Source organism: Aeromonas sp. S5(2024) (assembly GCF_041403025.1).
GTDB lineage: Bacteria > Pseudomonadota > Gammaproteobacteria > Enterobacterales > Aeromonadaceae > Aeromonas > Aeromonas hydrophila.
This window is the reverse complement of sequence record NZ_JBGLRI010000015.1, coordinates 1-57385: the sequence shown is the minus strand read 5'-3', so window position 1 is coordinate 57385 and position 57385 is coordinate 1. Positions and strand designations below refer to the sequence as shown.

At 61.3% G+C, this 57385-nt stretch carries 48 protein-coding genes (1 of these 48 cut by a window edge); 25 read left to right on the top strand and 23 right to left on the bottom strand.

All coding sequences use genetic code 11. From position 1 onward, the window contains the following. Positions 1-116, top strand: the end of a protein-coding gene (locus ACB032_RS21165; RefSeq protein WP_371138691.1) for a GyrI-like domain-containing protein. It extends 742 nt beyond the left edge of the window; only the last 116 of its 858 coding nucleotides appear in the window; its start codon lies beyond the left edge, outside the window; the stop codon is at positions 114-116. 192 nt (positions 117-308) lie between these two features. On the opposite strand, the gene ACB032_RS21160 is transcribed toward ACB032_RS21165, so the two are convergent. Beyond that, positions 309-1208 (bottom strand): DMT family transporter, encoded by a 900-nt coding sequence (locus ACB032_RS21160; protein ID WP_017410781.1) that lies wholly within the window; start codon positions 1206-1208, stop codon positions 309-311. A gap of 148 nt (positions 1209-1356) precedes the next feature. Beyond that, positions 1357-1797 (bottom strand): DUF2214 family protein, encoded by a 441-nt coding sequence (locus tag ACB032_RS21155; RefSeq protein ID WP_011707672.1) that lies wholly within the window; start codon positions 1795-1797, stop codon positions 1357-1359. 109 nt (positions 1798-1906) lie between these two features. On the opposite strand from ACB032_RS21155, the gene ACB032_RS21150 reads away from it, so the two are divergent. Next, the gene (locus ACB032_RS21150) at positions 1907-3517 is read left to right on the top strand and encodes a diguanylate cyclase (RefSeq protein ID WP_371138690.1); all 1611 of its coding nucleotides are present in this window, start codon (positions 1907-1909) and stop codon (positions 3515-3517) included. A gap of 15 nt (positions 3518-3532) precedes the next feature. Here ACB032_RS21150 and ACB032_RS21145 read toward each other — a convergent pair whose 3' ends face one another. From ACB032_RS21145 to ACB032_RS21120, 6 genes are read right to left on the bottom strand one after another with little or no spacing between them, the layout of a single operon-like run. Next, a complete protein-coding gene (locus ACB032_RS21145) occupies positions 3533-4192 on the bottom strand; it encodes an HAD family phosphatase (RefSeq protein WP_043161341.1) in 660 nt (219 codons plus the stop codon). Positions 4193-4231: 39 nt separating this feature from the next. Further along, a complete protein-coding gene (locus ACB032_RS21140; RefSeq protein ID WP_113995378.1) occupies positions 4232-5239 on the bottom strand; it encodes an ABC transporter ATP-binding protein in 1008 nt (335 codons plus the stop codon). Positions 5240-5245: 6 nt separating this feature from the next. Further along, positions 5246-6022, bottom strand: a complete 777-nt coding sequence (locus tag ACB032_RS21135; RefSeq protein ID WP_042065496.1) for an ABC transporter permease — start codon at positions 6020-6022, stop codon at positions 5246-5248. Continuing rightward, complete coding sequence (locus ACB032_RS21130) at positions 6015-6914, bottom strand: ABC transporter permease subunit (RefSeq protein ID WP_029305209.1); 900 nt, start codon at positions 6912-6914, stop codon at positions 6015-6017. Before ACB032_RS21130 ends, ACB032_RS21135 begins: the two co-directional genes overlap by 8 nt. Next, positions 6914-7747 (bottom strand): alkaline phosphatase family protein, encoded by an 834-nt coding sequence (locus ACB032_RS21125; RefSeq protein WP_101616460.1) that lies wholly within the window; start codon positions 7745-7747, stop codon positions 6914-6916. The genes ACB032_RS21130 and ACB032_RS21125 overlap by 1 nt, the downstream gene beginning before the upstream one ends. A gap of 10 nt (positions 7748-7757) precedes the next feature. After that, positions 7758-8804, bottom strand: coding sequence for an ABC transporter substrate-binding protein (locus tag ACB032_RS21120; RefSeq protein ID WP_371138689.1), 1047 nt, complete (start codon positions 8802-8804; stop codon positions 7758-7760). Between the two features lie 212 nt (positions 8805-9016). Between ACB032_RS21120 and ACB032_RS21115 the strand changes: the two genes are divergently transcribed. Continuing rightward, positions 9017-9829, top strand: a complete 813-nt coding sequence (locus tag ACB032_RS21115) for a UTRA domain-containing protein (RefSeq protein WP_371138688.1) — start codon at positions 9017-9019, stop codon at positions 9827-9829. A 183-nt stretch (positions 9830-10012) separates the two neighbouring features. Here ACB032_RS21115 and ACB032_RS21110 read toward each other — a convergent pair whose 3' ends face one another. Then, positions 10013-10777: a helix-turn-helix transcriptional regulator gene (locus ACB032_RS21110; RefSeq protein WP_011707663.1), complete on the bottom strand. Its 765-nt coding sequence runs from the start codon at positions 10775-10777 to the stop codon at positions 10013-10015. A gap of 451 nt (positions 10778-11228) precedes the next feature. Further along, the gene (locus ACB032_RS21105) at positions 11229-12143 is read right to left on the bottom strand and encodes a LysR family transcriptional regulator (protein ID WP_011707662.1); all 915 of its coding nucleotides are present in this window, start codon (positions 12141-12143) and stop codon (positions 11229-11231) included. 257 nt (positions 12144-12400) lie between these two features. On the opposite strand from ACB032_RS21105, the gene ACB032_RS21100 reads away from it, so the two are divergent. The 7 genes from ACB032_RS21100 to ACB032_RS21070 all read left to right on the top strand — a co-directional run bounded on the left by ACB032_RS21100 (position 12401) and on the right by ACB032_RS21070 (position 24977). Then, positions 12401-12733, top strand: coding sequence for a hypothetical protein (locus tag ACB032_RS21100; protein WP_045525792.1), 333 nt, complete (start codon positions 12401-12403; stop codon positions 12731-12733). A gap of 30 nt (positions 12734-12763) precedes the next feature. After that, the gene (locus ACB032_RS21095) at positions 12764-13450 is read left to right on the top strand and encodes a pirin family protein (protein WP_042006079.1); all 687 of its coding nucleotides are present in this window, start codon (positions 12764-12766) and stop codon (positions 13448-13450) included. 40 nt (positions 13451-13490) lie between these two features. Further along, positions 13491-13883, top strand: coding sequence for a DoxX family protein (locus tag ACB032_RS21090; protein ID WP_016352231.1), 393 nt, complete (start codon positions 13491-13493; stop codon positions 13881-13883). Between the two features lie 227 nt (positions 13884-14110). Beyond that, on the top strand, positions 14111-17461 hold the full coding sequence (gene recC / locus ACB032_RS21085; protein WP_371138687.1) for an exodeoxyribonuclease V subunit gamma: 3351 nt from the start codon (positions 14111-14113) through the stop codon (positions 17459-17461). Further along, positions 17461-21066, top strand: a complete 3606-nt coding sequence (gene recB / locus ACB032_RS21080; protein ID WP_371138686.1) for an exodeoxyribonuclease V subunit beta — start codon at positions 17461-17463, stop codon at positions 21064-21066. Before recC ends, recB begins: the two co-directional genes overlap by 1 nt. Then, complete coding sequence (recD, locus tag ACB032_RS21075; RefSeq protein WP_371138685.1) at positions 21063-23099, top strand: exodeoxyribonuclease V subunit alpha; 2037 nt, start codon at positions 21063-21065, stop codon at positions 23097-23099. The genes recB and recD overlap by 4 nt, the downstream gene beginning before the upstream one ends. A 48-nt stretch (positions 23100-23147) precedes the next feature. Further along, complete coding sequence (locus tag ACB032_RS21070; protein WP_371138684.1) at positions 23148-24977, top strand: ATP-dependent endonuclease; 1830 nt, start codon at positions 23148-23150, stop codon at positions 24975-24977. Between the two features lie 237 nt (positions 24978-25214). On the opposite strand, the gene ACB032_RS21065 is transcribed toward ACB032_RS21070, so the two are convergent. Continuing rightward, positions 25215-25613, bottom strand: coding sequence for a VOC family protein (locus ACB032_RS21065; RefSeq protein ID WP_042065484.1), 399 nt, complete (start codon positions 25611-25613; stop codon positions 25215-25217). 75 nt (positions 25614-25688) lie between these two features. Between ACB032_RS21065 and ACB032_RS21060 the strand changes: the two genes are divergently transcribed. The 3 genes from ACB032_RS21060 (at position 25689) to ACB032_RS21050 (ending at position 28378) form a co-directional block, all read left to right on the top strand. After that, the gene (locus tag ACB032_RS21060; RefSeq protein ID WP_371138683.1) at positions 25689-26609 is read left to right on the top strand and encodes an AraC family transcriptional regulator; all 921 of its coding nucleotides are present in this window, start codon (positions 25689-25691) and stop codon (positions 26607-26609) included. Positions 26610-26797: 188 nt separating this feature from the next. Beyond that, positions 26798-27799: a diguanylate cyclase gene (locus ACB032_RS21055; protein WP_371138707.1), complete on the top strand. Its 1002-nt coding sequence runs from the start codon at positions 26798-26800 to the stop codon at positions 27797-27799. 159 nt (positions 27800-27958) lie between these two features. Continuing rightward, on the top strand, positions 27959-28378 hold the full coding sequence (locus tag ACB032_RS21050; protein ID WP_011707651.1) for a hypothetical protein: 420 nt from the start codon (positions 27959-27961) through the stop codon (positions 28376-28378). Positions 28379-28436: 58 nt separating this feature from the next. Here the strand turns inward: ACB032_RS21050 and ACB032_RS21045 are convergent, their stop codons facing one another. Both ACB032_RS21045 and ACB032_RS21040 read right to left on the bottom strand, forming a co-directional pair. Then, positions 28437-28787: a hypothetical protein gene (locus ACB032_RS21045; RefSeq protein WP_011707650.1), complete on the bottom strand. Its 351-nt coding sequence runs from the start codon at positions 28785-28787 to the stop codon at positions 28437-28439. A gap of 219 nt (positions 28788-29006) precedes the next feature. Further along, positions 29007-29333, bottom strand: coding sequence for a hypothetical protein (locus ACB032_RS21040; protein ID WP_011707649.1), 327 nt, complete (start codon positions 29331-29333; stop codon positions 29007-29009). A gap of 442 nt (positions 29334-29775) precedes the next feature. Here ACB032_RS21040 and ACB032_RS21035 point away from each other — a divergent pair, with 442 nt between their 5' ends. The 3 genes from ACB032_RS21035 to ACB032_RS21025 all read left to right on the top strand — a co-directional run bounded on the left by ACB032_RS21035 (position 29776) and on the right by ACB032_RS21025 (position 33485). Further along, a complete protein-coding gene (locus tag ACB032_RS21035) occupies positions 29776-30498 on the top strand; it encodes a response regulator (protein WP_011707648.1) in 723 nt (240 codons plus the stop codon). Positions 30499-30502: 4 nt separating this feature from the next. Beyond that, positions 30503-31894: an ATP-binding protein gene (locus tag ACB032_RS21030; protein WP_024946365.1), complete on the top strand. Its 1392-nt coding sequence runs from the start codon at positions 30503-30505 to the stop codon at positions 31892-31894. A 103-nt stretch (positions 31895-31997) separates the two neighbouring features. After that, positions 31998-33485 carry a diguanylate cyclase domain-containing protein gene (locus ACB032_RS21025; RefSeq protein WP_371138682.1) on the top strand — a complete coding sequence of 496 codons (1488 nt, stop codon included), beginning with the start codon at positions 31998-32000 and terminating at the stop codon, positions 33483-33485. Positions 33486-33519: 34 nt separating this feature from the next. On the opposite strand, the gene ACB032_RS21020 is transcribed toward ACB032_RS21025, so the two are convergent. The 4 genes from ACB032_RS21020 to ACB032_RS21005 all read right to left on the bottom strand — a co-directional run bounded on the left by ACB032_RS21020 (position 33520) and on the right by ACB032_RS21005 (position 37799). After that, positions 33520-35466, bottom strand: a complete 1947-nt coding sequence (locus tag ACB032_RS21020; RefSeq protein ID WP_371138706.1) for a ligand-gated channel protein — start codon at positions 35464-35466, stop codon at positions 33520-33522. A 407-nt stretch (positions 35467-35873) separates the two neighbouring features. Further along, positions 35874-36086 carry an RNA chaperone/antiterminator CspA gene (gene cspA, locus ACB032_RS21015; RefSeq protein WP_011707644.1) on the bottom strand — a complete coding sequence of 71 codons (213 nt, stop codon included), beginning with the start codon at positions 36084-36086 and terminating at the stop codon, positions 35874-35876. A 400-nt stretch (positions 36087-36486) separates the two neighbouring features. Next, complete coding sequence (locus tag ACB032_RS21010; protein ID WP_024946369.1) at positions 36487-36771, bottom strand: DUF3811 domain-containing protein; 285 nt, start codon at positions 36769-36771, stop codon at positions 36487-36489. 149 nt (positions 36772-36920) lie between these two features. Further along, positions 36921-37799, bottom strand: coding sequence for a cation diffusion facilitator family transporter (locus tag ACB032_RS21005; RefSeq protein ID WP_029302577.1), 879 nt, complete (start codon positions 37797-37799; stop codon positions 36921-36923). Between the two features lie 453 nt (positions 37800-38252). On the opposite strand from ACB032_RS21005, the gene ACB032_RS21000 reads away from it, so the two are divergent. After that, on the top strand, positions 38253-38375 hold the full coding sequence (locus ACB032_RS21000; RefSeq protein ID WP_011707641.1) for a hypothetical protein: 123 nt from the start codon (positions 38253-38255) through the stop codon (positions 38373-38375). An 80-nt stretch (positions 38376-38455) separates the two neighbouring features. On the opposite strand, the gene ACB032_RS20995 is transcribed toward ACB032_RS21000, so the two are convergent. Next, complete coding sequence (locus tag ACB032_RS20995) at positions 38456-39214, bottom strand: ABC transporter substrate-binding protein (RefSeq protein WP_024944985.1); 759 nt, start codon at positions 39212-39214, stop codon at positions 38456-38458. Between the two features lie 167 nt (positions 39215-39381). Further along, positions 39382-39960: a single-stranded DNA-binding protein gene (locus ACB032_RS20990; RefSeq protein ID WP_011707639.1), complete on the bottom strand. Its 579-nt coding sequence runs from the start codon at positions 39958-39960 to the stop codon at positions 39382-39384. 523 nt (positions 39961-40483) lie between these two features. On the opposite strand from ACB032_RS20990, the gene ACB032_RS20985 reads away from it, so the two are divergent. The 6 genes from ACB032_RS20985 (at position 40484) to ACB032_RS20960 (ending at position 50625) form a co-directional block, all read left to right on the top strand. Then, entirely contained in the window at positions 40484-41143 is a 660-nt protein-coding gene (locus ACB032_RS20985; protein WP_371138705.1) for a LuxR C-terminal-related transcriptional regulator, read from the top strand. 95 nt (positions 41144-41238) lie between these two features. Then, positions 41239-44067, top strand: a complete 2829-nt coding sequence (gene uvrA, locus ACB032_RS20980; protein WP_371138681.1) for an excinuclease ABC subunit UvrA — start codon at positions 41239-41241, stop codon at positions 44065-44067. Positions 44068-44207: 140 nt separating this feature from the next. Continuing rightward, positions 44208-45893 carry a diguanylate cyclase gene (locus ACB032_RS20975; RefSeq protein WP_371138680.1) on the top strand — a complete coding sequence of 562 codons (1686 nt, stop codon included), beginning with the start codon at positions 44208-44210 and terminating at the stop codon, positions 45891-45893. 446 nt (positions 45894-46339) lie between these two features. After that, positions 46340-46933, top strand: coding sequence for an OmpW family outer membrane protein (locus ACB032_RS20970; protein ID WP_139388009.1), 594 nt, complete (start codon positions 46340-46342; stop codon positions 46931-46933). Between the two features lie 219 nt (positions 46934-47152). Further along, positions 47153-49132: a methyl-accepting chemotaxis protein gene (locus ACB032_RS20965; protein ID WP_029305191.1), complete on the top strand. Its 1980-nt coding sequence runs from the start codon at positions 47153-47155 to the stop codon at positions 49130-49132. 8 nt (positions 49133-49140) lie between these two features. Then, positions 49141-50625 (top strand): ABC transporter substrate-binding protein, encoded by a 1485-nt coding sequence (locus tag ACB032_RS20960; protein ID WP_371138679.1) that lies wholly within the window; start codon positions 49141-49143, stop codon positions 50623-50625. 64 nt (positions 50626-50689) lie between these two features. Here the strand turns inward: ACB032_RS20960 and ACB032_RS20955 are convergent, their stop codons facing one another. Further along, a complete protein-coding gene (locus ACB032_RS20955) occupies positions 50690-51481 on the bottom strand; it encodes a GNAT family N-acetyltransferase (RefSeq protein WP_241417164.1) in 792 nt (263 codons plus the stop codon). Between the two features lie 328 nt (positions 51482-51809). Between ACB032_RS20955 and metF the strand changes: the two genes are divergently transcribed. After that, entirely contained in the window at positions 51810-52706 is an 897-nt protein-coding gene (metF, locus tag ACB032_RS20950) for a methylenetetrahydrofolate reductase (RefSeq protein WP_005306036.1), read from the top strand. Between the two features lie 62 nt (positions 52707-52768). Here the strand turns inward: metF and ACB032_RS20945 are convergent, their stop codons facing one another. Both ACB032_RS20945 and ACB032_RS20940 read right to left on the bottom strand, forming a co-directional pair. Beyond that, on the bottom strand, positions 52769-53833 hold the full coding sequence (locus ACB032_RS20945) for a DUF3103 family protein (RefSeq protein WP_011707631.1): 1065 nt from the start codon (positions 53831-53833) through the stop codon (positions 52769-52771). A gap of 150 nt (positions 53834-53983) precedes the next feature. Further along, positions 53984-55135, bottom strand: a complete 1152-nt coding sequence (locus tag ACB032_RS20940) for a benzoate/H(+) symporter BenE family transporter (protein ID WP_029302584.1) — start codon at positions 55133-55135, stop codon at positions 53984-53986. 122 nt (positions 55136-55257) lie between these two features. Here ACB032_RS20940 and ACB032_RS20935 point away from each other — a divergent pair, with 122 nt between their 5' ends. Beyond that, entirely contained in the window at positions 55258-55827 is a 570-nt protein-coding gene (locus ACB032_RS20935) for a helix-turn-helix domain-containing protein (protein ID WP_371138678.1), read from the top strand. Positions 55828-55837: 10 nt separating this feature from the next. On the opposite strand, the gene ACB032_RS20930 is transcribed toward ACB032_RS20935, so the two are convergent. Next, entirely contained in the window at positions 55838-57034 is a 1197-nt protein-coding gene (locus tag ACB032_RS20930; protein ID WP_371138677.1) for an NnrS family protein, read from the bottom strand. Positions 57035-57385 lie beyond the last annotated feature (351 nt).

The following is a 57385-nucleotide window of genomic DNA, read 5'->3' as shown; positions in this document are numbered from 1 at the left end:
GTGACATAGTGGCGGCCGGGCTGGAGTTTGGCAGCGGCCCCTGCTTCGAGCTCTACCACAGCGTGAGCAACGATCCCCTGCGCGACGACGTGAGCTTCTGCTCCAGCGTGCGCTAGGCGTGCTGCCATAAAACGAGGCGCCCTGGGCGCCTCGTTTTGTTTGGGGTGACTGGCGTTCCGGCATACCCGCTGTATCAGGGCTGGCTCGGCACCTTGTCCCGCCGCGACTTCCACCACCAGCGCAGGCGGATATGTGAGATCAGGCATGTGGGCCAGCATCAGACGACAGGCCGAAGATGGCCTACTCGGCTAGGGCTGGCTCGGCACCTTGTCCCGCCGGGATTTCCACCACCAGCGCAGGCGGATCTGGGAAATCAGCATGCCTGCCAGCATCAGGGCGCAGCCTACCATGGCGCGCTCGTCGAGGGTTTCTCCCAGCAACAGCACGCCACCGATGGCGGCGAACACCGTCTCCAGGCTGAGGATGATGGCGGCATGGGCCGGATGGGCGCCGCGCTGACCCACTACCTGCAGGGTGTAACCCACCCCGACCGACACCAGGCCGGCATAGAGCAGGGCCTGCCAGCCGGCCACCGCGCCGCTCAGACTGGGTGTCTCGATGACCAGCGCTGTGCCCAGGCTGAGCAGGCCGCACACCACGAACTGAACGCCGGCGAGGCGAATGGGGGCGACCCGGCTCGAGTAGTGATCCAGCACCAGCAGGTGTACGGCCCAGAACAGGGCGCCCACCACCTGCAGCAGGTCGCCGTAGCCGATGGTGAAATCCTCGGTGACGCTGAGGTAGTAGAGCCCCGCCATGGCGATGAGGGCGCCAACCCAGGTGTTGGCCCCCGTCTTGTGGCGCAGGGCGAGCCCGATCACCGGCACCAGTATGATGTAGAGACCTGTGATGAAACCCGCCTTGGCTGCCGTGGTGTAGAGCAGCCCCACCTGTTGCAGCGAGGCGGCGCTGAACAGCACGGTACCGGCGATGAGGCCGCCGGTCAGCAGCAGACGCCGATCACCGGGCTGGGCCCTGGGTTGCCGGGACTTGAGCCACCACAGTAGCGGCAGCAGAGAGGCGGCCCCCAGCAGAAAGCGCAGGCCGTTGAAGGTGTAAGGCCCCATGTGGTCCATCCCGAGTCGCTGGGCCACGAAGCCCAGCCCCCAGATGGCGGCGGCCATCAATAACATCATGTTTGAACGCATAGATTCATCCCTGAAAGACGGACGGGCAGGGCCGTGCCGCAAAGCGCCAGCCTCCAAGATAACCGTGCGCGGGGGGATTTGTCTTTAGCTGTCGATGAGGTTGGCAGTGTGAGCGGTTATCCCACGGCCTTGCCGCAGCTCGTGCGGCTCAACCGTTGGCGATGCCGGCCAGCAGTGGGATGAGAGCGAGCAGCAGCAGGTTGCCGCGCAGGATCCAGATCACCCAGAACTGCTGCTGGATGGAGACCATGGGGGCGCGCCCCTGGCGCAGGGAGCGGCGCCAGCGGTAGAAGAGACGGCTGGGATAGCCAAAGCTGATGGCCATCACGCAGAACAGCAGCAGCTTGGTGCGGTAGCCCGGATTGGCGAGCAGCACGGACGGCTCGTCGGGGTGGGCGAGCACCTGCAACACCCCGGTGATGAAGATGAGCAGCAGGGCCAGCGCCGCCAGGCCGTCGGCCAGCAGCAGCTTGCGCACCTGCTCGATGGACATGCCGCGACGGAACAGAAAATATTCGGAGGTGATCGCTCCGGTCAGGGTGATCACGGCGCAGTAGTGCAGCGCCATCAACAGATCCGGGTTCAGCATCCTTGTCGATTACCTCTCGTTGAGCAGATGGTCAGCTTCCCTTTGGACGCCATCTCGCGCTGCTGATATTCTGACACTACGCGTTGTCTGGCAATAGCAGGAGTCAGGATTGGATAAACGAGCGGTCTCCAAAAAAACCTGGTCCCTGGTTGCCCGGATGCGTCTGGGCCTGCTTCTGCTGTTCATCCCGGTATTGATGCTGGGGGGTATCTACTACCTGCACATGGAGCGCAGCCTGCAAAACGAACTGCAGCAGCGCCTGCTCGCCACCAATCATCAGCTGCGCCACGTCTTCATCGAGCCCTATCTGCACGAGATGGAGCGCCAGTTCACCCTCATTTACGACCAGGTGCAGGTGGCGGACATCAGCGGCCCCCGTCTGCACAACACCGAGACCTATCTGAAGGAGTGGCAGCTCTACAAGGGGGTCATGGCCGATCTGGTCTACATCTACATCGGCACTGCCGAACGCCAGATGCTGATCTACCCCGCCTGGCAGGCAGATGCCAACTTCGATCCCAGGGTTCGCCCCTGGTATCAGCTGGCCAGCCAGCACGTGGGCAAGATGGTCTGGACCGAGCCCTATTACGACTACACCAACGGCAATCTGGTGATCGCCCTGGCGCGGGCTCTGACCGACCGGGATGGCAAGGTGCGCGGGGTCTTTGCGATGGATGCCATCCTGGCCCCCTTTTCCGCCCAGCTGAATCGCCAGCTGGGGGACGGCTACCAGATGGTCGTCAACCAGTCCGGCAAGGTGCTGGCACATCCTGACACCGCTCAACTGCTCAAACCCATGGCCCATCCCGAGTGGCTCTCCCGCTTCAGTCAGGAGGACGGCATCTTTCTGGACAAGGCATCCAGCCAGTTCGTGGCCTACAGCAAGCTGCCCGAGCGCAACTGGGTGCTGATCAGCGTGCAGCCGGCGGCCAGCGTGATGGCGGTGGTGGAGCGGGTCTCCCTCAACGTGCAGCTGATGGTGGCGCTGGCCTGCGTGCTCTACGTGATGCTGGCGCTGGTCTGGTCCCGCTATTTTCGCCGCATGCTCGACGAGATCTCCAGCATGATCCGGGCGAGCCGGATGCAGCCCGATGACGTGCCGCAGGGGGGGATGCGCGAGCTCAGACACGTCTATGCCGAGCTGGCGGAGGTGAGCAAGGATTATCACGAGGCTCGCCAGCAGGCCAACCTCGACAAGCTGACCGGTCTCTACAACCGCCGTTTCTTCGACGAACGACTCAATCGTCTGCTGTTCGAGCATCAGCCGTTCTGCTTGGCCATGGTGGACCTGGACGATTTCAAGCGGGTCAACGACACCTTCGGCCATCAGACCGGGGACGTGGTGCTCAAGCGGGTGTCCAAGCTGGGCATGCGACTGCTGGGGGATCACGGCTGGGTCTGCCGCTACGGTGGCGAGGAGCTGGTGGTGCTGCTGGTCAACCCGGATATCCACTTCTGCCAGATGCTGCTGGAGCAGTTCCGCAAGGGGGTGGAGTCACTGGACTGGCGCGAGCCCGAGCTCAGGATCACTTTCAGCGGCGGGCTGGTGGCCAGTCAGGCGGGGATGGATGGCAAGACGCTGCTGGAGATCGCCGATGCCGAGGTGTACCGGGCCAAACGCGACGGCAAGAACCGCATCTATCTGGGCAGGCCGGAGGCGAAGAGGCAGGAGAATGCACCCCCTGCCGACGATGCACTGCTGAGCAAGGAAGAGGCCTGAGGGCCTCTTCTTCATTTAGGAGGCCAGCTGCCAGTCGAGGGTGGGCCAGGCCTGCTCGATGGCGATCTGGCGCAGACCGGGAGCCGGGTTCACCGCGTGGGGGTGGGCCACCGCCTGCAGCAGCGGCAAGTCGTTGTGGGAGTCGCTGTAGCCGTGGCTCTCCTGCCAGGGGTTGGCGCTGGCGGCAAACAGCTGGTTGATGCGGGCCACCTTGCCCTCGCGAAAGCTGAGGGTGCCGCGGGTCTGGCCGGTCAGCATGCCAGCCTCCTCGTCGAGCAGGATGGCCACGCAGTGATCCATCCCCAGCATCTGCGCCATGGGGGCCACCAGATGCTCGCCGGAGGCGGAGATGAGCACCAGCTCGTCGCCACGCTGGCGGTGCCACTCGATACGTGCCAACCCCTCCGGGTAGATACGATCACGCAGCACCTGCTCGGCAAAGCGGGTGCAGAGCGAGTCGAGCCATTGGCGCGTCTTGCCCGCCAGCGGTTGCAGGGTGAAGGCCATGTACTGGTGCATATCCATCTTGCCCTGATGGTAGAGGGACATCATCGCCTGCTCCTCGGCGATCATGCTGGCCGGAGCCAGCTCCTCGGCCACCATGTACGCCAGCCAGAGGCTGGCGGAATCCCCGGCAATCAGGGTCTCGTCCAGATCAAACAGTGCCAGTGCCATGGGCGCTCCTCGCAGTAAAAATGGAAATGAAATGCGGTGTCATGCTACCTCACAGAGCTGATCCCGGGCCACCACCAGGGTCACGGCGCTGCCCACCGGCAGCAGCTCGCCGGCACAGCGGTTGAGGCAGTCCACCGTCAGCAGGCCCGCCGCACAGCTCACCTGATAGCGGATCACGTTGCCGAGAAGTTGCTGCCCGCTGATGAGCCCCGGCAGGTGAGGTTCATCGCTGCGGGCACCGGCCGGCAGCAGGGAGAGCGACTCCGGCCGTAGCGCCAGCTTGCCGGGAGCCCCACCACCCAGCAGGGTGCCGGCCTGCTCGGGAGACAGCAGGTTGTAGTTGCCGATAAAGCTCGCCACAAACTCGCTGGCGGGGCGGGTGTAGATCTCCTCCGGCGTGCCGCTCTGGACGATGGATCCCTTGTTCATCAGGAAGATCCGGTCCGACATGGTCAGTGCCTCCTCCTGATCGTGGGTCACGAAGATGGTGGTGAGTTCAAGGCGCTGCTGGATCTCGCGGATCTGCTGGCGCAGGCTGCGGCGGATGCGGGCATCCAGGGCCGAGAGCGGCTCGTCCAGCAGCAGGATCCTTGGCTGCACCACCAGAGCGCGGGCCAGCGCCACCCGCTGGCGCTGGCCGCCGGAGAGTTCGGCCGGATAGCGGCGCTCGAAACCGGTCAGCTCCACCAGCGCCAGCGCCTCCTGCACGCTGGCGGCGAGATCCCGTCCCGGCTGGGGCTTCATCTTGAGGCCGAAGGCGACGTTGTCCCGCACCGTCATGTTGGGGAACAACGCATAGCTCTGGAACACCATGCCGATGCCCCGCTTCTGGGGCTCCTGCCAGGTGATGTCTTCACCGGCCACCCGCACCTGACCACCATCCACCGGGGTGAGCCCGGCCAGCGCCCGCAGCAGGGTGGACTTGCCGCAGCCGGAGGGGCCGAGCAGGGTCACCAGCTCCCCCTTGCGGATGCCGAATTCAATCCCCTCGAACACTCTGGTGTCGCCGTAGGATTTGTGCAGTTGATTCACTTCTAGATGGAACATGTTGATTCACCGATGAAATCTGTTCGCCGCCCAGGTGAGCAGCAGGGTCAGCAGGAAGTAGCTCATCACCAACGCGCTGGTGAAGTGGCCCGAGGTGGCGCGCATGTTGTAGAGGTAGACCTGCAGGGTCTCGTAACGGGTGCCCACCAGCATGTTGGCAAACACGAACTCGCCGAGCAGGAAGGAAAGGGAGAGAAACAGCGCCGCCAGCAATCCCTTGCGCAGGCAGGGGATCACCACCAGCAGGAAGGCGCGGGCGCTGCTCGCCCCCAGCAGATGGGCGGCATCCATCAGATCTTTCAGTGGCACCCCCTGCAGGCTGTTGGCCAGCGCCCGGTACATGAAGGGGAGCACCACGGTGAACCAGGTGCCGATCAGGATCCACGGCGTGCCGATGATGGGCAGGACGCCATCGGCGTAGATCTGCAGCAGCCCGACCGAGGAGACCACTGGCGGCACCGCGAAGGGGAGCAGGATCAGCAGGTTCATCCAGGGATCCAGCCTGGGGAAGTAGTAGGCCACCACCAACACGGTCGGTACCAGCACCAGGGTGCCCAGCAACAGGGTGGCGAAGCAGACCAGGAGGCTGCGGCCAAACGCCGCCAGAAAGCGCGGGTCGCCCCACAGTTTGAGATACCAGTCGAGAGTGAAGCCGTCCGGCAGCAGGGTCGCCCCCCAGCGGGTGGAGATGGAGTAGAGAAAGGTGGCCAGCAGCGGCAGCAGCAGGGTGGCGACCAGCGCCCCCAGCACCCAGCGCGGCCAGCTCGGTTGCAGATCACGCATGGGATTGCCCCTTGTTCACATAGCTCTTTTTCAGCAGCCACTGGTTGGCGGCCGTCACCACCCCCAGCAGCACCATCAGGATCACCGCCAGCGCCGCCGCCATGTTGGGCTCGAGGAAGATGTCGCCGGAGACCAGACTCGCCACCCGGATGGTCACCAGGTTGAAGTTGCCGGTGGTGAGGGCATAGGCGGAGGCATAGGCCCCCACCGCATTGGCAAACAGGATGATCAGGGTGCCGAGGAGGGCAGGGGTGAGCACCGGCAACGCCACGTGCCACACATACTGGCCCTTGCTCGCGCCGAGCAGTGCGGCGGCCTGCGGCCACTCATCCTGCAGCGCATCGAACGCCGGGTAGAGCAGCAGCAGGGCGAGCGGGATCTGGAAGTAGGTGTAGATGAGGATGAGGCCGCTGCCCGAGTAGAGGTTGAAACCGTCGATGAGGCCCCAGGATTTCAGCAGCAGGGTGACCGCGCCATTGATGCCGAGAATGATGATGAAGGCGAACGCCAGCGGTACGCCGCTGAAGTTGCCGGTCATGGTGACGAAGGCCAGCAGTACCCGTTTGACCCGCTCGCCGCTGTGGCGCAGTGCGGCTGCCCCGAGGGTGCCGATGGCAAGTCCCGCCAGACTGGCGATACCGGCGATGCGCAAGGAGTTGCCGAACGATTGCAGGTAGAAGGGGGAGCTCAGGATCTCCCGATAGTAGTCGAGGCCCCAGCCATCCGGGGTCTGAAAACTGCCCACCAGCACCCACACCATGGGGGCGAGCTGGAACAGGATCATCAAGAGGACAAACGGCAGCAGCACCAGCGCCGGCAGCCAGTGGCGGCGCACCTTGTGCTTGGTTGCCATGGGTTGATCCGCCAGGATCTCGGTGGTGGCGGGCATCATCAGTGCACCTCCGGCAGGTTGCCGGCCTTGAGCAGCGGCGGGCCGCTCGGCTTGTCGTGAGTCACCCCCAGCAGATCGGCCATCAGGGCGCAGAGCTGAGTCTGCTGCATGGCGGGGCCGGCCGGCCACTGGGCCACAAACGCATCGCCAAACAGCCAGAGCGGTACTCGGCGCTCCTCGGCCAGGGTGCCGCCGTGGCTCAAGTCGTTGTTCATGCCGTGATCCGAGGTGATCACCACCTGATACCCCTCCGCCAGCCACTGGGGCAGCAGGTCGGCCAGCAGGCTGTCCATCCGGCGCGCCTGATTGCGGTACTGGCGGGAGTCGAGACCAAACTGGTGGCCGGCGTCATCCACCCCCATCGGGTGGATCAGCAGAAAATCGGGATCGTACTGGCTGCGCAGCCACTCGCCATCCATCAGCAGATGGCTGTCGGGGTAGCCGTCATCCCAGTAGAAGCAACCGTGCTGGATGGGCAGCCGCTCGTCATGGGTAAAGCGATCGCGGGCCGCTTGCCAGGGGCTCTGGTTGTAGAGCTCGCTCACCCAGTGGTAGGCCGCCGCTGCGGTGCGTTTGCCGCCCGCCCGGGCCAGATGGAAGATGGACTCCTGCCGGCTGAGACGGCTCACCCCGTTGTGGGTGATGCCGCTCTCCACTGGCGTCGCTCCGGTCAGGATGCACTCGTAGAGGGGCCGGGAGAGGGAGGGCAGGGCGCAGCTCAGGGTTGCCTGCAACCCCTGGCCCGCCTCCACCATGCCCGCGAGGTAGCCCATGCAATGGGCTACCTCGGCAGAGAGGCCATCCACAAGTACTACTATCACCTTGTGTTGCACTGGCCGCTCCTTATTGCATGTTGATCATGACGGTTTCCTGCCACTGGCGCGGCAGGGCCTTGGAGCTCTGCTCCCAGGCGGCGTGATCCTGTACCGGCTTGGCGTTGGCGTACTGCTCGGCCGGCAGCAGCTTGGCCTTGACGTCGTCCGGCAGGGGCACGCTGCTGCGAATGGGGCGGGCATAGCCGCGGGCCAGGTTGATCTGGCCGGCGTCGGAGAGGATGTATTCCCGCGCCAGCTTGGCGGCGTTGGGGTTTTTGGCCCACTTGTTGATGATGGTGGTGTAGCCGGCGATGACGGAGCCGTCGCTCGGGATCACCACCTCAAACTTCTTGGGGTCGATCTGGTCGCGGTAGTTGAGGGCGTTGAAGTCCCACAGCACCCCCACTTCCACCTCGCCCTTCTCGATGTTGGCGATGGTCGGGTCGTTCAGCGACAGGCGACCCTGCTGGGCCAGCTTGCCGAACAACTCCAGGGCTGGTTTGAGATTCTTCTCGCTGCCACCGGTGGCATAGGCTGCCGCCAGCACGCCGTTGTTGGCCTGGGAGGCGACACCCACGTCACCCAGGGTCACCTTGTAGTCGCCGCCCAGCAGGGACTGCCAGCTGGTGGGGGCGGCCTTGACCAGATCCTTGTTGATCAGGAAGGCGATGGTGCCGGTATAGGCCAGCATCCAGTGACCGTCTGCATCCTTGGCCCAGTTGGGAATGTCGGCCCAGGTGGAGGGTTTGTAGGGCTGGGTGACCCCCTGCTTGACCGCCACCGGGCCGAAGGCGCCGCCCACGTCGCCGATGTCGGCGGTGGCATTGGCCTTCTCGGCGGCGAACTTGGCGATCTCCTGCGCCGAGCTCATGTCGGTATCCTGATGCTTGATGCCGTAGATGCTGCCGAGCTGCTGCCAGGTATCCTTCCAGTTGGCCCAGCTGTCGGGCATGCCGATGCTGCTGAGCTGGCCTTCACCGCGAGCGGCTTTCTCGAGATCCGCGATGTTCTCGGCGGCAAACAGTGGTTGGCTGATGGCCACCAGGGCCAGTGCACTTGCGATCACGCTTTTCATCATCCCATCCCTCTGGACTAGGTCAGTTAAGGTTCGAGAGGGATGCTAGAGGGGAAATATGACGGTGGCGGGGCGCTTTGATGGCAGTTTGATGACAATCGCCCTGTCATGGCGCTGTCATCCACAGCGGTTACAACTCTGAACCCAAGTGAAGCTGGACTACTCCAGCAAGGGCTGAACCAACAAGGGCTAAGCCAGCCGCCGCAGTCAGGATGAGCGACAGGGATATGAGCGTGATTGAATCGAGATTGAGCGAGCGGGTCGCGGCCGATGGCCGCGCCTCCAAGTGTGAACAGATTTGCCAGACCCTGCGCCGCTATATCGGCAGCGGCCAGCTGGCGGCGGGGCAACAGTTGCCCGCCGAACGGGCGCTGAGCGAGCGCTTCGCCACTACCCGCATCACCATCAAGGAGGCGCTCTCCAGCCTCGAAGCAGACGGCCTTATCTACCGGGCCGAGCGGCGCGGCTGGTTCGTGGCGCCGCCAAGACTCACCTACGATCCCGCCATCCACACCCACTTTCACCAGTGGATCGGCGAGCAGCAGCGCACCGCCGAAACCCGGGTGCTGGCCCACGGCAGCGAGCTGGCCAGCAGTGAGCTGTGCCGCTGGATGGGGCTGGATCCTTTTACCCCGCTGTATGAGATCCGCCGCCTGCGTCTCATCGATGGCCGCCCGGTGCTCCACGTCAGCCACCATCTGCTGGCCAGCCGCTTTCCCGATATCGCCAGCGCGCCGCTGGCGAGCTCTCTCACCGAGCTCTATCTGCAGCGCTATGGCATAGGCCAGGGTGGGGCCAGCCTCGAGATCATCCCCTCGGCGGCGCGCGGCGCCATCGCCCGTGCCCTCAATCTGGCGGAGGGGAGCGCCGTGCTGCGGCTGGTGCGGGTCAATTATGACGAGCGGGGAGGGCTGGTGGATTGTGACATCGAGCACTGGCGACCGGATGCCATTCGCATTCACCTCGATACACGAGCATTGCAGCCGCTCGCAGGCAAGCTGCAGCAAATCCGGTTCGCCGACTAGGGGATATCCAGAGCACTGGCGGGTACAGTGGCCATCCGCATCTGTCTGGATACGCGAGCATTGCAGCCGCCTGCATTCGACAGGCCGGCGCAGATCCGGCTCGCGGGTCAGGGATGATCCAGCGAACCTCGGCGGGCCATGCCTGTGTGGAAAGGGAGGCGGATCCCGCAGGATCCGCCGGGATCAGTTGTCGATATTGGGGATCAGATCGTCGAAGCTCTGGTAGCCGCAGTCGGCCAGCTGCAGCGACATGGTGTAGGTCTTGCTGCCCTCTCGCTGGCCGATGGCGGGGCGGTTGAGCTTGAGCTCCTGGTGCCAGTACTCCTTCATCCGCTCGATCAGCGCCATCGCCTCGCTCTCGTCCAGATGGAGCTGGCACAGCGCCATGTAGTTGTTGGACTTGTGCATGTTCTCCACCAGATAGTCCCCCAGCACGGACATGGCCTGGCGCGCCTGCTGGCGGGCGAAGCGGCTGTGCTGCTCGAAGCTGATCCGCTCGCTGATGAGGAAGTGGTAGCTGTTGTCGATGCCGAGCTGCAGGATGCCGAGCTTCTCCAGCTTGCGCAGATAGAGGTAGCAGGAGGCATCGGTCAGGCCGTACTCCCGCTTGAGATCGATTAACGTCTTGTCGCGCCAGAAGATGTTGGCGAGAAAGGCGTAGAGGCCGGGCTCCTTGTGGAATGCCTCGTCCTGCTCCTGGGTGAAGACGGCGCGGCGGCTCTGAGCGTCCTGGGTACGGTCCAGCAGCTCCTCGAACGACAGCCCCACCAGGTGGCAGATCTCCAGCAAGGTATCGAACGGCAGGGAGGGCTTGTTCATCATCCGTTTGACGGTGGCGATGGAGACGCCCATGGCTTCTGCCAGGGTCTGATAGCGGATCCCCTTGTCGGTCAGGGTCTTCTTCAGGGTGTCGAGAATATTGTTGGCCAGGGTCTGGCTGTAGGTCATGCAACTATTCCTTTATCTGCATCTTTATGTTGTGTCAGAAACTGAGTTCTTTTGTCGTTATGGGCTCAGATACTGACACTTAAAAAAACCAGAGGAAACAAACCCGGCGTAATCGATGGAAATGGCCAGACCAGTCTGAGTGGAAGGTTGCAGATAGTGATACTCTGCGGTGCATATCCTTCAACCATTCAACATTTTGCTGGTGGCGCATAAAACATCGCGCATAATTCAACACGAATCGGATTCAAGACCTTCCTGGTTGAGAAATCGATTGTTTGCTTCCAATTTAAGGGTTTTTTAAACCGCAAGGTTTTTATTCTTTCCTGGCATTGAGCGGAACTCGCAAGAGGGCCGCTTTTTTCTTTTCTCCGAATTTGCGCCCGCCGTCAAGCGGCGGGGCACCGGCAGTTCGCCGTCGCTGCTTGCGCCCCCTCTTATGTTGCCGCCCGCTTTATTCCCCCTTGCAGGGAAACAGCTTGGGGATCTCCCGGATCAGCCAGCTCTTGGCCTTGCCCATGGTGTCGCGCCGCCAGGCCAGCACGACCTGGATCTGGTGGCGATATTCGGGGCTGATCACCTTGAGCCGTCCGGCCCTGATGTCCTCTTCAATCCAGCTCAGCGGCATGGTGCCGACCCCGATCCCCGCCAGCAGGGCGTCGCGCTTCTCGCCCATGGTGCTGACGGTGAGGCGCGGCTGCTTGTCGAGCAGGCGATAGGTGAGCACCGGCTTGCGCAGCGCCGTGTCGGCCACCGCGATGGCCCGGTAGCGGCGCAGGGTATCGTCCGCCAGGGGCTCGGGCTCCTGATGCAGGGGATGATCCGGGTGGGCGACGTAGAGCATCACCTCCTCCTGCAGCGGCTGGTGCTTGATGCCGGTCATCATGATGTCGGGATTGAGGGAGGAGATGAGCAGGTCGGCGCGGCCGTCCTCCAGACACTCCCAGCTGCCCGCCAGCACCTCGGCCCGCAGCCTGAGCCGGGTATCGGTCAGCTCGGCCAGCCGCTCCACCAGCGGGTAGAGGGCCTGCAGCGGCACCAGGGCATCGACGGCGATGGTGATGTCGGTCTCCCAGCCGCGGGCCAGCGCCCGGGTCTCGCCCACCAGGTGCTCGGCCGCCTCCAGCAGAACCCGACCCCGCTCCAGCAGCATGCGGCCTGCCGGGGTGAACTTGGTGCGGTGGCCGCTGCGGTCGAACAGCATGGCGTCCAGCTCGTCTTCCAGCTTCTGCACCGTGTAGCTCAGCGCCGAGGGCACCTTGCCCAGTTCGTCGGCCGCCGCCGCGAAGCTGCCGCGGCGGTCGATGGCATCCAGCACCCGGATGGCTTCCAGGGTCAGCGCCCGTTCCTTGTTCAGTTCCTTGGCCATAAATTGCCTTCAATTTTTTTGAACATGTTTGCCAGTTTATCTCGCTAACAAGTTAGGCCAAGTGTCTTTAATATTCAATCAACGCTTAGGCAGGAACGCCAAGCAGCCAAATAAACGGGTAGTTCCAGACTGTGACTCCATCAATCAGGGAGTCTGACTTCGGTGAAAGAACAACACACTATTTGAATGACCTCTTGCATGGATGCATTGATTCTGGCCACAGCGGCCTTGGCAATGACATAAAACCAAGAGAGTGAATGAACATGAAAAACGTAATCAAGATGCTGGCCGTTGCAGGCCTGATGACCGCAGGTTTTGCTCAGGCTTCCGTCCCGGCTGACCTCAACGCCGCCCCGGGCGTGCTGTTTGTGAACTGGCACGCCACCGCCGCGGTGGAAGGCAAGGGCAACCCCATGCTGGAAGTTCGTGACGAGTCTGGCGACCTGGTTGCCTCCGTCCATGCCAACCTGATGGGCAGCCAGCAGGTACAGATCCCGAGCCGCACCCAGGGCAACCTGACCGTGAGCCTGGGTGATCAGAGCAGCGACTACCGCATTCCGTTCGGCATCGGTAGCGGCAAGCAGCGTTAATCAACCGTATCGGTACGTGAGGAGCACACCATGATGAAATTGAGAGCCGCAGAAGCGCGCGGCAAGGCCAACTTCGGCTGGCTGGATGCGCGCCACAGCTTTTCCTTCGGGCACTACTACGACCCGGACTGGATGGGGCATTCAGTGCTGCGGGTCATCAATCAGGATCTGGTGGCGCCGGGTGGCGGTTTCGCGACCCACCCTCACGCCAACATGGAAATCCTGACCTGCGTGCTGCAAGGCACCATAGAGCACAAGGACAGTCTCGGCCATGCCGAGCAGATCCCGGCGGGGGATTTCCAGCTGATGAGCGCGGGGTCCGGCATCCGGCACAGCGAGTACAACCCCTCGCAGACCGAGCCGCTCTCCCTGCTGCAAATCTGGATCGAGCCGAACGAACACGGCACGACACCCGGCTATCAGCAGAAGAAGATTGAAGCCAATCCGGGCATGACGCTGGTGGCGTCACCGGACGGCGAAGCAGGATCCTTCAGGATCCGCCAGCAGGCCCGCGTCTGGCGGCTGCAGCTTGAACCGGGTGAGAGCCTCACCTGGGAGCTGGCCGGCCGACACGGCTACCTGCAGATGATTTCAGGGGAGCTTGCCGCCAACGGTCTGGCTGCCCGACCCGGCGACGGGGTTCTCAGTCGTGATGAGCCCAAATGGGATCTGGTGGCCGCGAGTGCCAGCCAAGCCCTGTTATTTGACCTACCCTGAAGCAGTCAGCGGTGATGTGACGCAAAACGAGGATATTGAAATGGACAAGATGAAAGATTTGGCACTGCTGGTGGGTCGCGTTCTGCTGGCTCTGATGTTTGTGATTGCGGGCTGGGGCAAGATCGGCGGTTACGCCGGTACCCAGGGGTATATGGAAGCCATGGGCGTGCCCGGTTTCATCCTGCCGCTGGTGATCCTGCTGGAGCTGGGCGGTGGCCTCGCCATCATGCTGGGCCTGTTTACCCGCAGCCTCTCCGTGCTGATGGCCGGTTTCACCCTGATGGCCGCCTTTATTTTCCACTATCAGCCTGCCGACCAGATGCAGATGCTGATGTTCATGAAGAACGTCTCCGTGGCCGGTGGTTTCCTGGCCCTGGCGGCGGCCGGTGCAGGGGCCTTCAGTCTGGATGCCCGCTTCGGCAAGAACTGGTAATACCCGGATAGCGAGAGTTTTCCAACGCCTTTTGGCCGGTGCAATTGCACCGGCTTTTTTATGCCCGTCACATTTGCCTGCGGCAGATGACGGCGACGTGATCGGCGACAACAAGCGCCTTTTGCATCTTCCCCCCCGATCCTCGACAATCCCGATACCTGTGAAGTGACGGGGATCCTTGAGGTTTTCCCGCGCTGACCCTTCTTTTGCTCTGGCGGGAATTGCCCATGTTTACCCTCTACCACTCCAATCAGCTGGATCTGCTCAAAGAGCTGCTGGTGAGCCGCATCCGGCAGGCGCCTCTCTCTCACCCCTTCGAGCGTGAGCAAATTCTGGTGCAGAGCCCGGGCATGGCCCAGTGGCTCAAGCTGGAGCTGGCCAAGGCCTTCGGCATTGCCGCCAATATCGACTTTCCGCTGCCCGCCAGCTTTATCTGGGAGATGTTCACCCAGGTGCTGGCGGACGTGCCGCGCCAGAGCCCCTACAACAAGGGCGCCATGAGCTGGCAGCTAATGACCATTCTGCCCGCCCTGCTCGATCGCCCGGCCTTTGCGCCGCTGGCCGCCTATCTGGGCGGGGAGGATGCGGATCCTGCCAAGGATCCCGAGCAGGTGCGGCTGTGGCAGCTCTGCCAGAAGGTGGCGGATCTCTTTGACCAGTATCTGGTCTACCGGCCGGACTGGATCGCCCGCTGGGAGCAGGGGGAAGGGTTGAGCCAGGAGCTGGCCGGGGTGAGCGGTCAGGATTGGCAGCCGGAGCTGTGGCGCGAGCTGGTGGCCCGCACCCTGGCACTCTCTCCAAGTGGCTACCACCGCGCCAACCTCTACGAGGAGTTCATCCACGAGCTGGAGCGTACCGCCGCTCTGCCGGGCAAACTGCCACCGAGGGTCTTTGTGTTCGGCATTTCGGCACTGCCGCCGCGCTATGTGGAGGCGCTGCTGGCCCTCGGCAGTCGGCCGGAGGTGGAGGTGCACCTTTTTGTCACCAACCCCTGCCGCTACTACTGGGGGGATCTGCTCGATCGCAAGACCCTGGCTCGGTTGGAGAACAAGCTCAAGCCCGGCACCGATATCGAGACCCTGCAGGGCCCCGCCAACCCGCTGCTCGCCTCCATGGGCAAGCTGGGGCGCGACTACCTGCACCAGCTGATGGAGCTGGACGTGCCGCAAATCGAGGCCTTCGTCGATATCGACGAGCTGGATGGCAAGGGCAATATCAGGCTGCTGCACGCCATCCAGAAGGATGTGCTGGAGCTGGCCGAACGGGGCGCCGGCCAGTTTGATCTCGACGCCAGCCACCACAAGAGCCCACTCGATCCGGCGGATGGATCCCTGCAGATCCACGCCTGCCACGGCCCGATGCGCGAGCTCGAGGTGCTGCACGACCGGCTGCTGGCGCTGTTCGAGCAGGACACCTCCCTCACCCCGAAAGACGTGGTGGTGATGATGCCGGACGTGAACAGCTACGGCCCCTACATTCAGGCGGTGTTTGGCGCACGCGGCCAGATCCCCTTCGCGGTATCGGATCGGGCGGCCAGTCAGGAGAGCCCGCTGCTGCAGAGCTTCCTCGCCCTGCTCAGGCTGCCCAACGCCCGCTTTGGGGCGGGGGAGCTGCTCGCCATTCTCGAGGTGCCCGCCGTGCTGCGCCGCTTCGAGCTGGATGACGAGGAGTTCAACCAGCTGCGGGTCTGGGTGCAGGAGACCGGCATCCGCTGGGGGCTGGATGACGGCTACCCCGAGCGCTTCGATCTGCCGCGCCTCTCTGGCAACAGCTGGCTGTTCGGCCTGCGCCGCATGCTGCTCGGCTTTGCCATGGGCGATGGCGAACCGGTGGCCGGCATTTTGCCTTACGCCGATATCGAGGGTCAGCAGGGGCTGGCGCTCGGCAAGCTCGCCTGGTTCGTCGATTCGCTGGCCGAATTTTTGCCCCGCCTGCAACAGGCACAACCGCTGGGGGAGTGGGTCGCCTGCCTCAACGCGCTGCTGGAGCGCTTCTATCTGGCCGACGAGGATGAAGAGCGCCAGCTGCAACTGATCCGCAGCCAGCTGGCCGACTGGCTTGCCCAGCTCGGCGAGGCCCGCTTCGAGCAGCCCATCAGTGCCGACCTGTTGCAGGATTATCTCGGCAGCGTGCTGGGGGAGTCCCGTTCCAGCCAGCGCTTCCTCGCCGGTCAGGTCAACTTCTGCACCCTGATGCCGATGCGTTCCATCCCCTTCAAGCAGGTCTGCCTGCTCGGCATGAACGACGGCGTCTACCCGCGCACCCTGCCACCCATGGGGTTCGATCTGATGGCGGTGGCGGGCCGGCGGGGGGATCGCTCCCGTCGCGATGACGATCGCTACCTGTTCCTCGAGGCGCTGCTCAGCGCCCAGCAGGGGCTCTACATCAGTTATCAGGGTTTCAGCGCCCAGGACAACAGCGACAAGGTGCCCTCTGTGTTGCTGGCCGAACTCATCGACTATGTGCGGCAGGGCTTCGTGCTGGCGGGGGATGAGTACCTCGATGACGAGCGCTCCGGCAAACGGCTGCTGGCGCACCTGATCACCCAGCATCCGCTCACCCCCTACAGCCACGCCTACTTCTATCCGGCGGCGGGCTCCGGCCTCTTTACCTATGCCGCCGACTGGCTGCCGGCCCTCAATCCGCAGCGCGGCGCGGCCAACTTCCAGAGTGGCGAGCTGCCCTTACCTCCCGAATGGGGCAAGGAGCAGGGGCTGGAGCTGGCGGAGCTGCTGCGCTTCTATCGCCAGCCAGCCCGCTACTTCCTCAACCGCCGCCTCAAGGTGTGGTTTGAACTGAATGAAGCCAACATCGAGGAGAGCGAACCGTTCGAGCTGGACGGCCTGCAACATTATCAGCTGAAAGACCTGCTGCTCGATGCTCACTTGGCACATGGGGACAGTGCCATGAGCCGCGAGCGGCTGCAGCTCACCGGCCTGCTGCCGCAAGGGTGGTTCGGCAGCCTGCTGCTGGAGGATCTGGACGAACAGATGGGCAAGCTGGCGGATCGGCTGCGGCCCTGGGTGGCGGCCAATGAGACAGAAAAACAGGCGGTGGAGGTCGATATCGCGCTGGCTCAGGGTCAGCTGCAAGGGTGGATCGACACCCAGAAGGGACGCTTGCTGGTGGTGAAGCCCGGCAGCTTCAACGGCAAGGATCTGTTGCTGGGCTGGATCCAGCACCTCTGCCTCGCCCTGAGCGACGCCTCCGGCGACACCCTGCTGTTCGACGCCAAGCAGAGTCTGCGGCTGGCCAGGCTCCCTGCTGACGAGGCGCGGCCCAAGCTGGCGGCGCTGGTGGCGCTCTGGATGCAGGGGATGAAGCGGCCGCTGCCCTTCTTCCCGAGCACCGCCTGGGACTGGCTCAAGGCGATCGAGAAGGATCCGGAGAAACCGGAGGCGGCCGACAAGGCGGCCCTCACCCGCTTCAACGGCGGCTATATGGCCAAGGGGGAGGGGGAAGACGCCTATGTCGCCCGCTGTTTCCCGGAACTCGACGAGGCCGTGCTGGCCCAGTTGCAGGCGCTGGCCCGTGAACACCTGACCCCGCTGCTCAAGAGCCTGGAGGAGTTGCAATAATGGCCAACCCGCTCAATACCCTGCGTTTTCCCCTTTATGGCGAGCGGCTGATCGAGGCCTCTGCCGGCACCGGCAAGACCTACACCATCGCCGGTCTCTACCTGCGTCTGCTGCTGGGCCATGGCCCGCTTATCGAAGAGGGGGAAGACGCCGGTCAACCCAGCGCCCACGAACGGCCGCTCTCGGTGACCGAGATCCTGGTGGTGACCTTTACCGAGGCGGCTACCGCCGAGCTGCGCGGCCGGATCCGCGCACGCATCCACGAGGCACGGCTCGCCTTTATGCGTGGTGAGAGCAAGGACGCCCTGCTGAGCCAGCTGCTGGCCGAAGTGGAGGATCACGAACTGGCGGCCCGCCGCCTGCTGGCCGCCGAGCGGCAGATGGACGAGGCGGCGGTCTTCACCATCCACGGCTTCTGCCAGCGGATGCTGAAACAGAACGCCTTCGAGTCGGGTGCCCTCTTTGAAACCGAATTTCTCACCGACGACAGCCAGCTCAGGCTGCAGGCGGTGAGCGACTACTGGCGATCCGAGTTCTATCCGGTGGACAAGCCCCTCGCCAGCGCGGTGCGCGCACTCTGGCCGAGCCCCGCCGCCTTGCTGCGGGAGATGGGCAGCTGGCTCGACAACAGCGAGCTGGAGATGCGCCCGCCGGCGGGGGACGAGACCCTCGCCGCCCGCCATCAGGCGGCCATGGCCCGCATTGAGGCGGTGAAGTGTGAATGGCTGGCGCAAGGGGACGAGATCCGCCGCCAGACGGATGGGCAAGTAAGCCGCTACACCGGCAAGAACTACGAAGGCTGGCTCGCCAAGATAGCCGACTGGGCGCAGGACGAGCACAGCGGCTACGCCATTCCCAAGGAGCTGGAGCGCTTCGGCCAGACGGTGCTGGAGGAGAACCTCAAGAAGGGGGGCGCGGTGCCGACCCTGCCGCTGTTCAGCCAGATCGACGAACTGCTGGCGAGCCGTCCCGGCATTCGGGATCTGATCCTGCAACGGGCGGCGGTGGTGGTGCGCAGCCGGATGCAGGCCAGCAAGCGCCAGGCCCATCAGCTCTCGTTCGATGACTTGCTCAAAGACCTCGATGGGGCGCTCGGCTCCGGCCTTGGCGAGCGGCTGTGCGAGCGCATTCGCGCCACCTACCGGGTGGCGATGATCGACGAATTTCAGGATACCGACCCCCAGCAGTACCGCATCTTCCACCGCCTCTACGGCGGCCACACAGACACGGCGCTCTTGATGATCGGTGACCCCAAGCAGGCCATCTACGGCTTTCGCGGCGCCGACATCTTTACCTACATTCAGGCGCGGCGAAATGTGAGCGCCCACTACACCCTCGGGCGCAACTGGCGCTCCAGCCGCGCGCTGGTGGCGGCGGTCAACGGCCTGTTCGAGCGGGCGAAAGATCCCTTTATCTACGAGGCGGATATCCCCTTCCTGCCGGTGGAGGCGCAGGGCAAGAGCAAGGCGCTGCTGCTGGATGGCGAAGCCGCTCCCGTGCTCCACTGCTGGCAGCTCACCGGCCAGCCCACCTTCAACAAGGGGGATTACCAGAGCAAGATGGCCCGCGCCACGGCGGTGGAGATCCACCGCCTGCTGACCCTGGCCCGCGCGGGCAAGGCGCTGATTGGTGACAAGGCGGTGAAGGCCGGGGATATCGCAGTGCTGGTGCGCACCGGCGCCGAGGGCAAGCTGGTGCAGCAGGAGCTGGCGCGGCTCGCCATCGCCTCCGTCTACTTGTCGAACCGCGAGAGTGTGCTGGCGCAGGTGGAGGCGCGGGAGATTTTGCTCATTCTGCACGCCTGCCAGAACCCGGGGGAGGAGCGTAGCCTCAGGGCGGCGCTCGCCACCGGGCTGTTTGATCTGGATGCCAAGGCGCTCGACGAGCTCGCCAGTGACGAGCGGGCGTGGGAGAGCGCGGTGCAGGAGTTTATGGAGTACCGCAAGATCTGGCATAAGCGCGGCGTGCTGGCCATGCTGCGGGCTCTGCTGCACCGGCGCAATCTCGCCTCTTCGCTTTTGGCGAGCCCGAACGGCGAGCGGCGGCTGACCAATTTCCTCCACCTCGGCGAGCTGCTGCAACAGGTGAGCTGTGAGCTGGATGGCGAATATGCCCTGCTGCGCTGGCTGGGGGAGGCGGCGAGCCGCCCCGACGGCCAGGATGCGGAACAGGTACTGCGCCTCGAATCCGAGCGCAAGCTGGTGCAGATCGTCACCATCCACAAATCGAAGGGACTGGAGTACCCGCTGGTGTTCCTGCCCTTCATCTGCAGCCACCGCGCTGCCGATACCCCGCTGTTCCACGAAGCGGACGGGGCGGGCAATCGCACCGTGCTCGATCTCACCGGCGCCGAGGCGTCCCTGGCCGAGGCCGACCGCGAGCGGCTTGCCGAAGATCTGCGGCTGCTCTACGTGGCGCTGACCCGGGGCGTCTACGCCACCTGGCTGGGACTGGCGCCGGTGCGCTCCGGCAATGGCAAGTCGGAGAAGACCGACCTGCACCAGACCGCCATCGGCTACCTGCTGCAAAAGGGCGAGGAGGGGGATGCCGCCACCCTGGCGACCGCTCTGATCGAGCTGGCGCAGGCGCTGCCCGGGGTGGCCGTCGGTGAGCCCTCGCTCACCCGCCCGGCCCCCATGGCGGCGGAAGAGGAGCAACTGGGCGAGCCGCAGGTGCGCCACTTTACCGGCACCCTTGAGCGGGACTGGTGGATCAGCTCCTACTCCGGGCTGGCGGCGCAGGGTCACGGCCACAGCAAGGGGGTGCTGGCCAATCCCGGCTTCGATGATGAGGTGGTCACCGAGGCGGCCGCATTGGCTTCCGAGCAACCGGAGGAGGCGCCCCAGCCCTCCATCTTCACCTTCCCGAAAGGGGCGCGCCCCGGCACCCTGCTGCACAGCCTGTTCGAGACCATCGACTTTCAGAGCGCCGGCGGCGAGCCGCTGGCAGAGCACATCGCCACCCTGCTGGCGCAGGACGGCTTCGACGAAAGCTGGGCGCCCGTGCTGCAACAGCAGGTGGAGGCGGTGCTCGATACCCCGCTGGAAACGGGCTTTGGCGAGCCGGTGCGGCTGCGGGATCTGGCCCCCGAGCGCAAGCAGGTGGAGCTGGAGTTCTTCCTGCCCATGGGGCGAGTGACGGCGCCGGCGCTGACCGCGCTCTGCCAGCAGCACGACCCGCTGTCGCAGGGCAACAAGCCGCTCAGCTTTGCCACCGTGCAGGGGATGCTCAAGGGCTTTATCGACCTGGTGTTCGAGTGGCAGGGGCGCTGGTATCTGCTCGACTACAAATCGAATCACCTCGGCATGAGTCCGGCCGATTACAGCCGTCTGGCGCTGGAGCAGGCGATGGCCGAGCACCGCTACGACCTGCAATACCAGCTCTACTCGCTGGCCCTGCACCGGCTGCTGGCTCTGCGCCTGCCGGGCTACGACTTCGAGCAGCACTTTGGCGGGGTCTTCTATCTGTTCCTGCGCGGCATGCCGCAGGGGGGAATTTTCCATACCCGCCCCAGTCGTGAACTGGTGCTGGGGCTGGATCGGCTGTTTGGCGAGGGGGCGGCGTCCGCCCTCGCCGGGGTATCGGATAACGGGGTAGAAGCATGAACGGCACCATGATGATTGAACGGCTCAAGGCCCTGGCGCTGGCCGGCCGCATTCGCCAGCTGGATCTGCAATTTGCCAGGCTGGTGGCCGATCTGGGCGGCAGCCCCGAGCTGGTGTTGGGGGCGGCGCTCGCCTGCTTCGAGCTGGGGCGTGGCCATGTCTGTCTGCCGCTGGAGATGCTGACAGCTGGATCTTTGCGCCCGTTCGGGCTGGATCCGGATCAGAGCCGGGATCTGCTGTGGGATCTGGCGGATCCTGCCCGCTGGCCAGCCCTGTTTGCAGAGAGTCCGCTGGTTGGCACCGAGCAGGATGACGGGCTCGCTCCGCGCTGGCCGCTGCGGCTGTGGCACGGGCGGCTCTACCTCACCCGCTACCACGACTTTGAGCTGGGGGTGGCCCGCCATCTGCGCGCCTTGAGCGAGCGAGCCGAATGGCCGGAGATCGCCCCGGCCCTGTCGCGGCTGTTTGCCCGCGACTACGGGCTGGTGTTCGCGGCGCTGCTCAAAGCCCGCCTCGCCCCCGACTTCTCGGCCCGCCACTTTACCCTGAAGTATCTCGATCTGGTGTTCCCGAGCGAGGTGGATTGGCCCGCCATCGAGGCACTGCTGGCCAGTGCCCAGGCAGCGAGCGACTTGAGCAAGCTGGATAAGCTGGTGCCCGAGGCGCTCTGCTGCAACGGCCAGAAGCTGGCGGCGGCCACCGCGGCGGCGCGTCCCTTTGCGGTGATCTCCGGTGGCCCCGGCACCGGCAAGACCACGACTGTGGCCAAACTGCTCGCCATTCTGGTGGAGACCGGCCTGCAAGCGGGCAAGGCCCCGGCGATCCGGCTGGTGGCCCCCACCGGCAAGGCGGCGGCGCGCCTGACCGAGAGTATCGGCTCCGCCCTGCAGGCCCTCGATCTGCCCCCCGAGTGGGTCGAAGCGATCCCCACCGAGGCGGGCACCCTGCACCGGCTGCTCGGGGTCATTCCGGGGCGCAGCCAGTTCCGCCACCACGCGGGCAACCCGCTGCACCTCGACTTGCTGGTGGTGGATGAGGCCTCCATGGTTGACCTGCCCATGATGGCGCGCCTGCTCGATGCGCTGCCCAGCCACGCCCGCCTGATCCTGCTCGGCGACAAGGATCAGCTCGCCTCGGTGGAGGCGGGGGCCGTGCTCGGCGATATCTGTAGCTTTATCGAACAGGGCATCAGCCCGGCGCAGGCGAATTGGCTCTCCCGCCAGACCGGCTACCGCTTGCAGGGCACGCCCGCAGGGGCGACCGTGCGCGACAGCCTCTGTTTGCTGGCCAAGAGCTGGCGCTTCGATCAGCACTCCGGCATCGGCCAGCTGGCGCGCGCCTGCAACAGTGGCGATGCCATGGCGGTGGAGGCTGTCTGGGGCGCAGGATTCGCCGATATCAGCCTGCACCCCTGGGCTGGGGAGGCCTACGATGCCCTGATTGCTCAGGGGGTGGCCGGTTACGGCAGCTATCTGAAGGCAGCCCGCGCGGGGGAAGCGCCCGTCGCCGTGTTCAAGGCATTCAACAGCTTCCAGATCCTCTGCGCTCTGCGTGATGGCCCGTTCGGGGTGCTGGGGCTAAACGAGCGGCTCGAACTGGCCCTGTCACGGGCTGGCCTGATTGCCCGCGATGGCGACTGGTATGCCGGTCGCCCTGTGATGGTGGTGCGCAACGACCACGGCGTCGGCCTCTACAACGGCGATATGGGGCTCTGCCTGCCCGATGAAAGCGGGCGGCTCAAGGTCTGGTTTGAGCAGCCGGATGGCACCCTGCGGGCGCTGTTGCCCAGCCGGCTGCCGCCCCACGAGACTGTCTACGCCATGACCATCCACAAATCCCAGGGATCGGAGTTTGCCCATACCGTGCTGGTGCTGCCCGACAGCCCCAGCCCGCTGTTGACCCGCGAACTGGTCTATACCGGCATCACTCGCGCCAAGGCCCGGCTCGATCTCTACGGCGATCGCGCCCTGCTGGCACAGGCCGTGCGGAAAAAGACCGAGCGTTATTCCGGATTGGCGGAGAGATTGGAATAAACAGTTAATTTTTTAAAAAATAATTATTTACATTTTTGGGGATAGAATATGAAATTGATAAAAAATGTTGAGATAGGGTATTTTAGATCTATATACAAGGAGTCTATAGATTGTGATTCTGATTTAAATATAGTTTTTGGCCGTAATGACTCAGGTAAGAGCAATGTACTGCGAGCTCTTAACTTATTTTTCAATGGGCAAACTAATCCCAATAAGGTTTTCGATTTCGCAATGGATTTGTGTCAAGCCAGGCGTGTTGAAGCTAGTAGTAAGAGAGATGCACGTAAATTTGTATATATTAAATTGACATTCAACTCTCCCTCCGGATGGACTAAATCATTAGGTAGTACATTTTATGTCAAAAAAATATGGTCATTACAAAAGCAAACTGAGCCTGGGATTGAAACATCAATAAAAGATCAAGGTAAAAAACAGTATTTAACAAGATTTCTTAATAAAATAAAGTTCCATTATGTACCAGCGATAAAAGACCGGCGGATATTTGAGGAGTTACTCAGAAATGTATACCGAGTAGTTGCTGATAATGGAGAATTAACTAAATCATTATTACCGTTCTCTGATGCTGTAAAAACAGCGACAGACTCATTAAGTTTAAGTGTGAAAAATGCATTAAATATTTCTAGTATTATATCTCCGCCGACAGATTTGACTGATTTATTTAAATCTCTAGACTTTGAAATCGCAGATGATACTGGAGATAAGTATTCTCTTACCTTGCAGAGAGGAGATGGAGTTCAAGTTAGGCATATACCTGAAACACTATCATTTTTATCAAAAAACCTAAGTGAGGACTACCATATTTGGGGGTTTGAGGAACCTGAAAATTCGTTAGAACTGATTAATGTTATTCAGGAATCAAAATCATTCATCAGATATTCACAAGAACCAAATATCCAAGTTTTTTTGACAAGTCATAGTCCCGCCTTTTTTAATCTTGATCATTCTAACGTGTCTCGATTTTTTACTAAGAGAGAACTTTATGAAGAAACAAAAAGAGAAGTAACAAAAATTGTTAAAATTACATCAGATTATACACCACATGAGTTGATGGGCGAGTTACCTCATTTATCTGTATTCAGTGCGTATCTGGCCAAGGCAGAAAAGACTGTTAAAGACTATCAGGAGAGCATCGCTTATTTAGAACGGGAAATAAAATCTTCGAGAATCCCAGTGTTATTTGTGGAAGGAAAGAGTGATGAGATTGTTTTTAAGAAAGCTTGGGATATAAAATATGGACATACGGAGATCAAAATAGTTTCTTGTGGTGGCACTGATAATATGAATGCTTTATCAAAGCCAGGGGGAGTATTATCCTCTATCTCTAAGTCAGATTATGTTTTCGCTTTAGTTGACAATGATGCTGCTGGGCGAGAAATTTACAAAAATAAAAAATTAAAACCCGAAGGTGGTCATTGGATTAAGGAAACTCGTAATGGAGTCTATTGGTGTAGACTTTCAGTGCATGACGAGTTTAGAGATGCTATGAGGTATTTTGATATTCCTGAACGAGCCTGGCCTCTAACTTTAGAGAACTCATATAACATAGAAACTATCACTCAAGCGATAGCAGCAGGAGCATATAATATAAATGATGAGCCTTGCACAGAGGTATATGACCAACAAAATAAATTATTAAATGTTTATATCACTGCAAGAACTCAGAGTCATAAATACTTACCATATTTAAGCTCCGCAAATAAAGATAAAAAAATATCATTTGCAAATTGGATTGCAGAGCAGGCTGACTATGAGCCTAACATATTGAAAAATATATATGTTGTTTTGGACTCTTTATATAATCAACTGCTGCTTCTTTCTAATGAAGAAAAAGAAGGTTCGTCATTACTTGAACTCTAAGTGTCTTATGCATTTCTGATAAAACAATCTAATCATTGAGTCAGTTGATATTGAGAGCCTAGAAGTGAAACATGTCCTAATGGCTCTCTCTTCCCTCCAGCTTTTCTCTCATAAGGGTAAATATACCGTCTGATTACGCTTCGCTAATCGAACCTACCTGGCTGGCGATTATATCCCCGATGCGGTTTTATCCCCTCTCCCGTTGGGAGAGGGCAGGGTGAGGGAAGCATTCAGGTATTAGATGGTCAGCTCCAGCCGGTTGCCTTCCGGGTCGAGGAAGGTGCTTTCGTAATAGCCGTCGCCGGTCCAGCGGGGGCCGTCCAGGTGTTTCACCTCGGCGCCCTTGAGCAGCTTGAGGCGGGCGGTCATCTTGTCCACCTCCTCCACGCTGCCGAGGGAGAAGGCGATATGGGCCAGCCCCTGCAACGGGTGTGGCAGATGCAGATCTGCCGGAAACAGGATGGGGGTGTGCATCAGCTCCAGGCTGGCGCCCCCTTCGAAGCGCACGAAGTAGGAGCTGAACTGCTTGCTCGGATTGTGATAGCGCTCATTGGCCTGCCCGCCAAACAGGGTGCAGTAGAATGCCTTGAGTGCCTCCAGATCCTGCGCCCAGATGGCGACGTGATGGATATGCATGGCTTTTCTCCTGTGACTCGATGCCCTTAATGCTATGCTGGGGCCTGTTCCTTCGACATGGCTGAGCCCGTCCTGATGATGTCTGAAACTGCCAACACCGATCTTGTCGATGTCTCCCCCGACTGCCGCGAGCAGATCTGCTGTGACAGCCTGCTGCCGGCCCTCGCACAGGAGCAGGTGTGGCTGGCGGGCTATTCCCGTCTCAAGACCCGTTACCGCATCGCGCGCCGCTTTGCCGATGTGCACTGTTTTCTGCTGACCCTGGGCGGCGAGGGGGAGGTGCAGGTGGGCGATCGCCGCGAGCGGTTGCAGGTCGGTGAGTGGGCGCTGATCCCGGCCGGGGAGCCGCTCTGCTACCAGCTTGGTGAGCAGCCTAGTGAGCAGGTGAACGAGCCGTTGGATCAGCCGTTGAGTGAGACGGACGAGTGGGAGCTGGTGTGGCTGCTGCTGCACAAGGATTCCCCCTGGGATGCCTTCGCCAGCCACCCCCGGCTCGGTTGTACCTCCCAGCAGGCCACCGTGCTGCGCACGCTCGAGAACCTCTATGCGGAGCAGGAGCGCCATCAGGACCCGCTGCTCAGCGCCCTGCTGGTAGAGCAGCTCGGCTTTTACCTGCGCCGTCTGTTGCAAAAGGGGGAGGGGCAGCGGCGTGGCGAGCGGCTGGCGCTGCGCCTCGAATTGCTGCTCAAAGAGGCGCTGACCGAGCCGTGGGACATAGCGCGCATGGCCGGTGTCCTGCACCTTTCCGAACGCCAGCTCTACCGGCTCTGCCAGCAGCACTTCACGCTGGCGCCCATGGCGCTGCTGCAACGGCTGCGGCTGCAGCGGGCTGCGCTCTTGCTGGCCAGCCGGGCCGACCCGGTGAAGCTGCTGGCCGAGCAGTGCGGCTTCAAGAACGAATACCACTTCTCCACCGCCTTCAAACGCCAGCACGGGCTGGCGCCCAGCCACTATCGCAGCCTGCATCATCCCGCCTTTAAAACCGGACAAGGGTGAAATATTGAGCCACACTGGTTGCTACTGTTATTCAGACGAACCCGATGGCGGCCGATAACCGGAACAAGCGGTGGCGGTTTTCATCGATCAACGGATAGCGGGCTGTGCAGCCGTCTGCCGCTGTCATTTCTCAACATCAGGCTGGAATGCCCCGCACTCTGCGGGGCGGCAAGACAAGGATGGTCTCCATGCTGCAGGACAGCGACACGATCAGGATCTCGGACGTCAGCGAAGCCGTGATACACGGCATTCTGGCGGTGGTGAGCGACGGGATCTGGGACTGGAATGCCAATACCGGCTTCGTCTATCGCAACCCGGGCTGGTATCAGATGCTGGGCTACGAAGCCCACTCCCTGGGCAACAACGTCTTCACCTGGGAGAGCGTGATCCACCCCGACGACATGGATCGGGTGATGGCCAGCTTCGATGCCTACCTGAGCGGCGCCGCCCCCGACTACCGGGTCGAATATCGCTGCCGCAGTCGCGGCGGCGATTATATCTGGATCGAGGATTGCGGCCGCATCATCGCCCGCAACCCGGATGGGTCGGTGGCCCGGATGATCGGCGCCCATCGCAACATCCACGCCCAGAAGCTGCTGCTGGAGCAGCTGGAGCGGCGCAACCACACCCTGGAGCAGCAGATTGCCGAGCGCACCGCCGAGCTGGTGAGTCTGAACGAGGTGTTGCAGCAGAAGGCGGAGGAGAACCGCCAACTGGCGGAGACCGACGCCCTGACCGGTGCCGCCAGCCGCTACCGGCTGGAGCGGGCCATCCGCCAGGAGTGCGAGCGGGCAAAGCGCTTTCACCAGCCCTTCTCCGTCATCGCCATGGACGTGGATGACTTCAAGCAGATCAACGACAACCACGGCCACCACGCTGGGGATCAGACCTTGGTCAACATAGTGGCGCTGGTGCGCAGCCACATCCGTGAAATCGACCTGATTGCCCGCTGGGGCGGCGACGAGTTCATGGTGGTGCTGCCCAATACCGGCCGGCTCGATGGCCGGCTGGTGGCCGACAAGCTGCGGGAGCTGCTGGTGCAGTCGCGGGTCTGCCAGCACTTCGACATCACCATGAGCTTCGGGCTGGCCGAGTACCAGCCGGACGAGCACATGAGCCAGTTGATGGTGCGGGTGGATCGGGCCCTCTACCAGGCCAAGCTGACGGGCAAGAACCAGATCTGCGAGTAGTCCGCCCATAGCCGGCGTCAGCGGTCCGGCTAAGCCGCCGCCATGTCGGATTATTCTGGTTATCCCCCCCGAATGCGTCTTGACCGATCGATCGCCTTGACTCCGATCGAGGGCGCTGGTCTGATGCGCGCTCTTTAATCCCCCGCGAGACATGAAACGATGAAAAAGAGCATCCTGGTTGCCCTGACTGCACTGCCGCTGATGGCCAACGCCGGTCTGATGGATTCCCTGACCGACACAGTGACCAGCAGCGTGACCAGCACTGCCAAAGAGATGGCCGGCTCCGCCATGGACAGCGCCTCCAATGAAGCGATCAAGAAGGCGCTGGACATCAAGGAAGGCGGCTCCAACAAGCAGGCCATCAAGGACAAGCTGGGCGCACCGGCCAGCACCAAGACCGAAGCCGGTCTGGAAGTGTGGACCTATGACCTGGGCGCCCTGAACAAGGTTTCTCCCATGCTGGCAGAGACCTCCAAGACCCTGTTCAAGGATGCCGAAGCCGCTCAGAAGAACGTGCTCATCAAGTTCGAAGGCGAGACCGTCAAGACCCTGAACCTGGTCGACAAGACCAAGGCTTGAGTCTGCACGACGTGCATGAAAAAAGGGGCCCGCGGGCCCCTTTTTGCTGCTTGTCGAATTACTGATGCGCTTCGGCGAACTGCTTCATCGCTTCGGCGTGCTTGGTCATGCCGTCGGCACGCAGGCTCAGGTTTTTCACGAATTCAGCCTTCTTGGCCGGGTCTTCGATCTTGTCGTAACGCTGCTGCAGGTGAGTCTGGATCTGCTCCGGCGTCATGTTCTGCATGCGGGCCATCTTGTCGTGGCGACCGCCATGGTGCTTGCCGCCCATCATGCCGCTGCCATCCATCGGGCAGTCGGTCATCATGCCGGGCTGGGCGGTGGTGACGGCTTCGCTGGCGGCATAGGCGCCGAGCGGCAGGCCAAGGATCAGGGTGGCGGTCAGCAGGGTCTTGGTCAGTTTTTTCATGGTCTATCTCCTTGCGGATTGAGTTCGGGGTCGGCTTGCTCGCCTTGACCCTAAGTAAACACCAGACTGGTGTCTGAACTTTGCCAGTTGAAGCCTATTTTGTAGCAGAGTGTGACACGGTGACGCTGTACAGGGCTTGACCGGGCGCATGCCGGACGGGAAATAAAAATACCCCGTCAGCGTCGCCCGCTGGCGGGGTATTTTTAGGCTGGGGCCGGCTTAGCGCTGGCGACCGCTGCCGACGCTGTAGGGCATGCGATAGCTGCTGCTCTCACCGTCCAGGCTGAGGGTCAGGTCACCCTGGGCCCGCATCGGCAGACGCACCTGCTGCATCCCCTGCAACTCGGCAGGCACCCGCTTGAGCACGTCGCCGGTGGCGTTGCGGATCACCAGGGTGGGGTGTGCCTCATTGCTGCTGACGGCGTCGTGCCAGTTGACGAACAGCAGACCGGGAGCGGCACTGACGTCGGCGGGCAGGGCGGCCTGGGCCAGGCCGGTGTGGGCCAGGCCGGCCAGCATTAACAGAGTCAGGCTCTTGTTGATCATGATATTGCTCTCCTTGGTATGACTCGCCGCAAGATGGCGGCAGAAAAGTCAGGGTGCGCAGCCGCCGCCTGGCGGCCGCACATCATGACGAAGGGGATTCGGTCGCTCCCTTGGCGTCGCCGCGGCCGGGGGCCCTGTCGGCGGGGGATGTCTGCTTATGGTTCGGGGGGCTCGCCGGTTGGGGTGAGCTGCCGCTCGCCTGTCTGGCAAGGGCTTCGCTGGCGGCAAAGGCCAGCAGCAAGGGGGTGGTGAGGGCCAGCATGGCCTGTCTACTCCTGCAACCGATGGGATGGCCACAGTAAACAGCCGGCTTGTGTCTCAACTTTGCCGAACGGGCGCTTTTTTGTAGCAGAGTGTGGCATCTTGCTGATCTGGCACACTTTGACACAAACCGCCCGGCAGATTTTCGTATACTCGTGCCAGCTCTAACAGGAGAGGCCTCATGAACCAAAGCAGCACCCACATTCTGGTGGTCGACGATCACAGCGAGATCCGCGATCTGCTGAAGCGTTTTCTGGAACAGCACGGCCTGCGGGTCAGTTGTGCCCGGGATGGCAAGGAGATGAAGCGGCTGCTGGAGGAGCGGGAGTTCGATCTGCTGGTGCTGGATCTGATGATGCCGGGAGAAGACGGCCTGACCCTTTGCCGTGAGCTGCGGGCCAAGTCCAGCCTGCCCATCATCATGCTCACCGCCATGGGGGAGGAGACCGACCGCATCATAGGGCTGGAGATGGGGGCCGACGACTACCTCGCCAAGCCGTTCAATCCGCGCGAGCTGCTGGCCCGCATCAAGGCGGTGATGCGCCGCACCCAGGTCGAGCCGCAGCCTGCGGCCGAGACGCTGACCCGGGATCTGCGCTTCGATCGCTGGTTGCTCGACATCAACCGGCGCGAGCTGGTGGATGAGGAAGGGGTGGGCCTGAGCCTCTCCACCGCCGAATTCGACCTGCTGCGGGTCTTTCTGGAGCGCCCGCAGCGGGTGCTGAGCCGGGATCAACTGCTGGATCTGGCCCGTGGCCGCGAGGCGGTGGCGTTTGACCGAGCCATCGACACCCTGGTGAGCCGGCTGCGGCGCAAGCTGGAGCGGGATCCCAAGAACCCGGAGCTGATCAAGACCATCTGGGGTGGCGGTTACCTGTTCGCCGCCGATGTGACCCAGGTATAAGGCCGTGGGGATCCTCAAGCGTGGCTGGTCGAAACTGTGGCCCAAGGGGCTGACCGGCCAGATCATCCTGGTGGCGCTGGCCGGGCTGGTGTTGATCCAGCTGCTCAGCATCCAGATCTACCGTACGGATCGGGAGGAGGCGCTCGGCTACATCAACAGCCGCAACGCCATGCAGCGCATCGTCTCCGTGGTGCGGCTGCTGGCCCTCTCGCCCCCCTCTCTCTATGACGAGATCATCAAGGCGAGCCGCAGCGAGACCCTGCTGCTGCGCATCGCCGACGAGCCGCTGCAACCGGACAACCGCAGCCCCCGTTTCGAGCAGCTGGTGCGCTCCCGGCTGGGCTACCCCTCGACCCTGATGGTGGAGATCAGCGCCGAGCTCAAACAGGATGCCCAGCGCAGCCGCGCCTGGCAGCACCACAGCCGGATGATGAAGGATCGCAAGGGGATGCCGCCACCGCAGGACATGCGGCTGTACGGCTCCATCCAGCTGCCACGCGGCGGCTGGCTGCAGTTCAGCTCGCTGGTGGACAAGGAGTCGGCCAGCTGGTCCTGGCAGACCACCCTCAACCTGATGCTGGTGGCGAGCCTGGTGATCGGCCTGATGATCTGGCTGTTCCGCCGCGCCACCCTGCCGCTCAAGCAGCTGGCCGCGAATGCGGATCGGCTCGGCCGTGGCGAGGACATAGAGCCGCTGCGGGAAGAGGGGCCGACCGAGGTGCGCGAATCCATCCAGGCGTTCAACCGCATGCACACCCGGCTCGATCGCTTCGTGCAGGACCGCACCCGGATGCTGGCGGCCATTTCCCACGATCTGCGTACCCCCATCACCAGCCTGCGGCTGCGCACCGAGTTTCTGGACGAGGGGGAGGACAAGGAGCGGATCCAGCAGACCCTGCAGCAGATGGAGCAGATGCTGGCGGCGACCCTCAGCTTCGCCCGGGAGGAGGGGCAGCAGGAGGCGACCCGGGAGCTGGATTTGGTCAGCCTGCTGGAGAGCCTGTGCGACGATTATGCCGACACCGGCCAGCCGGTTACCTGCCTGGCCGAGGGCAAGCAGGTCTACGCCTGTCGCGCCAATACCCTGCGCCGGGTGCTGCAAAACCTCATCGGCAACGCCATCAAGTACGCCGGCAGTGCCGAGGTGTCGCTGGAGCGCACCGACAGCGAGCTGGTCATCCGGGTCTGCGATCAGGGGCCCGGCATCGATCCGGCCAGGCTGGAGGACGTGTTCAAGCCGTTCGTGCGACTCGACGAGGCCCGCAACACCGAATCCGGCAGCGTGGGGCTGGGGCTCTCCATCGCCCGCACCCTGGTGCACCAGCACGGCGGCGAGCTGACCCTGCACAACCGGGAGCAGGGCGGGCTGGAAGCGCGTATCAGCCTGCCGCTGTAAGAGCGGCGGGAGCAGGGCGGGGAGGATGGCGACGAGCCGCCTCCCCGTTTTTTATCTTGTACTTATCTGACTGAAATCACGCCTATTTCATACTCGCTCATGCTTGTTCTTCTATGCTGAAGGTGGCGATAATCGATGGCCGCACAGACGGCCAAACAGCAAGGTTGGTGCAGGGATGGCGGGCGATTCTGGTTTTCGGTGGCGAGTCTGGTGCGGGGTGTGGTTGTTGCTCTTGGCACAGGCGTGGCCCGTGTTGGCAAATACGCCGCCCAAGCCGCTCATCGTGACCAACTCCAAGGCCTGGCAGCCCTTCTCCTACCTCAATGAAGAGGGGGAGCCCGATGGCCTGCTGATCGATCTGTGGCGCGAATATGGTCGGGTTACCGGCCGCCCGATCCAGTTCAAGCTGGTAGACTGGCAGGCCTCGCTGGACCTGGTTCGCAATGGCCAGGCGGATGTCCATGGCGGCCTGCTCTGGTCGCCGGAGCGCAATCTGGTCTACGACTACGGTCAGGCCCTCTCCCATGTCGATTCCCAGCTCTTCTTCGCCAACTCCCTGCGCGGCTCGGACGTGAACTACTACCTGCTGCACGAGAGTGTGGGGGTGGTGACGGGGGGCTACGAGGAGTACTACGCCCGCAAGCACTTCCCCACCACGCGCCTGCGTACCTTCGATGACAACGATGCCATGCTGCGCGCGGCCTTCAGCGGTGAGCTGGATGCCTTCATCGCCGATCTGCAGGTGGCCAACTTTTACATCTATACCTCGGCGGATCCCACCCGCTTCATCCCGGTGCGCCACCTCTACAGCGACGAGATCCGCTTCGCCGTCGCCAAGGGCAATCAGGCGCTGCAGCAGGAGCTGGAGCAGGGCTTCTCCCGCATCGGCGAGGCGGATCGGGAGCGGATCGTCCGCAAGTGGATGCACATCGAGACCGTCTACCCGGTCCACCTCTGGCCCTGGCTGCTGGCGAGCGGCGGCCTGGTGCTGATGGCCTACATCATCCAGTTGCGGCGGGCGGTGGCGAGCCGCACCGCCGAGCTTATTCAGGCCAATGCCAGACTGGAGCGCCTTGCCGGCACCGACTCCATGACCGGCATCCTCAACCGGCGCGCCTTTTTGCCGCTGTTGGAGCAGCGGCTGGCCAGCGGTCAGGCCTCGGCCTTGCTGCTGTTCGATCTCGATCGCTTCAAGGGGATCAACGATCACTTCGGTCACGGGGTGGGGGACGAGGTGCTGTCGGCCATGGTGGCGCAGGTACAGCGGGTGCTGCCCGCCAGCGCCCTGTTTGCCCGCATCGGCGGGGAGGAGTTTTGCATCAGCCTGCTGGTGGCGGACATGGCGACGCTGCAGCAGTGGGCCGCCCGGATCGGGCGGGAGGTCAATAGCCACAAGTTGCCAACCAGCGCCGGAGCGCTCGGCATCTCCATCAGCACGGGGGCGGTGTGGGTGCCGGCAGGGGGCGGGGCGGAAGGTCGACGGGTGTTGTTGCAGGCGGATCTGCTGATGTATGGCGCCAAATCGCAGGGGCGCAACACCTGGCAGGCGGCAAGCTACGTGAAAGAGGCGGCTGGCGAGGGGGGAAAATAAAAAACCGCCGCCCAGGGTGGGCGGCGGCGTGTCATCAGAAGTTGTAGGTCATGCCCAGGGTGTAGCGACGACCATCCAGCACGGTACCGAAGCTGGTGTAATCCACCGTCTTGTCGAACAGGTTGTAGACACCGGCGGTGACATCCAGGTGTTCGTTGGCCTTGTAGACCAGACCGGTGTCGAAGAAGGTGTAGGAGGGGGTGCCCTCGGCCATCTTGACCCGGCTCAGGTAATCGGAGGTCTTGCTGCGGAAGTTGACCCGTGACCAGAGGCTGACGGTCTCGGTGGTCTGCCAGTCGACCGTGGTGTTGAACATGTGGCGCGGCATCTGGTTCAGCGGCTTGCCTTCCATCGCCCCACTCTTCTGCTCGGACTGGGTGAAGGTGTAGCTGGAGGCCAGCGACCAGGCGTCATTGATGGTCCAGTTGGCCGTGCCTTCCACCCCGCGCATGTTCGCCTTGTCGACGTTGATGCGGTCGCTGATGAAGTCATAGGTGTGACCGTTCAGGGTGCAGGAGGGGTTGCTCTTGCTTTCGCAGCGGCGGATCTCGGAGATCTTGTCCTCGAAGTCGGTATTGAACAGGGTCAGCCCTGTGTTCAAGCCTTGTTGACCATCCCACAGCAGGGCGATCTCCTGGCTCACGCTGGTTTCCGGTTTCAGTTCCGGGCTGCCGACCAGCATGCCGTCCTGGGTGCCACCGCCGGTGGCCTGGCCCCAGTTGGCGGCCGACATGCGCAGATCCGGTGAACGATAACCGGTGGAGACACCCCCTTTCAGCGTCCAGGACTCGGCCAGGTGCCAGACCCCGTACAGACGCGGGCTCCAGTGGGTGCCGTAGTTCTGGTCCTGATCCATCCGCACGCCGCCGGTCAGGGCGAAGGTGTCGGTCAGCGACCACTCATCTTCCACGAACATGGCCCAGCTCCAGCGGGTCAGCTGATTGGCGCGGTTGGCCACATTGAGCTGGTTGCCCTGATCCTGCAGATCCTCGTAGCGGTACTGGCCACCCACGCTCAGATAGTGAGCCCCCAGTTCAAACTGGGTGTGGGTATCGGCGATGGTGTTGATGAGTTTCATCTGACGGCCGGGGTTGGTGTTCTCTTCCCGCTGCAGGTAGCTGGTGGAGGAGCCAAAGTCATAGCGGCCGTCGTGGGTGATGGCGAAGTTGGTGCGCTCGTAGGTGCTCAGGCTGGGTTTTGACTTGGCCGAGAGAGACTCACCCGGTGTGCGGTTACGATCCTGCAGGCCGCGACTGGCCTCGAAATCGAAGCGGTTGTGCTCGTCCGGGGTCAGGCTGAAGACGGCCGTACCGCTGCGCATCTCCTGCTCGGCGAAACCGTTCTGGAACTGATCTTCGCCACGGTGGGAGAGCTGGCCGTTCACCCGCATCCCCAGCAGCCCATCCACCAGAGCGCCGGCGGTATAGGCGTTGGTCTGGAAGATGTCGCCGGACTCCTTGTTCTCCTGGAAGGTCGAGTCGGCATGCAGCGAGCCCTGCCAGGCGGTCATGCTGGCGGTCTTGCGGGTGATGACGTTGATGACGCCGCCCATGGCGTCAGAGCCGTAGCGGGAGGACATGGGGCCACGCACCACTTCGATCCGCTCGATCGCCTGCAGCGGCGGCAGCCAGCCCTGCTCGATGCCGGGGCCGTCGCTGTTGGGACGGGTGCCACGGCTGTCGACCCGTTTGCCGTCGACCAGCATCAGCGTGTACTTGGAGCCCATGCCACGAATGCTGATATCGCTGCTGCTGCCACCGCCGGTGATCACCACCCCGGGCACATCCTTCAGGGCGTCGGTCACGTCGCGATAGGCGCGTTTCTCCAATTGCTCGCGGGTCACCACCGAGATGGAGGCTGCGGTATCCTCGATCTTCTGCTGGAAGCCGGAGGCGGTCACGACCATGACCTCCTGCTCGGCGGCATAGGCATGTGATGCGAGGGTGGCGAGAATGAGCGTGGTCAGCTTGTTGCGGTGCATTGTTATCATGTTGGCCTGAACTCTTTTAGTAAGAAGATGCATTCATCCTTTGGGTGAATCGATGGGGCGGTCTCATCGCATCCAGCGTGAAACCAGGACCAGAAAAGGTTCAATTGGATAATCACCAAGTCGGTCGGCAGGCATTGTAGTGATCGCTGAATGATGTGTAAATGATAATTAATCTCATTAATATTGTGCGGTTATCCTCTCACCAGCAGATACGGGATGAGGAGCATGTGTGGGGTGGTGACGGGAAGCGGGGCGGGACAGTGAGAAGGTTGAGAGGGTCGGCAGAGGGGGAATGGTAAATGGCAGATAACAAAAAACCCGCCGAAGCGGGTTTTTTCAATTCTTGCAGCGGATCGTACCAGCCGGCATGAGCAGGCTGACCGGATCCCCGGCTTGAATTACAGAGCTACTACGTTAGCAGCAGCCGGGCCTTTCTGGCCTTGCTCGATGGTGAACTCAACGCGCTGACCTTCGTCCAGGGTCTTGAAGCCCGGGGTCTGGATGGCGGAGAAGTGAACGAACACGTCTTTGCTGCCGTCGGTCGGGGAGATGAAGCCAAAACCTTTCTCGGCGTTGAAGAACTTGACGGTACCAGTCATTTTGTTGGACATGATAATTTCCTTAAATAGTGTTTAAAGTGCCAAATGGCAATCTATGATTTTTCGTCAGCAATACGTATGGGGAGCACTAAAGAAGGAGAATTATTTGATAAGAAGAATCATGGATAATTCTTATACTAATCGCTGCTTTACTAAAATGACTGCCTAACATAACCAGGTCTGAACTACCGAACCATCGCAAAAGATTAAAACATGCCCATTTTCTTAAAGCAAATTTTATCTCGCTGCGAGTGGTCGGATATCGACGCAGCCACTCCCGGTGTGGGTGTCTGCAGCGCAGGATCCTGCGGCGTTGCAGGTCGCTGGACACGTCATGGCAGAGAGGCTGTTCTCCGCCATGGTGTGAGTTGGCTGGTTGAGGTAGGGGGCGCTTGAGCGGGAGGATTGGCCGTCAGCGTTTGCTGCGAAACTTGTTGCTGACGGAGTCCACCCAGCTGAATGTCTCTGGCAAAACCTGCTTGCTGGCTCGTTCCTTGGCCTTTTCCCGTGCCAGTTTGGCGGCCACTTTGGCGGCGGCAGCACGGTCTGCGACTATCTTGAGTCTGCCTTCCTCGCGGATGCGGTTGCGCTCGGCATTGCTCAGTTGATGATCTGCATTGGCCTGTGCTTTTTGGAGCAGCAGGGTGATCTCGGCCTTTTCGGCGTCGGTGAGGTCCTTCATTTCCAACTTTTTCACGGCGTGCTCCTGATGGCGGGAATAGTCCACCCTACCACAGCTGCCGGCCGTTTATTGCACAATCGACGCCGTTTTCGAATACCGCTCCACCGGATGGTCGTTGCCGAAGGGAATGGCCCGTCGCCTTCCCCTCGCACGGCTCATCGCCGTTAACCATGCCCGCTCGGTTCAACATGGATCAGCACGACGGCGTGGGGCAGGTGCCGCATGATTCCCTGTTCTATCCGATCGCAGATGGCGTGGGAGTGCTCAATGCTCATCTCTTTTGGCAAGGTCAGGTGGAAGTCGATGTGACGACGGCGCCCGGCCTGACGGCTGCGCAGATCGTGAAAGCCGCCATGCTCCGGGCAGCACTCCTCGATCACTTGGGTGGTGATGGCCAGCTCTTCCTCGTTCATGCTGTGGTCCAGCAGGGGTTGGAAGGCCTGCTTCAGCATGGCGATCGCCTCCTTGAGGATGAACAGGGCGACACAGATGGCAACAATGGGGTCAAGCAGATAGAGGTTGTAGCCCAGTCTGGCGGCGATCCAGATACCGAGCAGGCCGACGGCGACCCCGAGCGAGGTCAGTACGTCCGCCTTCAGGTGCAGTGCATCGGCGGCCAGGGCCACGGACTCTTCCTCCTTGGCCACCCGGTAGAGGTAGGCGGAGACGCCGCTGTTGACCAGCGCCGAAAACAGCATGACCAGCACACCGAGACCCACCCCCTCGATCGGGGTAGGTGTAATCAATTTACCGACGGCCTCGAATATTATCCAGCCGGCTGCCAGCAGGATCAGCAGCGCTTCGATCACGCCGGAGACGTTTTCAATTTTGTCATGACCGTAGGGGTGACGTTGGTCGGGGGGAATATCCGATTTGCGTACGGCCACCAGCGCGATCAATGCCGCCACCAGATCCATGGCCGAGTGAATGGCCTCGGAAATAATACTGACGGATCCGCTCAGTATGCCGGCAAATATCTTCATGATAATCAAGGTGATATTGGAGCAAACTGAGACCAAGGCCGCTCTGGTTTTTCTTGTCATGGGGCGTCCTTATTCTCGCTGGAATATTTTCACAAATAGGGCTGGATAATATCAGCTTGTCTTGTGTGGCGCTGCTTTGGGTTGTAACTTTTTGTTTCTGGCGAGAGTGAGAATGCTTATCTAAATTATCTCTCACTATTTAAAGAGAATTCATTTTGGTATTCAGTAGTTTATTTCACACCACCATGAAATAAATCTGTTTGGCGTTATTTTATAAGGAATATATCGCTTCTGCGGCCGTTCATTCCCCAGCCGGATCGGGTAAGCGGAAGCGGGTAAACACCTGCTGCCACTGGGTGATGGGATGAGGGTGGATTCTTGCGCAAGATTAGGGGTATGCTGGACTGAGTGCGATCGCAGGATCGTCACTGAAAGCGTACTGTAGTCTACGATTCGGATGGCATGCTGGAACCTGGGTTCCAACTGTCTGGGTAACATTTTTGGAGTTTGATGATGAGTAACAAAGAACATCACAACGGCAAAGATGCCAAGAAAAAACCGCAGATGTCACTGAAAGAGAAGCGCGAAGCCAAACGTCAGAAAGCAGATCTGAAAAATGGCGGCGCGATGAAGTAACGCTCCCCATGCTGTAGTTCCTTTGGAGCCAGTAACAAAAAGCCAGCCTTTTCGGGCTGGCTTTTATGTTTTCAGGAGGCTCAGGGCGTGGCCCCGTAGCGGGCAAATATGCGCTGATAACGGCCATCGGCCCGCATGGCATCGAGCCGGCGATCGAACCAGCGCTGCTGCGCCGCCTGGCGAAAGGCAAAATGGTAGTGAGTCGGAGCAAACAGATCGTATTGCCGGACCCGGCCAGGAGCATAGAGCTCGGCCCCATATTTGCTGTTGGCCAGCTGTGCCAGATAGTAATAGAAAACCCGCTGCTCCAGGATCACCGCATCCACCCGCCCCAGCATCAACCTGTGCACCTGCCCCTGCTGTTTGGCGACCTCTTCGTAACGGGGATTCTGGTCAGCCATGCTGGCAAAGGCACCTCCCAGCACCTGACGGGCACGCTGGAAGGCGCTCACCCTCAGCGTCTTCATGTCGTCCAGAGTGCTGATGTGGGTTTTGCCAAGGGTGAACACCCGATTGTGGAAGGCGATCACCGGCTGCGACAGGAAGACGTCGTGCAACATGCCGGGTTTGACGTTGATGATGGCATCGAGCTTGCCGGACTCCAGCATGCGGAAGGTACGCTCCAGCGGCAGATATTCGAATTGAGGCTCATAGCCGCTGTCCCGAAAGGCCTCTCTCATCAGGTCGAGCTCGATCCCGCGACCCTCTTCTTCGATCACATAGGGCGGGATGGCGAAGCTGACCCCCACTCGCAATGGCTCGCCTGCCAGCAGCAAGGATGGCAGCAACAGGGTGGCGCAAGCCGCCACGCACAACAAGATTCGATACCAAGACCCCATGCGTTCTCTCTGGCAACTGGATTGCCCCGATCATAATCCCAAGGCGAATGATATGGGGACGTATGGCTGGCAAGACCGGCCAGGAGGCTGGATTGCGCGCCACGTCTGCGTCAATAACAGGCAAAAAAAGGCCCTGCATGAACAGGGCCTCCGGGATCTGACGTTGCTTAGAAGGGAATGTCGTCGTCGAAGTCCATCGGCGGCTCATTGTACACCGGCGGTGCAGACTGTGGCTGCTGGGCCGGACGAGCGTAGCCGCCCTGCTGCTGCATGTTCTGCTGCGGAGCCTGGGCAGGACGCGCCTGGTTCATCGGCTGCTGGGACTGCATGCCCTGCTGCTGACCCCAGTTGCCCTGAGACTGGCCACCCATGCCCTGGCCGGCGCCGCCTTGCGGACGGCCACCCAGCATCTGCATCACGCCGCTGAAGCCATCGACCAGCACTTCGGTGGTGTAACGCTCCTGGCCGCTTTGATCCTGCCACTTGCGGGTCTGCAGCTTGCCTTCAACATAGACTTGGGAGCCTTTCTTCAGGTACTCGCCAGCTACTTCGGCCAGCTTGCCCATGAAGACAACGCGGTGCCACTCGGTGCGCTCTTTCTGCTCACCGGTCTGCTTGTCGCGCCAGGTGTCGGAGGTGGCCAGGGTGATATTGGTCACGGCACCGCCGCTCGGCATGTAGCGCACTTCCGGGTCTTGCCCCAGGTTACCGATCAGAATGACTTTATTGATGCCTCGACTGGCCATAATCTCTCTTCCACCCTTTATATACCGGCCGGGCCATATGCCCGGGCCAATTCAACATATCGTTTGTTTTCTGTGAGATAGGCGATGCTGCAGGGCGGCCCCGCCACTCATGTGATGACTGTGTCCGGTTCAGCGCGCCAGTTGGCCGCCTCCCCGTTTTCAGATTTTGCCCGCAATAGTAACAGTTGGGGAGAAAGAGCGCACATCTTCCTGACGCTCCATCCCATGTCCGCCGGACGAAGGATTAACTTACACGAGGCCGACCTTGGCCAGCAAGTGAACAGCAACGGGGAGTCATATCATCGAACGGTCGAGACGAGAAGGGGGGCCAGAGGCCGGTGTGACAGCCCCTGTCCGGCCAGGGGCCAGTATTTCACCCAAATGGGGGGGGGCGGCTAGTTATTTGTATTGCTTGGAAAATTGGTGAGTTTCAAAGGAGGCACATCGGCGTCTAATACTTTTTTAATGCTGCAGCCTGCGGGGGGCTTGGTACTCTCTGCTGCCGAAAAACACCATGGCCGGAATGTTCAAGGACCAGCGCTTCATGATCACCCCATATCCCATCGTATTGGTAACCGAAGACAATGCGCAGGCGACCAGCTTTCAGAGCTACCTGGCCGAACAGCTGGCTCTGCCCATCCTGCTGGTGAGTGCACTGGAAGCCCTGCCTCAAGCGAATGAACTCGAGCCGCATCCGTTGTTTCTGGTGGATCTGGATTACCTCAAGTCGAGCCAGCAAACGGGGTGGCCACGGGAGATCTCCAGCCGCTTCGGGGAAGCCAATACCGTGCTGCTCAATGCCCCCACCAGTACGGATCGGGAGTTGCTGCTGATGTGGCCCCATACCAGCGGCCTCTTCTTCTGTCAGGATCCGCTGGATCGGTTGGTGCTCGGCATTCGCAAGGTGCTGGAGGGGGAGTACTGGATCCCGCGCCATCTGCTGTGCGATCTGGTCAACTACTACCGCAAGGGCGGGGAACACCACCTGCGCAATCAGACGCTGCTGACCGTGCGCGAGCAGGAGATCATCCGCTACCTGATGACGGGGGCCTCCAATACCGAGATCGCCGACAGCCTGTTCGTGAGCGAGCACACCATCAAGTCCCACCTCTACAATGTCTTCAAGAAATTGAACGTGAAGAACCGCCTGCAGGCGGTGAGCTGGGCCAAGGAGTATCTCTGAAATCGATGGGGATGATGGATAAAACCTGTCTATTCATCCAGTAGTCTCTATGCCATACTGACTCGCTCAGGTTTCCGTATCGAGCGTGCAACAAGATGGAAAAGATCGTGGTCCGGGGTGCTCGCACCCACAACCTCAAGAACATCAATCTGACTCTGCCCCGCGACAAGCTGATCGTGGTCACCGGCCTCTCCGGTTCGGGCAAATCCTCTCTGGCGTTCGATACCCTCTATGCCGAGGGGCAGCGCCGCTATGTGGAGTCCCTCTCCGCCTATGCCCGCCAGTTCCTCTCTCTGATGGAGAAGCCGGACGTCGACCATATCGAGGGGCTCTCGCCCGCTATTTCCATCGAGCAGAAGTCCACTTCCCATAACCCGCGCTCGACCGTCGGCACCATCACCGAGATCTACGACTACCTGCGTCTGCTGTTCGCCCGGGTCGGTGAGCCGCGCTGCCCGACCCACGCCATTCCGCTCGCCGCCCAGACCATCAGCCAGATGGTGGATCAGGTGCTGGCTCAGCCGGAGGGGAGCAAGCTGATGCTGCTGGCCCCGGTGGTGCGCGATCGCAAGGGTGAGCACACCAAGCTGCTGGAGAATCTGGCGGCTCAGGGCTACATCCGTGCCCGCATCGACGGCGAGGTGTGCGATCTCTCCGATCCGCCCGCGCTGGAGCTGCACAAGAAGCACACCATCGAGGTGGTGGTGGACCGCTTCAAGGTGCGCGATGACCTGGCGCTGCGTCTGGCCGAGTCGTTCGAAACGGCGCTGACCCTCTCCGGTGGCATCGTACTGGTGGTACCGATGGATGGCGAGGAGGGGGTTGCCCCCATGACTTTCTCGGCCAACTTTGCCTGCCCGGAGTGCGGCTACTCCATGTCGGAGCTGGAGCCGCGCATCTTCTCCTTCAACAATCCGGCCGGTGCCTGTCCGACTTGTGATGGTCTGGGTGTACAGCAATATTTCGACCCGGCCAAGGTGATCGGCGATCCGGCCATCAGTCTGGCCAATGGCGCCATCCGTGGCTGGGACAAGCGCAGTTTCTACTACTTCCAGATGCTCAAATCCCTCTCCGAGCACTACAAGTTCGATCTGGAGACGCCGTGGGAGGATCTGCCACTCAAGACCCAGGAGGTGATCCTGCGCGGCTCCGGTCGCACCGAGATTGAGTTCCGCTACATGAACGATCGCGGCGACGTGGTGGTGCGCAAGCACCCGTTCGAGGGGATCCTGCACAACATGGAGCGGCGCTACCGGGAGACCGAATCCAACTCGGTGCGCGAAGAGCTCTCCAAATACATCGCCAACAAATCCTGTACCAGCTGCGGGGGCAGCCGACTGCGGGAAGAGGCGCGCCACGTCTTCGTCGACAACCGCAACCTGCCGGCCATCGCCGAGCAGTCTATCGGCGATGCACTGGCCTTCTTCGAGGGGCTGAACCTGAGCGGCCAGCGCGCCCAGATCGCCGAGAAGATCTTGAAAGAGATCGTCGAGCGGCTCGGTTTCCTGGTGAACGTGGGCCTCAACTATCTGAGCCTGTCCCGCAGTGCCGAGACCCTCTCCGGCGGCGAAGCGCAGCGGATCCGGCTGGCCAGCCAGATCGGTGCCGGTCTGGTGGGGGTGATGTATGTGCTGGACGAACCCTCCATCGGCCTGCACCAGCGTGACAACGAGCGGTTGCTCAAGACCCTCACTCATTTGCGCGATCTCGGCAACACAGTGATCGTGGTGGAGCACGACGAGGACGCCATCCGCCTTGCCGACCATGTGCTCGACATCGGCCCGGGGGCCGGGGTGCACGGCGGTGCCATCGTCGCCCAGGGTACGCCGGAAGAGATCATCAATAATCCGGAGTCGCTCACCGGTGACTACCTCTCCGGTCGCAAGCAGATCGCCATTCCCGCCGAGCGTACTCCGCTCACCGGCAAGTGGCTGAAACTCAAGGGGGCGAGCGGCAACAACCTGCGCAACGTCAACCTGGATCTGCCGATCGGGGTGATGACCTGCGTCACCGGCGTCTCCGGCTCCGGCAAGTCGACCCTGATCAACGACACCCTGTTCCGCATCGCTCATCGCGAGCTCAACAAGGCCACCGAATCCACCCCGGCGCCCTATCGCAGCGTGGAAGGGCTGGAGCACCTGGACAAGGTGGTGGACATCGATCAGAGCCCTATCGGTCGTACCCCGCGCTCCAACCCGGCCACCTACACCGGCCTGTTTACGCCGATCCGCGAGCTGCTCTCCGGCACCCAGGAGGCGCGCTCGCGCGGCTACCAGCCGGGCCGCTTCTCCTTCAACGTGAAAGGGGGACGCTGCGAGGCGTGCCAGGGAGATGGGGTCATCAAGGTGGAGATGCACTTCCTGCCGGATGTCTACGTGCCGTGCGACGTCTGCAAGGGCAAGCGCTACAACCGCGAGACGCTGGAGGTGAAGTACAAGGGCAAGAACATCCACGAAATCCTCGAGATGACGGTGGAAGATGCCCGCGAGTTCTTCGACCCGGTGCCTGCAGTGGCGCGCAAGCTGCAGACCCTGATGGATGTGGGTCTCTCCTATATCCGCCTCGGCCAGTCGGCCACCACCCTGTCGGGTGGTGAGGCGCAGCGGGTCAAGCTGGCGCGCGAGCTCTCCAAGCGGGATACCGGTCAAACCCTCTACATTCTGGATGAGCCCACCACCGGGCTGCACTTCCACGACATCCAGCAGCTGCTCAAGGTGCTGCACCAGTTGCGGGATCGTGGCAACACCATCGTCATCATCGAGCACAACCTGGACGTCATCAAAACTGCCGACTGGATAGTCGATCTGGGGCCGGAGGGGGGCGCCGGCGGCGGTCGCATCCTGGTGACGGGGACGCCGGAGCAAATGAGCCGTTGCGAGGATTCCCATACGGCCCGCTTCCTGGCGCCACTGCTGGCACGATAATCCGTTCAATAATGTGACAAGGGGCCCTGGGCCCCTTGTTTTTATTGTGGTAATTCAGTGACCTCCAGACGGGCCGATACTCCATACTTGGGGCAAGACCCTTCCCGTTTCGCATTGCCATTCAAAGGATATTGGCGCCCATGGCTCAACCGTCCCGCTCCATCGATCATTTGCTGGCCTACTCCATGTTCCCCGTCTGGGCAGGCGCCATCCTGATGCTGCTCATCGTGATCGCGCTGGCCCAGGTGCCGGCGGCGCAACGGGTCGAGGAGCGGCGGATGCAGGATCATCTGCAGCGGGTGGTCAGGGCCGTACAGGGCGACATCAATGCCATCAATGCTTTCACCCGGGATTGGGGGATCTGGGACGAGAGCTACCACTTCCTGGCCAGGCCCAATCAGGGCTATATCCACTCCAATCTGCTGGTCGACACCCCGATGCGGGACTTTGAGCTCAACGTGCTGAGTTATATGGATTTGCAGGGCTCTGAAATCTGGACTCGCACCCTGTTGCCGGAGGCGCCTGATACGGACACCACCCTGCTTCCCTTCTTTCTGGATGACCTCAAGCTGCAACTGCTGCGTGAATCGCGACAGGGGGGGATCCACAGTCTGAGCGGGGTGAGAGGATCGTTATGGGGGCCGCTCATCTTCTCGCTGCAGCCGGTGACCAATACCCTCGGCGATGCCAAACCCAATGGCTATCTGCTGGCGACCCGTTGGCTGGATGAACGCTATCTGGACGATCTGGCGGCGCGGACCGCGCTCGCCTTGACCATTGCCCAGCCCAGAACTGGCGAGCACCAGGGCTCTTTCAAGCCGTTCAAGCCATACATGAGCTACCGGCTGGTGGATCTGGGGTTGCAGCGTGTCAGGGGAGAGGGGCTGCTGCTGGACAACGACGGCACGCCCGTCTTGACCCTGATTGTGGAAGAGGAGCGTGACGTGCTGCGGGGGGCGATGGAGGGGGCGATCTGGACCTTCATCGGCATGCTGCTGATAAGCTTCGCCTGCATTCTGATGGCGCTGGCCCGCTTGCGCGCCATTGTGCTGGGGCCGATCGGCGAGCTGGTGGGGGCGCTGCACAAGTTTGCCGAAAAGCAGGACGTAAGCGTGTTGCCGATCATCGACAGCAGTCAGGAGATGGCGCTGCTCAGTCGCAAGTTCCGGGAGATGGCGGCCAGGATCAGCTTGCACCACAGCGCCTTGCAGGCCCATTCATCCCGGATGGAGACGGCCGCCTATACGGATCCGCTGACCCACGCCTTCAACCGGCGCTACCTCGATGAATGGTTGCTCAATCGCGATGCGCTGGCGGCAGGCAGGGTGTTGCTGATCCTGGATCTGGATCACTTCAAGCAGGTCAACGATCGCTTCGGCCACGACATCGGCGATCTGCTGTTATGTCAGCTGGCGGAGTTGCTGCGGGGGGCCCTCGCTGAGGAGGAGCCGCTGATCCGGCTGGGTGGCGAGGAGTTTTTGCTGTTGCTGGTTGGTGATGAGCCGACACAGGTTGCCCAGCGGGTCGAGCGTCTGCGCCGCAAGATTGCCGACTGCCGCTTCGGGCGCGAAGAGTTGCCGCTCTGGATGACGGCTTCACTGGGATTCTGCGATTACCCCCTGCATCGGGAGCTGGAGGATTCGTTCTGGAATCTGAGCTTCAAACTGGCGGACATGGCGCTGTACCGGGCCAAGCAGGAGGGCAGGAATCGCTGGCGCGGATATAGCGGGGAGCTGGGGCCGGCGCAGTGGGATTTGAACCCGGAGCAGATTGTGGCGGGGGAGTGGCTGCGGTGTCAGGCGTCTCACACCAGCCAGTTGGCTTAGTGGGTCAGAATTAATAGCGCCATGCCGAGAACGAATCCCAATAAAATAAACAGGAAGGATCCGATACCCCAGATGGCTGCCAGTATGGCTACTATTTTGTCCCTTCTGGTTTGTGGTTTCATAAAGAATTTCTTACAGCCCGGCTACATGGCTCGCAAAAATACTCTGGTTGAGCGAGTGAAACAACCGTTTTTAGCCGTTTAAAGCTCCGATAAGATGCATTTGAATTATTCTTTAGTGTGACTGGTTTGGTTTTGAATTGACGTATCAATATGTTTTTATTGTTTATTCTTCAAATTACCAGCCATATCTCGGAGGTCTTAAGCTGCCGTACACATCTATCTATTTCTTGGTAACGTTTGAGCTAAATCAATAACTCTGCATTCACATCCCTTTATAGTTTTCAGGCTTACAACATATAAAACGAAAACTAAAAGGAAAACGTGATGAAAAAGATCCTTCCTCTGATGATCGCGGCCGCGCTCGCTTCTCCCGTCGCCATGGCCCACCAGGCTGGTGATATTCTGGTGCGCGGTGGCCTGGCTTTTGTTTCTCCGCAAAGTAGCGGTAACGATTTCGAGATCAATGACAACGCTCAACTTGGGTTAACGTTGACCTACATGGCGACTGATAACTTCGGGGTTGAGTTACTGGCAGCAACACCGTTCTCTCATTCAGTGAAAATGGGAGATACGGAAGTCGCCAAGGTCAAGCACCTGCCGCCAACCCTGATGGCGCAGTACTACTTTGGTGATGCCCAGAGTAAGGTGCGTCCGTATGTTGGTGTCGGTGTCAACTACACCACCTTCTTCGATGAGCAGGGTCGTGGCCCTCTGAGCAACGCTGATGTGAGCTTGGATAATTCCTGGGGCATGGCCGGTCAGGTCGGCCTGGACATGGCGATCAATGATCGCTGGTTCGTTAACGGTTCTGCCTGGATCATGGATATCGATACCGATGTCCATGTAAACGGCGGTGATGGCATCAAGACCAAGATTGACCCAATGGTCTTTATGGTTGGTGTCGGCTATCGCTTTTGATAGGACACAGGGTTGGCCCCCCCACGGGCCGTTACAGCTAGCATGTCTCTTTGGCCCGGCACAGTCCGGGCCCTTTTACGCGCAAAGCGTCCCCCGTCAACTGTGATCCAACCCCATATAGATCAATAAAATACCTTCGGTCTCCCCTCTATAATTCGCCCCTTGTGCCGATAGTGTCTATGTTCACGTTACCTTTCCCCCACGAGTGAGGATGTCTCCATGGGTTTATCTATTGTGCAGCGGATCATCGCCGGATTTGTGTTGATGCTGCTGCTGTTGATCCTGCTGGGTGTGATCAGCACCCTGAAGATCAGGGGCATCAACGACGGCTTGTCACAGGTCTCCGACCGGGCGACCCCGTTGGTGATTGCGGTGGCCGGCCTGAAAGGCGCTCTGCAGGACAGCAACCGCTGGGTGCTGGTCTACCGGACCAACGAGGATGCAAGCCAGCTGCCGCAGCTGGCCAGCCAGTTCAAGGAGCAGCAGGCGCGTTTCAGTCAGCTGAGCCAGGAGATGGACAAGTTTAGCGGGGTGGCTGAGGCCGGCTCTCGTTTTCAGCAGGTCGATACCGCCACCAAGCAGTTCTACGGCCTGGCTGAACAGGTGCTCTCCCAGCACAGCCAGTGGGTCAATGCCCAGGATCAGCGCCACAAGCTGGAGATTGCCTTTATCCGGCTGGAAGACACCTACCAGTGGGCTGCCGATCTGCTGCTGCAGCAGACCGCCAGCAAACGCTCCATGCGCAACAAGGCTGAGCTGATCACTTCGGGTATCGCGCGCGATCTGAAGAACATTCGCCGGGCTGATGCCAAGACCGATCTCAACGAGCTGGAGAAGGTACTGAGCAAGGACATCGAGATGGCCCGCAAGCGGCTCGATCGGGTGCTGGTGCCGGATGACGTGAAGCAGCGTTTCGTCTCCAACCTCGACCGGATGCAGGAGCTGGCACTCGGCCAGCAGGGGCTGCTGGCGACCATGCGCAATGCCCAGCAGCTGGCCGCCTCGCTGCAAACCCTCAATCAGCAACTCGATGCCAGCCTGATCAACAGCCTGGGCCTGCTCGACGAGATGGGACAGTCGGCCGGCTCGATTGCCAGCCAGAGCCGCACCACGGCGGATGATGCGGTCAGCAGCGCCAGTTTCTGGATCCTGGTGGTGGCCGCCATCTCGGCCGCCGCCGCCCTCATCATCGGCTATACCACGGCGCGCAGCATTCAGCGTCCGCTGCAGATGATCAACAAGGAGCTGGACTACATGGCGGCCGGGGACATGACCCGCCGCATCAACTATCGCAGTAGCTGCGAGTTCGGCGCGCTCTCCCGCTCCATCGATACCCTGGCCGGCAAAACTGGTGAACTGCTCTCCCAGATCAATGCCGGCTCCCGCCATCTGGTGGAGGAGGCGAGCCGCGCCGCCGAGATAAGCGAAAGGGCCGTGTCCCGGGTACAGGATCAGAAGAGTCAGACCGATCAGGTGGCTGCCGCCATCACCGAGCTGGAGGTGAGTGCCACCGAGGTGGCCCGTTCCACCGATGGCACCAAACGGGAAGTGGATCTGGCTGATGATGAAGCCCGCAGCGGTCGCCAGAAAGTGGCGACCACCCGTCGCATCACGGAGCAGCTGGCAGGTGCCATGGAGGAGGCCGTTGGCATCACCTACAAACTGGGTGAGTTCAGCAACAACATCGGCAGCATCCTCGATGTGATCCGCAGCATCGCCGAGCAGACCAACCTGCTGGCGCTGAACGCCGCCATCGAGGCGGCACGGGCCGGCGATGCCGGCCGTGGCTTCGCCGTGGTGGCTGACGAGGTGCGGGCACTGGCTAACCGGACCCAGACCTCGACCGAAGAGATCCAGGCGATGATCGAGAACCTGCAGAGCTCGAGCAAGCTGGTGGTGGAGGTGATGGGGCGCAGTCAGGAGCAGACCCACAACTGTGTCGAGCAGACTCGGGAGATGGATGCAGCCCTGCAATCCATCGCCGACCGGATGAGCGCCATCAAGGCGATGGCGGATCAGGTGGCGCACGCCGCCCAGGAGCAGATCTCGGTCAGCCAGGGGGTGGCCCGCCATATCTCCGGCATCGCCGAGGTGGCCTACGAGACCGAACGGGAAGCGCGGGAGTCGGCCGGCAGCAGTGAAGTGCTGGCGGATCTGGTCGCCAAGCAGCAGCAATTGATCGCACATTTCAAGGTTTAGGAGGGCTTATGTCTAACAAGTGGATCGGGGCCCTGAGTCTCCTGTTGTGTGGTCAGCTGATGGCCAGCGAGCTGGTGATCGAGAGCTGGCGGATTGATGACAAGGCCTTGTGGGAGCAGAAGATCATTCCTGCCTTCGAGGCCTCCCACCCGGGCATCCAGGTGAAGTTCAACGGGGTGCAGAACGTCGACTACATGCCGACCCTGTGGGCCAGCCTGAAAGAGGGCAAGGCGGGGGATCTCATCACCTGCCGGCCGTTTGATGACTCGCTCGCCCTGTTCAAGGCGGGTCACCTGGCGGAGCTGACCGAGATGTCGGGGATGGAGAACTTCCCAAGTTTTGCCCAGTCACCCTGGCAGACCGACTCCGGCGCCCAGACCTTCTGCGTGCCGATGGCCTCGGTGATTCACGGCTTCTTCTACAACAAGAAGATTTTCAGTGAGCTGGGGCTGAGCGTGCCGCAAACCCGGGATGCCTTCTTCGCTGTACTGGACAAGGTGAAGGCCGATGGCCGCTATGTGCCGCTCGCCATGAGCGGCTCGGAAAGCTGGGTATCCTCCGAGCTCGGCTTCCAGAACATAGGCCCCAACTACTGGAAGGGGGAGGATGGTCGACTGGCGTTGATCGGGGGGCAAGAGCGCTTTGACAACCCGCCCTACGTCAAGGTGTTCGAGGAGCTGGCGCGCTGGCGTCCCTACCTCGGCGAAGGCGGCGAGAGTCGCGACTATGCTGCGACCAACGAGCTGTTTACCTCGGGCAAGGCTGCCTTCTATGTGGCGGGTTCCTGGGAGATCGCCCCCTTCACCGGTAAGGTGGACTTTGGCGTGATGCGCCCGCCCGTGGCAAAACAGGGCGATGGCTGCTTCTTTACCGATCACACCGACATCGGGATGGGCATGAACCCGGCCAGCAAGAACAAGGAGGCGGCCATGGCCTTCTTGCAGTGGCTGACCACACCGCAGTTCGCCGAGCTCTATACCAACTCGCTGCCCGGCTTCTTCTCCCTCTCCAACCACTTCTTCGAAGTCACCAATCCGGCGGCGAAGGAGATGATGGAGTGGCGGGATCAGTGCGACTCCACCATCCGGGTGGCCACCCAGATCCTCTCCCGTGGTACGCCCAAGCTGGGGGACGAGCTGGCTGAAGTGAGTCAGGCCGTGCTGCTTGGCAAGATGGAGCCCAAGGCGGCAGCCGATCGGCTGGAGCAGGGCCTGAAGGGCTGGTATCCGCCTCATCAGGGCAACAAGGTGAAGGGAGCCGATTGCCAGTGTGACGTCCCGGCCGCCGCGCCCGCAGTCTCGGCCGCCGCTGCGACCACCGAGCCTCCTGCCGCTGCATCCACCGCGACGCCGGCGGTGACAGAGGCACCAGCCGCCCCGGCGTCCTCGGCAACGCCTGCCGCAGCGGCATCTGCGGCGGCCGCGCCGTTGCCGGCTCCGTCGGCCGAGGTGGAGCAGGCGCTCTCCAACGAGCTGGAAACACCGCAGCAATAGCTGCCGGCAGATAAACAACGGGAGGCATCAGCCTCCCGTTTTCTTTGCTTGTCAGTCAGCGACGTCACTGCACCGGGTGGGGCCAGCGACAGAGGCTGCCGATGCGGGCCACCGGGGCGAACCCGAGCGAGCGATAGACACGCTGGGCGTGATAGTGCTCGTCGGCCACTATGATGAGCCGGTCGACCCGTGTCAGCCCGTGCCTGGCAACCTGGCTCAGCAGCTGACGGCACAACCCCTGATTGCGCCATGCCTGCCTTGTGCGCACCAGCTGGAAGCGGCCCAGAGTATCGGTGAAGAAGAGGCCGCAACTGGCGACCAGCTGTTCCTGTTGCCAGATCCCCCACCACTGACCCAGTCCGTCCCCGATCATCGCCTCGTACAACTGGCGGCGTGACTGCAGATAAGGCAGGTAGCTCTGCTCCGAGTGGCCGGGATCCCGCTCCTCCAGTTCAAAGGCCAGCCACTGGTCCCAGTCGGCCGGGGTAAAGGGGCGCGCAGCCACCGTCGCGGCTGGTGGTTGCCAGTCGGTGGCCTCCAGTGCCAGCACCACGCACTCCATGTACTGGTATCCCGCCGCCACGAAGCCGGCGACCCGGCTGTTCTGGCCGGCCGCGAGAGGCCACTGGAAGGTGCGGTGTCTGACTCGGGGATCCTGCCCGATCAGCTTGTCGAAACTGGCCTCGAGCCAGCCTTTGTCGTGATCGCTGGGGGGAAAGGGAAGCAGCAGATAGTTGCCGAAGTAGTAATCGGGAGCATCGGGAGTGCGCACGGCCCAGAACTGCTCATGGTCGACCACGTTGCCTTGATAGCGATCGAACAGCAAGTCGGTGGCAAAGCCGGGGTGGGTGTCCATGATGATGCTCCTGCGAATGGTTCAATTGGTTATCGGCAGGAAGGGGAAGAGGTTGAAAAGGGGCCGGAGAAACCTCCGGCCAAACAATCACACGCAGATTCAGAACGTCCAGGACGATCTGCGTTCATCATAACGCGACTCGCCGGATTTTGGGATGGGGTGCCAATCGTTACTTTGGCTTTATTGCCAAATAAAAATCGGCGGCCTTCCTCTCGCTGTAAAACAGTGTTGACTTTGTGCCATTTTCTCATAAAGATAGAAAGACGTTTAGACGTCCAAACATCCGTTTTGACGTAGAGAAATGGATTGCAGGGCAGGGAGAGAGCAGATGGGATTTCACAGCGCACGTCAGGTTGAGGCACTCAACCAGAGTCTGGCAGATTTGAGTGGCGACATATCGGTCAGTTTCGAGTTTTTTCCGCCCAACAGCGAAGGGATGGAAAATACCCTGTGGCAATCCATCGAGCGCCTGAAAGTGCTGGAACCCAAGTTTGTGTCGGTGACCTATGGCGCCAACTCGGGCACCCGGGATCGCACGCACAAGGTGATCAAGGACATCAAGGAGCGGACCGGTCTGATCGCCGCCCCGCACCTGACCTGTATCGACGCCAGCCGCGATGAGCTGCGCACCATTGCCCGCGATTACTGGAACAGCGGTATCCGCCATATCGTGGCGCTGCGCGGTGACCTGCCCCAGGGGCTGGAGAAGCCGGAGATGTATGCCACCGATCTGGTGGCCCTGCTCAAGGCCGAAGCGGACTTCGATATTTCGGTGGCCGCCTACCCGGAAGGGCACCCGGAAGCGCGCAGCGCGCAGTCGGATCTGCTCAACCTTAAGCGCAAGATCGATGCTGGTGCCAACCGCGCCATTACCCAGTTCTTCTTTGACGTCGAGACCTACCTGCGCTTTCGGGATCGCTGCGCCGCCATCGGTATCGATGCCGAAATCGTGCCGGGGATCCTGCCGGTTTCCAACTACCAGACCCTGGCCAAGTTTGCCGGCTTCACCAACGTGAAGATCCCGCGCTGGATGCATCAGCGTTTCGAGGGGCTGGATGATGATCAGATGACCCGCAACATGGTGGGGGCCAGCATCGCCATCGATCAGGTGCGGGTGCTGAGTCAGGAAGGGGTGAAGGATTTCCACTTCTATACCCTGAACCGCTCCGAGCTGACCTACGCCATCTGCCATACCCTGGGGGTGAGGCCGAAAGGCCAGCCGTAACAGAATGCGGGCACAAAAAAAGCCAATGAGTCGCTCATTGGCTTTTTTGTTATGGCGACCAATCAGGGCCTGGTGGGGGCGATCTCTTTGGGTTCGAGATCGATCACCGCATTGCCGGCTGCGCCGGGGTACTGGTGATAGCTCTGGTCCTGCTCCAGGGTGTAGAAGGTATCCAGATAGTCATCGTTGTTGGTCATCCAGGAGTCGGGCAGCGCCTTGACGATGCGACCGCCGAGATCGAGGAAGGGCAGTGCCTCGGGCACGCCGCCAGCCGTGAAGGCCAGCTTGAGGGCATCGATGAACAGGCCGCTCAGCTCCTTGTAGTTGACGTTGTCGTCCTGCTCCATCATGACGATGTCGACGGCACCCCAGCGATAGCGATCCCAGTAGACCAGGATCTGGTTGGGGGTGTAGTCGGTGTTGTCATAGTCGAGATAGGGCATGTCGACGATGTCGACCACGGGCTCATCCCGGCTGGGATTGACCCCTGCGACCACCGCATACACCTCGGCCGCACCCAGCAGCCAGGGCTCCTGATCATCCTTCAACCGAATTTTCTTCAGGATGCTGGTTTTGAGCGGGGCCGTGCTGGCAGCCGCACGGGGAGCCACCTGCATATCGGCGGCAGCCAGCGCCTTGCGGATCACCTTGAGGCCGGCGTTCTTGGCCTTGACGGGATCAGCCTCCACGACCAGGACCGGACGGGCCGGTGCCTTGTCCACATCCAGATAGACGGGGTTGCCGGCGCTGTCGAAGGCTTCGATGGCGCTCCAGCTCTTCTCATCGCCGCTCGGTACATAGGCGACCAGCGGTTCGACACCCTGCTGCAGCGCGGCGGCCTGTTCCGGATTGGCCAGTCGCAGCTGCATCAGCTCCTTGACCTCGCCATCCAGCCCTTGCCGGCTGATAGCTGCCTGGTTGGCATCCCGGGCCTGGCGTTTCAGGCGCGGGCTGGCCTTTTGCAACAGGTTGGGCAGCGGGCTCTGGTACTCCTGATTGCTCAGCAGCGGCAGCAGGTTCTTCTGCTGCAGCGCGAGCTGGCGGGCCAGCTCCCGATCGGTGTCGGCAGCGTGGGCGGTGGTGGCGCCCAGCAGTGCCAGTAACAAAATGACAGCCTGATTCCTCATTATTATTCTCCAGTTTATGAGTCTGACATGAGGCACGCATCGGGGAAGAAGAAGTGCCTCGACACCACTTAATGGCAATTAGTTTCAGCTGTGAACCAATTTTTCTGAATTATGTGCGGTGTCTCACGGGGAGCTCCCCAGATGGTCAGGTCAGTTTCTCCGCTGGTTGACTTGATACAGGATGATGCCGACGAGCAGTCCCCAGCAGGCGGCACCGATGCCGAGCAGGCTGATGCCGGAGGCGGTGATGATGAAGGTCAGCAGGGCGGCCTCACGGGCATCGTCGTGCTGCAATGCGGTGTGCAGGCTGCTGCCGATGGTGCCGAGCAGCGCCAGCCCGGCGACACAGGTCACTAGTGTCGCCGGGAAGGCCGTGAACAGCGCAGCGACCGTGGCCCCGAAACAGCCGGTCAGTAGGTAGAAGCCGCCGGCCCACACCGCCGCGGGCCAGCGCCGGTTGGCGTCCGGATCCACCTCTTTCCCCATGCAGATGGCCGCAGTGATGGCCGCCAGGTTGAAGGCATAGCCGCCGAAGGGCGCCAGCAGCAGACCGGTGAGGCCGGTCCAGGTGATGAGGGATGAGGTGGCGGGCTGATAGCCGTGGGCCCGCAAAATGGTAATGCCCGGCATGTTCTGGGAGGTCATGGTGACGATGAACAGTGGCAAGGCAATGCCGAACAGGGCGCCAAGGGAAAACTCTGGCCAAGTCATGACCGGGCCGGCCAGTTGCCAGTGGATGGTGTCAAGCTGCAGCTGGCCTCTCAGCAGGCAGATGAGGATGCCGGTCGCCAGTACCAGCACCATGGTATAGCGTGGCCAGAGATGGCGGCCGAGCAGGAATGCCAGCAGCAGGCTGCCGAGCAGCAAGGGATCGGCTGGCGCAACCTTGAACAGATCCAGCCCGAACTTAAGCAATACCCCGGCCAGCATGGCCGCCGCCAGCTGGGCCGGGATATGACGCATCAGCCGATCGAACCAGCCGCTGATGCCGCACAGGGTGATCAGCAGAGAAGAGATAACGAAGGCGCCGATGGCTTCGGCCAGGGTGAAGTTACCTAGGCTGGTGATGAGCAGGGCGGCACCCGGAGTCGACCAGGCGGTCAAGACGGGGATGCGGTAATAGAGGGAGAGGCCGATGCAGCTGATACCCATGCCGATACCCAGCGTCCATAGCCAGGACGCGAGCTGGGCAGCATCGGCTCCCGCTGCCGTGGCTGCCTGAATGATCAGGATGACCGAGCTGGTATAGCCGACCATCACGGCGATGAAGCCGGCGACCAGATGAGGAAGGGCAAAGGGCATGGTGACGTCCTTGTGGGATTGTGACGGTTTGTGCGTTATTGCGTACAATATTGCTTCAGACTATATCGTTGTGCGCTATAGCGCACAAGGGCGATTCAAGCACGCACAACAAAGAGGCAGTCATGCAAGAGATGAATCAGCATCTGGCCCAACGTCTGAAGGGCTTGCGCCGCGAACTGGGCTGGAGCCTGGATGTAGCGGCGCGGGAGACGGGAGTGAGCAAGGCCATGCTGGGCCAGATTGAACGGGGGGAGTCGAGCCCGACGGTGGCCACCCTGTGGAAGATTGCCACCGGCTTTCGGGTCTCTTTCTCCAGCTTCATCGAGCCAACCCCGGCAGAGCAGGGGGAAGTGCTCTATCGCACCGCAGATGCGATTCGCCAGCAGCCGGCGGGAGAGGGCATGCAGGTCGCCCCTCTCTTCCCTTATGAGGGGCGCTTTGGATTCGAACTGTTTGAGCTGACTTTGTTGCCTGGTTATCAGCGAGAATCAGAACCCCATGAACCCGGGGTGACCGAACATGTCATCGTCATCAGTGGCCTGATGGAAGTGCTGGTGGAAGGGGAGTGGCGCTCATTGACGCAGGGGGAGGCGGTGCGTTTCGCGGCCGACCGCCCCCATGGCTATCGCAATCTGGGTGTGGCCCCTGCCATCTTCCACAATCTGATCCACTATCCGGCCAGCAGGTCTTGATCCACTCGGGTCAGCCTGGGCGCCCATCAGCCCGGGGGCTGGTCAATATGGGAGCATAAACCCAGACAAACAGGCCATATGCCAGGCTCCAGGCCAGGCCGCTCAGGTTCCAGCCGTGCAGGGTATAGGCCGGCCAAAGCAGCGGGATCAGCACCCGGATCAGGGCCGCCATGATCACCAGCGCGAATGCGCATTGGATCCTGCGCCCCACCTGCAAGGCCCGGCCACTGTGACCGAGGGAGACCCGGGCTATCATCCCCAGGATCATGGTCCCCATGCAGCCGGCACTGAGCAGGTGGCTGGCCAGCGACAGGCTGATGGGCAGGCCGGCAGCCAGAGCACCAAGGGCGAGCAGACCGAGAGGAATAAACAGGTAGGCGAGGTGCAGCGACCACAAGAGGGGTTGGCCAAGAGTGGAAGGCAGTCGCCAGCGCAATTGGCGCCACAAGTGCAAAACAGCCGCCACTATATATAGAGGAAGCAGGTAGAGGCTGGTGACCCATGCGGTGGGCAGCAGCAGCCAGCTCACCAGGGTGAGCCACAGCGTGGCAAGGGCAGCCCGCTCCAGCCAGAGAATAGGGACGGCTTTTTCCATCCCGGTGGCTCTGGCGGTAAAGAAGGGGATGACTCGTCCTCCCATCACGGCAATCAGAGTCGTGAACAGCAGCACTGTCGTGATCAGCAGATGCTCTATGACGATCCACTCCTCATGCCACAACCAGCTGGCGGCGTTGAGCAGCGTCAGCACGACAAGCAGAGGCACAAAGAAGAGGTTGCGCCACTGTTTAGTCAGCACTATGGGTTTGGCCAGATACCAGGCGCAAAGAGGCAGCCAGAGCAGATCTGCCGTCATCAACAGGGTATTGTGCTCGCCCAGCCAGGGCAGCAAGGCCCTTGGCAATGCCCACAGCACGACGACCAAAACCAGGGGCCAGCTTCTAACCCCGGGGTGAGCGGTCCAGTTTTGCACTGCCGTCAGCAGAAATCCTGCGACGATCGCGGCCCCGAACCCAAACAGCATCTCATGGGCATGCCACCAGATGGGATTGCCAATCCCCGGCAGGACGAGCCAGCCATTGAGCTGCCCCAGCCAGCCCAGCATTGCCAAAGCCGAGAACAAGGCGCCAAGCAGGAAGAAAGGCCGAAACCCGAGGCGGAACAGAGGAACGATTTTCTCCTCTTTGCGGCTATCCAGGATCTGGTGCATGAATGAAACCTAAATTGAACATTTGAAAAGTCAATTATAAAGTGGCTTTTCAAATGTTCAATTTAAATCCAATGAAAGCCCGAAATGGTGGTGATGCGAGCGAAATAGAACCGCTTTGCTGCATATCTGAGCGAACGAGTTTTTTTGGTGAAAAAGCCCTTGTCATCGCGGCGCGGCTCCCTATAATGCGCCCCTACCAGCACGGCGGAACACGCCAACCTGATGAGCCAGCTTCCTAGTGAAGTGGGCGCCGAAAGAAAAGCGAAAACAATCGCTTGACTTTCGAGGTGAGAAGCGTAATATGCGCCTCCTCAACGCGACAAGCGTGACGCTCTTTAACAATTTGAATCA

Excerpts from the sequence above, each read along its gene's own strand:
- ACB032_RS20945 (WP_011707631.1), bottom strand. The coding sequence starts at position 53,833 with ATGAGGAATCAGGCTGTCATTTTGTTACTGGCACTGCTGGGCGCCACC.
- ACB032_RS21140 (WP_113995378.1), bottom strand. The coding sequence starts at position 5,239 with ATGTTCCATCTAGAAGTGAATCAACTGCACAAATCCTACGGCGACACC.
- ACB032_RS20985 (WP_371138705.1), top strand. The coding sequence starts at position 40,484 with ATGTTCAAGGACCAGCGCTTCATGATCACCCCATATCCCATCGTATTG.
- ACB032_RS20935 (WP_371138678.1), top strand. The coding sequence starts at position 55,258 with ATGCAAGAGATGAATCAGCATCTGGCCCAACGTCTGAAGGGCTTGCGC.
- ACB032_RS21110 (WP_011707663.1), bottom strand. The coding sequence starts at position 10,777 with ATGACCTACAGCCAGACCCTGGCCAACAATATTCTCGACACCCTGAAG.
- ACB032_RS21070 (WP_371138684.1), top strand. The coding sequence starts at position 23,148 with ATGAAATTGATAAAAAATGTTGAGATAGGGTATTTTAGATCTATATAC.
- recD (WP_371138685.1), top strand. The coding sequence starts at position 21,063 with ATGAACGGCACCATGATGATTGAACGGCTCAAGGCCCTGGCGCTGGCC.
- ACB032_RS21090 (WP_016352231.1), top strand. The coding sequence starts at position 13,491 with ATGGACAAGATGAAAGATTTGGCACTGCTGGTGGGTCGCGTTCTGCTG.
- ACB032_RS21145 (WP_043161341.1), bottom strand. The coding sequence starts at position 4,192 with ATGGCACTGGCACTGTTTGATCTGGACGAGACCCTGATTGCCGGGGAT.
- ACB032_RS21105 (WP_011707662.1), bottom strand. The coding sequence starts at position 12,143 with ATGGCCAAGGAACTGAACAAGGAACGGGCGCTGACCCTGGAAGCCATC.
- ACB032_RS21005 (WP_029302577.1), bottom strand. The coding sequence starts at position 37,799 with ATGACAAGAAAAACCAGAGCGGCCTTGGTCTCAGTTTGCTCCAATATC.
- ACB032_RS21065 (WP_042065484.1), bottom strand. The coding sequence starts at position 25,613 with ATGCATATCCATCACGTCGCCATCTGGGCGCAGGATCTGGAGGCACTC.
- ACB032_RS21040 (WP_011707649.1), bottom strand. The coding sequence starts at position 29,333 with ATGATCAACAAGAGCCTGACTCTGTTAATGCTGGCCGGCCTGGCCCAC.
- ACB032_RS20990 (WP_011707639.1), bottom strand. The coding sequence starts at position 39,960 with ATGGCCAGTCGAGGCATCAATAAAGTCATTCTGATCGGTAACCTGGGG.
- ACB032_RS20970 (WP_139388009.1), top strand. The coding sequence starts at position 46,340 with ATGAAAAAGATCCTTCCTCTGATGATCGCGGCCGCGCTCGCTTCTCCC.
- recC (WP_371138687.1), top strand. The coding sequence starts at position 14,111 with ATGTTTACCCTCTACCACTCCAATCAGCTGGATCTGCTCAAAGAGCTG.
- ACB032_RS21020 (WP_371138706.1), bottom strand. The coding sequence starts at position 35,466 with ATGCACCGCAACAAGCTGACCACGCTCATTCTCGCCACCCTCGCATCA.
- ACB032_RS20930 (WP_371138677.1), bottom strand. The coding sequence starts at position 57,034 with ATGCACCAGATCCTGGATAGCCGCAAAGAGGAGAAAATCGTTCCTCTG.
- cspA (WP_011707644.1), bottom strand. The coding sequence starts at position 36,086 with ATGTCCAACAAAATGACTGGTACCGTCAAGTTCTTCAACGCCGAGAAA.
- ACB032_RS21045 (WP_011707650.1), bottom strand. The coding sequence starts at position 28,787 with ATGAAAAAACTGACCAAGACCCTGCTGACCGCCACCCTGATCCTTGGC.
- ACB032_RS21055 (WP_371138707.1), top strand. The coding sequence starts at position 26,798 with ATGCTGCAGGACAGCGACACGATCAGGATCTCGGACGTCAGCGAAGCC.
- ACB032_RS21155 (WP_011707672.1), bottom strand. The coding sequence starts at position 1,797 with ATGCTGAACCCGGATCTGTTGATGGCGCTGCACTACTGCGCCGTGATC.
- ACB032_RS21115 (WP_371138688.1), top strand. The coding sequence starts at position 9,017 with ATGAGCGACAGGGATATGAGCGTGATTGAATCGAGATTGAGCGAGCGG.
- ACB032_RS21130 (WP_029305209.1), bottom strand. The coding sequence starts at position 6,914 with ATGATGCCCGCCACCACCGAGATCCTGGCGGATCAACCCATGGCAACC.
- ACB032_RS21060 (WP_371138683.1), top strand. The coding sequence starts at position 25,689 with ATGATGTCTGAAACTGCCAACACCGATCTTGTCGATGTCTCCCCCGAC.
- metF (WP_005306036.1), top strand. The coding sequence starts at position 51,810 with ATGGGATTTCACAGCGCACGTCAGGTTGAGGCACTCAACCAGAGTCTG.
- ACB032_RS21095 (WP_042006079.1), top strand. The coding sequence starts at position 12,764 with ATGATGAAATTGAGAGCCGCAGAAGCGCGCGGCAAGGCCAACTTCGGC.
- ACB032_RS20965 (WP_029305191.1), top strand. The coding sequence starts at position 47,153 with ATGGGTTTATCTATTGTGCAGCGGATCATCGCCGGATTTGTGTTGATG.
- ACB032_RS20960 (WP_371138679.1), top strand. The coding sequence starts at position 49,141 with ATGTCTAACAAGTGGATCGGGGCCCTGAGTCTCCTGTTGTGTGGTCAG.
- ACB032_RS21120 (WP_371138689.1), bottom strand. The coding sequence starts at position 8,804 with ATGAAAAGCGTGATCGCAAGTGCACTGGCCCTGGTGGCCATCAGCCAA.
- uvrA (WP_371138681.1), top strand. The coding sequence starts at position 41,239 with ATGGAAAAGATCGTGGTCCGGGGTGCTCGCACCCACAACCTCAAGAAC.
- ACB032_RS20995 (WP_024944985.1), bottom strand. The coding sequence starts at position 39,214 with ATGGGGTCTTGGTATCGAATCTTGTTGTGCGTGGCGGCTTGCGCCACC.
- ACB032_RS21050 (WP_011707651.1), top strand. The coding sequence starts at position 27,959 with ATGAAAAAGAGCATCCTGGTTGCCCTGACTGCACTGCCGCTGATGGCC.
- ACB032_RS20975 (WP_371138680.1), top strand. The coding sequence starts at position 44,208 with ATGGCTCAACCGTCCCGCTCCATCGATCATTTGCTGGCCTACTCCATG.
- ACB032_RS20940 (WP_029302584.1), bottom strand. The coding sequence starts at position 55,135 with ATGCCCTTTGCCCTTCCTCATCTGGTCGCCGGCTTCATCGCCGTGATG.
- recB (WP_371138686.1), top strand. The coding sequence starts at position 17,461 with ATGGCCAACCCGCTCAATACCCTGCGTTTTCCCCTTTATGGCGAGCGG.
- ACB032_RS21035 (WP_011707648.1), top strand. The coding sequence starts at position 29,776 with ATGAACCAAAGCAGCACCCACATTCTGGTGGTCGACGATCACAGCGAG.
- ACB032_RS20955 (WP_241417164.1), bottom strand. The coding sequence starts at position 51,481 with ATGGACACCCACCCCGGCTTTGCCACCGACTTGCTGTTCGATCGCTAT.
- ACB032_RS21160 (WP_017410781.1), bottom strand. The coding sequence starts at position 1,208 with ATGCGTTCAAACATGATGTTATTGATGGCCGCCGCCATCTGGGGGCTG.
- ACB032_RS21000 (WP_011707641.1), top strand. The coding sequence starts at position 38,253 with ATGAGTAACAAAGAACATCACAACGGCAAAGATGCCAAGAAAAAACCG.
- ACB032_RS21135 (WP_042065496.1), bottom strand. The coding sequence starts at position 6,022 with ATGCGTGATCTGCAACCGAGCTGGCCGCGCTGGGTGCTGGGGGCGCTG.
- ACB032_RS21100 (WP_045525792.1), top strand. The coding sequence starts at position 12,401 with ATGAACATGAAAAACGTAATCAAGATGCTGGCCGTTGCAGGCCTGATG.